Source organism: Citrobacter koseri ATCC BAA-895, from assembly GCF_000018045.1.
Lineage (GTDB): Bacteria > Pseudomonadota > Gammaproteobacteria > Enterobacterales > Enterobacteriaceae > Citrobacter_B > Citrobacter_B koseri.
Genome location: NC_009792.1, coordinates 3,454,168 through 3,511,838, shown reverse-complemented (window position 1 = coordinate 3,511,838; position 57,671 = coordinate 3,454,168). Strand labels below are relative to the sequence as shown.

Genomic DNA, 57,671 nt, shown 5'->3' with positions numbered 1-57,671 from the left:
CACAGATCGATCTCTACGCCAACGCCATAGTACAGGCCATTAGCGTGCCAGCTCAGCGCCAGTAAATTTTGCCCTGCCCGAGTGAAAAACTCCTGCTCGCTCAGCGCAATATGGTTCTCGTTGCCCGCGTTAGCCGCACGCGTGATATAGCGGTGCGCAACCAGCAACTGCGTATGTTCCCGCTGGCGGAGCGCCGCCAGCAAACTGTCCTTACCGGAGCCGGACGGCCCCATCAGCCAGATCAGTTTTCCCATAGTCAGAACACCCTTTTACCCTGACGCCAGACGTGATCGATATGAATGTGATCGCCTTTACGGTGCGCCAGCACCAGGTCGGCGCGCCTGCCTTCGGCGATGATGCCGCGATCGTCGAGATTCAGCGCGCGCGCCGGGTTGCGTGTCACCAGGCGCATTGCCTGCGGCAGCGTAAATGTGTTGGCCTCGTCGTCCGCCACGCGGAATGCCGCGTCGAGCAGGCTGGCGGGGTAATAGTCGGAGGAGAGGATATCCAGCAACCCCAGTTCTGCCAGCTTATGCGCCGCCACGTTGCCGGAGTGCGAACCGCCGCGCACGATGTTGGGCGCGCCCATCAGTACGTTCATCCCATGCTTGCGTGACGCCTCTGCCGCCTCGAACGTGGTGGGAAATTCGGCGATCACGCTGCCAAGCTGATGCGATTCCAGCACATGATCGGGCGTTGCGTCATCGTGGCTCGCCAGCGCGAGATGACGTTCGCGGCACATCTGCGCGATGGCGGCGCGGTTCGGCTGCGACCAGCGCGCCGCAAGCTGAAGCTGTTCCTCTTCGTAGTGGGCCATCTGCTCATCATTGAGTGAATATTTGCCCTGATAGTATTCACGGTACTTCTCGCGGTTAGCGAACTGGCGCTGACCCGGCGAGTGATCCATCAGCGAGACCAGCGTTACCGGCTCGCGATCCACCAGCTTTTCGAACAGCGGCAGGGTGGTGTGATGGGGCAATTCACAGCGCAGATGCAGACGGTGTTCGGCGCGGTTAACGCCGCGTTTCTGCGTCTCTTCGACGGCATTGATCATCTTTTCCAGATTTTCCAGGCGATCGCCGCCGTCGCGGACATCGCCAATCGCAACGGCATCCAGCACGGTGGTGATACCGCTGGCGACCATCAGCGCGTCGTGGCTGCTCATGGCGGAATGGGCGGGCCAGTCCACCTTCGGGCGTGGGGTGAAGAATTTGTCGAGATTATCGGTATGCAGCTCAATTAAACCCGGCAGCAGCCAGCCGCCTTCGCCATCCAGCGCCTCGGGGTGACGGCTCTGACTTTCCGCAAAGGCGCGGATAATCCCATCCTGCATTTCCAGCGATCCCTGCACCACTTCGTCTTCCAGCACCAGCTTTACGTTGTTGATAATCATGATGTGGTTCCCATCAGATGCAAACGATCCGCTACGCGATCGCGTACGGTTTGATCGTGAAAAATGCCGACAATCGCCGCGCCGCGCGCTTTGGCTTCTTCAATCAGCGCGACCACGGCGGCGCTGTTTTTGGCGTCCAGTGAGGCGGTGGGTTCATCAAGCAGCAGGATCGGGTAATCGACGATAAACCCGCGCGCGATATTCACGCGCTGCTGCTCGCCGCCGGAAAAGGTGGAGGGAGCGAGATGCCATAGCCGTTCCGGGACGTTCAGGCGCGTCAGCAGGTTCGCGGCTTTCGCGGCGCACGTTTCGCGGGCGACGCCCAGATCCAGCAGCGGCTGCATCACCACATCCAGCACGGAGATCCGGGGGATCACGCGCAGAAACTGGCTCACCCAGCCGATCGTCGAACGACGCACTTCCAGCACCTTGCGCGCCGGGGCCTGCACCAGATCGATCCACTCATCGCTATGACGAATGTGGATGTGCCCTTCGTCCGGCAGATAGTTGGCATATAGCGAGCGCAACAGCGTCGATTTACCGCTCCCGGAGTGGCCGTGCAGCACCACGCATTCACCGTTTTGTACCTCCAGAGAGGCGTTTTGCAGCACCGGCAGGCGCACGCCATTTTGCTGGTGCAGCACAAAGGTTTTACTGACGTTTTCTACGCGAATCATTTTGGCCTCTTAATTCTGATTGCCGGATGGCGGCTTCGCCTTATCCGGCCTACAGGTGCGCTTTTTGTAGGCTGGGTAAGCGAAGCGCCACCCGGCAAAACAAAAAATCAGCAAAACAAAAAATCAGTTCTGCAATACCGACGACACCAGCAACTGGGTATAAGGGTGGTGTGGATCGTCGAGCACGCGGTCGGTTAATCCACTTTCCACCACCTGACCCTGCTTCATCACCAGCAGACGGTCTGCTAACAGGCGCGCCACGCCCAAATCGTGGGTGACAATCACCACTGCCAGATCCAGTTCCACCACCAGGCCGCGCAGCAGGTCCAGCAGCTTTGCCTGTACGGAAACGTCCAGCCCGCCGGTGGGTTCGTCCATAAACACCAGCTTCGGGTGAGTGACCAGGTTGCGGGCGATCTGCAAACGCTGCTGCATCCCGCCGGAAAAGGTGGTCGGCAGGTCGTCGATGCGCGAGGCCGGAATTTCCACCTCCTCCATCCAGCGCTTCGCCGTGGCGCGGATTTCACCATAGTGACGCGCGCCGGTGGCCATCAGGCGTTCGCCGATATTGCCGCCCGCCGAGACCTGGCGGCGCAGTCCGTCCATCGGATGCTGATGCACCACGCCCCATTCCGTGCGCAGCAGGCGGCGGCGGTCGGCTTCGCTCATGCCGTACAGTGAACGGTTCTGGTACAAAATGTCGCCGGACTGCGGCGTCAGGCGCGAGGAGATGGATTTCAGCAGGGTGGTTTTGCCGGAACCGGACTCCCCGACAATGCCCAGCACTTCACCAGGCCACAGGTCAAAAGAAACATCGCTGAAGCCTTTGCCCGGCGCGTAGAGATGGGTCAGGTTATTGACTGAAAGCAGCGGTTGCGTCATTTGCTGAGTGCCTCGCTCTGTTGGCGGCAATAATCGGTGTCGGAGCAGACAAACATCCGTTTGCCGGTGTCATCCAGCACCACTTCGTCGAGATAGCTGTGCGTTGAACCGCAGATGGCGCAGGGCTCATCCCAGGTTTGTACGGTGAACGGGTGATCGTCGAAATCGAGGCTTTCCACGCGGGTCCAGGGCGGCACGGCATAGATGCGTTTTTCGCGTCCCGCGCCGAACAGTTGCAGCGCGGGCATCATATTCATCTTCGGGTTGTCGAATTTCGGGATCGGCGACGGGTCCATGACGTAGCGGTCATTGACCTTCACCGGGTAGGCGTAGGTGGTGGCGATATGGCCGAAGCGGGCGATATCTTCGTACAGCTTCACCTGCATGACGCCGTACTCTTCCAGCGCGTGCATGGTGCGGGTTTCGGTTTCGCGCGGTTCGATAAAACGCAGCGGTTCAGGGATCGGCACCTGGAAGATAATGATCTGATCTTCGGTCAGCGGCGTTTCCGGGATCCGGTGACGGGTCTGGATCAGCGTCGCGTCTTCGGTGCGTTCGGTGGTGTTCACGCCGGTTACACGCTTAAAGAAGTTGCGGATCGACACGGCGTTGGTGGTGTCATCCGCCCCCTGGTCGATCACTTTCAGAATGTCCGGCTCGCCAATCACGCTGGCGGTAAGCTGAATGCCGCCCGTTCCCCAGCCGTAGGGCATCGGCATTTCACGCCCGCCGAACGGCACCTGATAACCGGGGATCGCCACCGCTTTTAAAATAGCGCGGCGGATCATGCGTTTGGTTTGCTCGTCGAGATAAGCAAAGTTGTAGCCGGAGAGGTTAGTCGTCACGGGCGGCCTCCTGTTGCAGGCGTTTGAGCAGTTCCAGTTCAGCCTGGAAATCGACGTAGTGGGGGAGTTTGAGGTGCGAAACAAAACCCGCCGCCTCGACGTTATCCGCATGCGCCAGCACGAACTCTTCGTCCTGCGCCGGGCCCGTGACCGTTTCATCGTATTCGGGTGCCTGTAGGGCTCTTTCCACCAGCGCCATCGCCATTGCTTTACGTTCGCTCATGCCGAACACCAGTCCGTAGCCGCGGGTAAAGTGCGGCGCGTCGTTTTCCGGTGCGACAAAGCCGTTGACCATTTCGCATTCCGTCATCAGCAGTTCGCCGACGTTCACGGCAAATCCCAGCTCCTCCGGCACCGTTTCCAGCCCGACGTAGCCGCTGCGGATCTCACCGGCAAACGGGTGGTTGCGTCCGTAGCCGCGTTGCGTGGAATACGCCAGCGCCAGCAGATACCCTTCGTCGCCGCGCATCAGCTGTTGCAGGCGTGAGGAGCGCGAACAAGGGTAAACCGGCGGCGTGCGGGTGATGTCATCCGGCACGGCGCCGCTGTCTTCTTCACGCTTCGCCAGCCCCTGGTTCGCCAGCAGAGAAAAAACGTGCGGCGCGGCGTCCTGCATGGCGTCAGCGGTACGCAGCGGCGGCGTTTCGCCGTTCGCCAGCAGGGTAAAATCGAGCAGGCGATGGGTGTAATCGTAGGTCGGCCCCAGCAACTGCCCGCCGGGAATATCCTTGTAGACGGCGGAGATACGGCGCTCTAAACGCATCTCTGCGGTGTTCAGCGGCTCACTGACCGCCAGCTTTGCCAGCGTGGTGCGGTACGCGCGCAGCAGGAAAATGGCTTCGATGTTATCGCCGCTGGCCTGTTTTAAGGCGAGCGCGGCCAGTTCGCGGTCGGCGATGCCTCCTTCGGTCATCACGCGATCCACGGCCAGGTTCAACTGTTGCTCGATTTGCGCCACGCTCAGCTCGGCGAGGGTGTCGTCGCCCCGGCGTCGGTTTTCCTGCAACGCGTGGGCGTTGGCTATCGCCTTTTCGCCCCCTTTGACGGCTACGTACATCAGCACACCTCCACATGGGTGGTTCGCGGAATCGCCAGCAGTCGCTCGCCGCAGGTGAGGATGAGATCGACCCCCAGCGGGAACGGGTGCGGGCGCTCAGTCAGTTCATGGATGAGGCACTCCGGCAGCTGCGGGGCAATCATGCGTTCTTCGGCGATACCCGCCCCGGTCAGGCGCAGCATGCGTCCGCCGCTCAGACTGGCGACCTGGACGATCAGGGTGGCGCTGGTTTCCGGCGCGACGGCGCTTCCGGCGGAAAGGGCGTTTAGCTGCTCGCTGCTGATGCGTTCATCGGCGACGGCAAAGGCGGCCTGCTGCGGCTGTTCAACCAGCGGCGCGCTGGTGTGAAAGCGCAGGTTCTGACTGGCAATGTCGTTGTTGATGGACGGCGCGAGCCATACCGGGGTGTCGCCGTCGACCAGAGTGAGCAATACGCTGGTGGTGGCCAGATTCAGCGGCTGCCAGCCGTGTTTCAGTTGATGCAGGGCGACAATCACCCCCGGCTCGCTCATCGCCTTCAGCAGGCGACGAAAACTCTGTTGCGCGTCCTGAACGGGCAGGGTAAAGGCGGTTTGTAGGGTCATGCGTTATCTCCGCGTACCAGCGTAAAGAAGTCGACCCGGCTGGCGTTTACTTCGGCGCGGCGAGCGGTAATGTGTGCGTCGCGTTCCGCCTCCAGCGGGGCAATTAAGGTTTCCATTAAGGTCTGGAAGTGAGTGTGCTCCTGCAACAGCGCGTCGATGACGGCGCACTGCTCGGCGTGGTGTTTGTTGCGCCCCAGCAGGTAGCTGTAGCCCAGCGTGCCGCTCTTAAGACGCACCACCGCACGGGTCAGCGTGGTATCTCCGGCGAAAAAGCGGTTGCCGGTGCCGCCCATGCGGGCCTGAATCTGCATCAGCCCGGTTTCCGGGGCGCGAATCAGTTCGTATTCCGGCGTGAGTTTCAGCGCCTGCATTTTCACGTTAAGCGCGTCGGCGTTGCTGTAAGCCAGCGCGCGCATCCAGCGCTGGCGAGTGGCGGTATCGAAGTGCATTCCGTCAGTGCTCCATAGTGAATTCGATCATGTCGGCGCGGGTCAGGCTGACGGAGTACTCCGTCGCGTTTTCTTCGCCATCACGGTGGTTCAGCGTGCGCACGCACAGCAGCGGCGCCATGTTGGGAATTTCCAGCACCTTGCTCTCTTTGGCCTGCGCACGGCGAGCGCTGATGCGCGTCTGGGTGCGCTGTAGCGCCAGACCGCACTGCTCGCGCAGGTAGTCATGCAGCGAACCGTGGTTAAAGCCCTGCAACAGCGGCCAGAGGGCGAGGTCGGAAAAGTAATGGTCGATCAGGCACAGGGCGATGCCATTTACCCGGCGCAGGGTGCGCAGGTGGATGACGTTATCGCCCTCTTTGACGCTCAGCGCATCGGCGATGTGGCTGGATGCCGGGCGCAGCACCGCCAGCAGTTTTTCGCTGGTGGGATGACTGCCTTGTTCCAGTAGATTCTGGCTAAAGCGCGCCTGGGCATTGAGCGGGTAATCGAACGGGCGCATCAGCACCAGCACGCCGACGCCCTGGCGACGCTGCACCCAACCGCGCTCCACGAGCTGGTCGATGGCGCGGCGCAGCGTGTGGCGGTTCACCTCATAGCGGGCGGCAAGCTGATGTTCCGCCGGAAGGTAATCGCCGCAGCGGTAATGCTGGCGAAGCTCCTGCTCAAGTCTCGCGGCAATCTCCTGATAGCGCGTTGGGTAACTGGTCGGATGTGTAGACAAGTGCATAGCCATCAATGCCTCGCTAATCAGATAAAGTGCTTACGCAAACGCTGGGAGAGGAAATCCAGCAGGCTGACGGTAATGATGATTAACACCATCAGGGCGCAGGTCTGCGGGAACTGAAAGCCGCGAATCGCTTCCCACAGCGTGACGCCGATGCCGCCTGCGCCCACCATGCCGACCACCGTGGCGGAGCGGACGTTGGACTCAAAACGGTACAGCGAGTAGGAGATGAGCAGCGGCATAACCTGCGGCAGCACGCCGTAGAGGATCTCTTCAATTTTGTTGGCGCCGGTGGCGCGAATGCCTTCAACCGGGCCGGGTTCAATGGCTTCCACCGCTTCGGAAAGCAGCTTGGAGAGCACGCCGGTGGTGTGGATAAACAGCGCCATTACCCCGGCAAACGGCCCGAGACCAACGGCGACCACGAACAGCATGGCGAAAACCATTTCGTTAATCGCGCGGCAGGCGTCCATCAGGCGACGCATCGGCTGGTAAATCCACCACGGCACGAGGTTATCGGCGCACATCAGGCCGCAGGGAATCGACAGAATGACCGCCAGCGCAGTGCCCCAGACGGCGATTTGCAGGGTGACGGCCATTTCACCCAGATAGTGCTGCCACTGGCTGAAGTCCGGCGGGAAGAAGTCGGCGGCGAAGGTCGCCATGTTGCCGGAATCCTGAATTAGCGTGAGCGGTGCCATTTCGGCGCCCTTCCACGAAACGACCAGGACGGCGAGAAGGATGGCCCAGCTCAGGAGCGAGAACCAGCTACGCTTTGGCGGGGCGACGGTGATGCTTTGCATGTTTAGCTCCGTGCGTCGTTTATTGCCGGATGGTGGCGCAAGCGCCTTATCTGGCCTACAGAACATCGTAGGCCCGGTAAGCGAAGCGCCACCGGGTATCAGGTTTACTGCACCGCTTTGGTGACGCTGGTCATCGCGCCCAGCGCGGCGGTCAGGCGGTCGAGATCGTCCAGCTGCGCTTTAATCGCGGAGGTTTTGCTGGTTTTTTCGCTCTCGTTCAGCCCTTTGTTGTCCTTCACACCCTGCATTTCTTTAAACAGCGCCAGCTGGCGAATCGGCACCAGTTGCAGGTCGCTGGAGGGGCGGAATGGCGCCCAGCCCAGGCGTTCCAGCACGGTTTTCTCTTCCGCTGTTTTGCCGTAATTCATAAAGAAGTCGTACACCTTGTCCTTGGTGGTTTCGGAGAGATTTTTACGCCAGACGATCGGATCGCCCGGGATCAGCGGCGACTTCCAGACAACCTTCAGTGCTTTCAGCTTGTCTGGCGCGGAGGTTTTCAGTTTGTCGAGGTTTTCGGTGTTATTGGTTGCGACATCCACCTGCTTGTTGGCGACGGCCAGCGCGTTGGTTTCGTGGCTGGCGTTAACGGTGCGTTTGAAGTCGCTGGCGGAGATGCCGTTTTTGGCGAAGACGTAATAACCGGGGACGAGGAAGCCAGAGGTGGAGTTCGGATCGCCATTGCCGAAGGTGAGATCTTTACGTTTGGCGATCAGATCGTCCAGGTTATTGATCGGACTGTCTTTGTTGACGATCAACACGCTCCAGTAGCCCGGCGATCCATCTGCGGCGACGGTCTGGGCAAATACCTGACCGTTAGCGCGATCCACGGCTTCCATCGCCGAGAGGTTGCCGTACCAGGCGATATCCACTTTGTTGAAGCGCATTCCCTGAATGATGCCCGCATAGTCAGGCGCGAAGAAGGCGTTCACTTTGACGCCCAGTTTCTTTTCCATGTCCTTCAGGAACGGGTCCCACTGCGGCTTCAGGTTTTGCTGTGATTCGGTCGAAATAATGCCAAAGTTCAGTGCTTTTTCCTGTTCTTCCGCATGTGCCGGGCTTAACAAGGTGCTGATGCTGAACATGCTGGTGAACGCCAGCGCGGCAACGGCTTTGTAGCTCATTTCCATTCCTCATTGTGGGGATGTTAAGCAGCCTGTGCGTTCTGTTCGACGCGGTTCATGCTGCGGTAGAGATGGTCAAAACGATCGTTATCAAAGTGCTGGCTGCTGCCGTCATAGAACACATGCCCCTGACGCAACGCCACAATGCGTTCGCAGTAGCGCAGGGCGTAATCCACCTGATGCAGCGTGACGACCACGGTGATGCCGTCGGTCTGGTTAATGTCGCGCAGGGTGTCCATCACAATGCGCGCCGACTCCGGGTCCAGCGAGGCGATCGGCTCATCGGCGAGGATCACTTTCGCCTGCTGCATCAATGCCCTGGCGATAGCAACGCGCTGCTGCTGTCCGCCGGAAAGCGTCGATACGCGCTGATGCGCGAAGTGCGCCATCCCGACGCGGGTCAGCGCCTGTAACGCGCGCTGCTTCTGCGCCTGGGTGAACCAGCTAAAACAGGTACGCCAGAACGGCGTGCTGCCGAGCGCGCCAATCAGCACGTTCTCCAGTACGGTCAGACGGTTCACGAGGTTGAACTGCTGGAAGATGTAGCCGGTGTGAGCGCGGCTTTTGCGGATGTCCCGCGCCAGTTTGCCTTCACGCTGTACCGTGCGGCCCAGCAGCTCGACATGGCAGCCCGGCGCTTTATCGCCGGTAATCAAACCGCTTAAGTGACGTAAAAGGGTGGATTTGCCGGAACCGGAAGGCCCAAGCAGAGCCACCATCTCACCGGAAGAGATGTTCAGATCAACCGCATGCAGCGCCTGATGCTGATTGAACGTTTTGGAGAGTTTCTCGACGCGAATAACCGTTTGCATGATGCGGCCTCCCTAAAAAAGTGGCCCCATCGTGGCGGATTAATGTGACGTTTTAGTTAAGGGATGGTTACTTGACGATGAAGAATTGAAGGGGCTTCGATGACAGCACGGGAGGGCGCGCCTCCCGTCGGTTTACTCTGTCGGCTGCGGCTGTTTTACCACATTGATCATCCACGGTACGCCGTATTGATCGGTCACTTTCCCGAAACCGTGCGCCCAGAAGGTTTCCTGCCAGTCCATTTCGATTTGTCCCTGTGCGGCCAGGTTATCAAACCAGCGTTTCCCTTCGGCGACATCCTGCGTGTCGAGCACCAGCGTAAAGCCGGAGTAACTCGCGTTACCCAACGCGACGGCGTCGCTCATCATGATATCGCTGCCTGCAATGCGCACGTTGGCGTGGGCGATGGAGGTATCAGGGAATTGCATGCCTGACGGGCAACCGTCTTCGCTGCCCTGCTCTGGCGGGGGCATTTCACCAAAGGTGATTTTATAGAGGAGTTCCGCGCCTAACGTTTTGTGATAGTACGCGATAGCGTCGGCACAGTGACCGGCAAAAGAGATGTAGGGACTTAACGGCATAATCGTGACCTCAGGTAAGAGAAGCCAGTTAAGTGTAGTTATCGTAGGCCCGGTAAGCGAAGCGCCACCGGGCAATAAATACCGGATGGCGGCGTAAACGCCTTACCGGGCCTGGAAAAATCAGTTCTTTTTCACGAACTCAGATTTCAGCTTCATCGGGCCAAAGCCATCGATCTTGCAATCAATGTTGTGGTCGCCTTCAACCAGACGGATGTTCTTCACTTTGGTGCCAATTTTCAGCATGGAAGAACTGCCTTTTACTTTCAGATCTTTAACAACGGTCACGCTGTCGCCGTCTGCCAGCAGGTTGCCGTTGGCATCTTTTACGATCAGCTCGTCGCTGTCCTGCGCCGGTTCTGCGTCGTTCCATTCATGGGCGCATTCCGGGCAGATGAACATGCCGTTATCTTCGTAGGTATATTCGGAGTTGCATTGTGGGCAATGGGGTAATGACATGTCGATTTCCTCAAAAAAAGTCAGCAGGGGCAAAAGCGCCCAAAAAATGGCAGATTGCCGAAAAAGGCCGCAATTATACACAAAATCCTTAACGTTGTCGGGACTACTCGCAATTTAAGGATACGACAACCTGTGGCTGAAGGTTGCCGCCAGGGTAAGAAAAATGTCATGACTATTTTTTTAAGGGAAATTGCTACGTTTTACTATTTAAGATAAGGTGAGAGGAACGACCAGACGCGTTATAAATCTTTATCCCTCTTACTTTTACACAGTAAGAGAGACAGGTGTGGTTGATAAAAATATCTCTAATATTAACAATAAGTTATTTTAATAAAATTATTTCCACACGTAATTATAAAAGCCGAAAAGCAAACAAATAAAATCATCCGGCTAAATAAAAGTAATAAAGTTTGCGTTAAGGAAAGATTTTCCATGTACACACAGACAATATATGAATTAAGCCAGGAAGCGGAAAGATTGTTGCTGCTTTCTCTGGAACATCTCCGGTTATTGCAACAACTGCCTGTGGCTTCGCTGGATGACGCCGCTCAGGAAGGTGGGGAAGGGAATGAAAATACCCGGCCTCAGCATGTTAGCGGGCGTGACGTGGAGGCTCAGCACGGCACGCTCAATAATGAGCTACGTAAAATAACGCGCCTGGAGATGGTGCTGGCGATTGTCGGGACGATGAAGGCTGGGAAGTCGACGACAATTAACGCCATTGTCGGAACCGAAGTCCTGCCCAACCGTAATCGGCCGATGACGGCGTTACCGACGCTGATTCGCCATACGCCAGGGCAGAAAGAGCCGGTGCTGCATTTTTCTCACGTCGCGCCGATTGATACGCTCATGCAAACGCTGCAACAGCGTATGCAGGCGTGCGATCGCCAGCATCTGACCCAGGTGCTGGAAATCGATAAAGACATGAATGCGCTGCTCCAGCGAATTGAAAAGGGCGTGGCTTTTGAGCGTCATTACCTGGGCGCGCAGCCCATCTTCCACTGTCTGAAAAGCCTGAACGATCTGGTGCGCTTGTCAAAAGCGCTGGGGGTCGATTTTCCTTTTGCGGCGTATGCCGCGATTGAACATATTCCGGTGATTGAGGTGGAGTTTGTGCATCTGGCGGGGCTGGAGAACTATCCGGGGCAACTGACGCTACTGGATACGCCCGGCCCTAATGAAGCCGGGCAGCCGCACCTGCAAAAGATGCTTAATGAGCAGCTGGCGCGCGCTTCTGCCGTACTGGCGGTGATGGATTACACCCAACTGAAATCCATTTCGGATGAAGAGGTTCGCCAGGCCATTGCGGCGGTGGGGAAATCCGTGCCGCTGTACGCACTGGTGAATAAGTTCGATCAGAAAGACCGCAACAGCGACGATGAAGAACAGGTTCGCGCGCTGATTTCCGGCACGCTGATGAATGGCAGCATTACGCCCGGGCAAATTTTTCCGGTCTCTTCCATGTGGGGGTATCTGGCGAACCGCGCGCGTCACGAACTGCGGGTGCACGGGCGGTTGCCGGATCATCAGGAGCAGCGCTGGGTGCAGGATTTTGCCGAGGCCGCGCTCGGCAGGCGCTGGCGGAGCGCCGATCTTGATGATATCGAACATATTCGTCATGCCGCCGATCTGCTGTGGGAAGATTCGCTATTTGAACAGCCCGTACAGCGACTGATTCACGCCGCTTACGCCAACGCCTCACTGTATGCGCTCCGGTCGGCGTCGCATAAGTTATTGAATTACGCACAGCGCGCGCGTGAATATCTGGATTTTCGCTATCACGGGCTGACGGTGGCGCATGACGCGTTGCAGGTCAATATTTCCCGCGTCGAAGAAGATATGCGACAGCTTCAGGTGAGCCAGGATCGCGTGAGCGATGAGGTCGGCCATGAAGTTGAACGGATGATGGAGGCGGCGAACACGTTCCTGAGCCAGCAGCAGGCCGATATTTTGCACCGCATCGCGCCGCTTTTTCGCGAAGAGAGCGTGGTGGCGTGGCTGCCGCGCGATCCGCTTTCCCCTGAGCAGGAGGCGGTGGTCGAGGGCGAAACGCTGGTGCTGCATAACGAAAGGCAGGCGCAGGTCGTTTTAAGCAAAATGCGTGCGTCGTGCGAAGCGGTATTACTGGCGGCGCAGGAGAACATTAGCCGCGATCTGGCGCTGCGCTTCGAACAGCTCGAATCGACGCTAAGCCGGGTGTTAAATGACGCGATGCGGCCAATTGAGGCGCGGGTAAAAGACGATCTAAGCCAGGCGGGGTTCCGGGCGCGAATCAGCTTCCCGACGTTTCATGCCAGTATGTTTAACTTCAATACTCAACCGTTGTTTAGCGAGGCGGTCGCTCAGGAGAACCCGCCGGAAGGCGCCGCGCCTCGCGCGGGCGGCGTGCGCGACACCTTTGCGCGCTGGCTGAATCAACCGAACTGGGGATGGAATGATTATGTGGAGGCCAGGACACGCTATGTCATTGATATAACGGCATTGCATAATACTCTGATCCAGCATGTCAGCCATTTCTTCCAACAAATTCATAAAGCTTTAGATGCCCAGGTCGATGTTTCTGTTACGGCAGGTATGGCGACCTTTTTTGCCGATTTTTCGTTGTGTCTGTCGGGATTGCAGGAGAGCTTGCGCGAGAGTCTGGTGACGCGCCAGCAACATGAATCGGTTGTGAACAGACTGAGCCAACAGTTACAGCACAGTATCTCCGCCACCCGGTGGATTCATGAAGATTCCCGCCTGTTACGTGATGATATCCAGACCCTTTTTGCAGCCGAGCACTCATGACGAACGTGTTACTGGAAGGCCCGGGACGGATGCTGGAATGCATTCACCCGAAGTTTATGGTCGATCTGGTTCAGGGAGAAGAGCCGAAGCGACCTGGCGGCAACCTGCAACAGCAGCAGCGTTTTCGCGAACGCCTGACGCAAGAAATTCTGAGCCAGACGCAGCTTCGCGCCTGGGTCATGGCGGGCGTATTCAATGAGCATCTGATGATGCGTCTTAAGCTGGTGGAAAAACTGGCGGGGATGCTCGATCCCGGCCATCTGGCGCTGACGCGCATTTCCCGGCAATTGACCCTTCTGCAACAGACGGAAAGCCCCAGAGGGCAAGCTATTCCTGGCATCACGCAGCAGTTAGCGGCGCTGAGCGACGGGTTTGCCCGGCGCAGCGAACATAAAGAGAAGGCGCTGACCCGGCGTGGATTGACGGTGCAGGCGGGCGAACACAGCGAGCAGATTTTTACCCGCTGGCGCGCCGGAGCCTATGACGGCTGGTCATTGCCGGGGCGCTGTTTTGTCGCGCTGGAGGAGCTGCGCTGGGGGCCGTTTGGCGATGCCTGTCGGTTGGGCAATATGGAAGTGGTCGCGATGCTGAAAGATAATTTGCGCGCGATGGCTACCGATTATCTGGCGCACAGTATTCACGCCGCGCCCACCACGCGTCATTATTACCATCAGTGGCTTCATTCGCCCGCCGTGGCCGGCGCGGGGGAGCACAATGACATGTTGAGCTGGATTGGCGACTGGTGCGATCCCGATAAACATCCGGTGTGCTGGTCAGTGACCCAGCGCTGGCAGACGGTGGCGTTGGGGATGCCAAGGCTGTGTTCGGCACAGCGCCTGGTGGATGCGATGATTGAGGAGATTTTTGCGCCGTCCCCTCTCGTGGGCTGAGAGGGGACGTATGACGTTTAGTGATGGAGGGATTCCGTTGGGTTTGCCTCCGCGTTGCCCGGCGCCGGGACGTTGCCGAAACGTTTTGCATACAGGGCGGTGATAATCGGAACCAGAATCGCCGTCACAATCACGCTGGCGGCAACCAGCGCCGTGGCGGACGCGGCGACGGGTTCAAACGCCGGGTTAATCTGCGCGATGATCACCGGGTTCGCTACCGCAGCGCCTGCCGCAGAGGAGGCCGCGACGCCCGCAGTGCCGTTACCGCCGCCAATGACGCGGTCTGCGATAATCAACGGGATACCGGTAATAATGATAACCGCGACACCCAGCAGGATACCCAGCAGGCCGGTATCGACAATCACGCTCAGGTTAATGGTGTTACCCAGCGCAAAGCCGAAGAACGGGATCAGCACCGGCGTAGCTTTGCTGAAGAACGCGCGCAGGTCGTGGTCCAGGTTGCCTAATGTGAAGCCAATCAGGAACGGCAGCACGGCGCCGACAAAGTGATGCGGTTCGAAGGAGGCGAGGCCTGCGGAACCCAGAATCACCATCGTCATCAGCGGGCCAGATTCCAGAGACATCAGGACGAACGCGCCGGACTCTTCTTTGGTGCCGTACTGGTTCATCAGGCTGGCGTACAGGCCGCCGTTGGTCATGTCCATTGCGGAGACGATCGCCAGTACGGACAAACCGGCGAAGAAGCCGGTTTGAATACCGGTATCCGGGATAAACGAGGCGGCAATCATCGCGACCACCCACGCCACGGCTATTTTAGTAATAACCAGCGTACCCGATTTACGTAATACCGTCCCGGTAGCGCGCAAATCAATCGAGGCGCCAATACAGAAGAACCAGACGGCCAGAATCGGCACGGTGCCGCTGATCATGCCTTTTGTAAATGAACCAAAATAGGCGCCGGTATCCGGGGCCAGGGTATTTAAAATTGCGCCGAGCAGCAGAGGGATCAACATCATCCCGCCAGGGATGCGTTCAATCGTGGCTTTAATTTTCATAAAAGTCCTCACATCTTGTCGCGCGGAACTAACGGACAAGTCGATAAATATTATTTAATTTCAATTTGTTATTTCACAAAGAGAACGGCGGGAAACCCTCTTTCTCCCTGCGTGATACATAATCGAATGTGGCATACGTCTGTTTGTCACAATCCTCAGGGATGTTGCGTCGGGTGTTATCTTGCATTCAGTGGAATATTGATTCAATCAAAATAAAACACTGTTTTAGTTATCTTCATCACATATTTTGCGTAAAGGCCAGGGAACGCGATGATTATTAAAAATGCTGTAAATTGTTTGTGAAGAGTTATGGCGGATTTTTTGCTAGCAGCATAATAGTGACGGACGTGATATTTCGAAAAGAATAACGAAATCGCCTCCCATTTATTGTCAATAATGCGCTTTGCTGACAATGTAAAAATACAGATAAAAATGCCCTTATTTACGCTCGCTGACGAAACGGCAATATATGTGTGAAGTTGATCACAAATTTAAACACTGGTAGGGTAAAGAGGTCATTAACCGCCCAATCAGGCGTCAACAGGTTCGGTTGTACAGACCTTGACCAGTCAGTGTAAGTAAACCTGCTACGCTTGTTCTACGAGGAATTGTGCCCGCACGATTCCAACGCTCGACGGTGACGTTAGCGCTTTGTGCGCCAATGAATGCAGTATGTAGCGAGACAGGGCTTAGTCTACGAGGACAGCTATGCTGAAAAGGAAAAAAGTAAAACCGATTACGCTTCGCGATGTGACCATTATTGATGATGGTAAACTGCGTAAAGCGATTACCGCAGCCTCGCTGGGTAATGCGATGGAGTGGTTTGATTTTGGTGTTTATGGGTTTGTCGCCTACGCGTTAGGTAAAGTATTTTTCCCGGGGGCTGACCCCAGCGTGCAGATGATTGCCGCACTTGCCACCTTCTCCGTTCCCTTCCTGATTCGACCGCTTGGCGGCTTATTCTTCGGTATGCTCGGCGATAAATATGGTCGCCAGAAGATTCTTGCCATCACGATTGTGATTATGTCGATCAGTACGTTCTGTATCGGGTTGATTCCCTCTTATGCCTCTATCGGCATCTGGGCGCCGATACTGCTGCTGCTGTGTAAGATGGCGCAGGGCTTCTCGGTCGGCGGCGAATATACCGGCGCGTCGATCTTTGTCGCCGAATACTCGCCAGACCGTAAACGCGGCTTTATGGGAAGCTGGCTGGACTTCGGCTCCATTGCGGGCTTCGTGCTGGGCGCGGGCGTGGTGGTGCTGATCTCCACCGTTGTCGGCGAGGAGAACTTCCTCGACTGGGGCTGGCGTATTCCGTTCTTCATCGCACTGCCGCTAGGGATCATTGGTCTTTATCTGCGTCATGCGCTGGAAGAGACCCCGGCCTTCCAGCAGCATGTGGATAAGCTGGAGCAGGGCGATCGCGAAGGTTTGCAGGAAGGGCCAAAAGTCTCCTTTAAAGAGATTGCAACCAAACACTGGCGCAGTCTGCTGGCGTGTATCGGCCTGGTGATTGCCACCAACGTGACCTACTACATGCTGCTCACCTATATGCCGAGCTACCTGTCGCATAACCTGCACTACTCGGAAGACCACGGCGTGCTGATTATTATCGCCATCATGATCGGGATGCTGTTTGTGCAGCCGGTGATGGGGCTGCTCAGTGACCGTTTCGGTCGTCGTCCGTTTGTGATTATGGGCAGTATCGCGCTGTTTGCGCTGGCTATTCCGGCCTTTATTCTGATCAACAGTAATATTATCGGCCTGATTTTTGCCGGTCTGCTGATGCTGGCGGTGATCCTGAACTGCTTTACCGGGGTGATGGCCTCTTCTCTGCCAGCGATGTTCCCGACGCACATCCGTTACAGCGCGCTGGCGGCGGCGTTTAATATCTCGGTGCTGATTGCAGGTCTGACGCCGACCCTGGCCGCCTGGCTGGTGGAAAGCTCGCAGAACCTGATGATGCCAGCCTATTACCTGATGGTGATTGCGGTCGTCGGTTTTATTACCGGTATTACCATGAAAGAGACCGCCAACCGTCCGCTGAAAGGGGCGACGCCAGCGGCCTCGGATATCCAGGAAGCGAAAGAAATCCTTGGCGAGCACTACGATAATATCGAGCAGAAAATCGAAGATATCGATCAGGAGATTGAGGAGTTGCAGGCTAAACGTTCGCGGTTAGTGCAGCAGCATCCGCGTATTGACGAGTAAGCTTTAGCGCACCGCCTGATGGCGCTGCGCTTATCAGGCCTACAGACGGCGCAACACCTTTGCCTGATGGCGCTACGCTTATCAGGCCTACAGGCTGCGTTTATCAGGTCGACAAATCTTAATGTTCGCTTAATCTTCGTCAGGCATACTCTCCTCCAGACCATCGGAGGAGAGTGTGATGAAAACGCGAATGTATGAAAGTCTGACAGCCCTGTTCAGTATGCTGATTGTCAGCAGTTTCCTGTATGTCTGGGTCACGACTTACTGATCTCTTTTCAACAGCACCCACGCGCGGGTTCCCGTCGTTCCCACACGGTTTTGCAAAAAGAATTGCCCGTGGTGCAGCTGCGTGATGCGGGAGACGATGCTCAATCCCAGCCCGATACCGCCATAGCGGCTGTCCATGCGGACAAACGCTTCACTTAACTCCCCGCATTTACTTTCATCAATTCCCGGCCCTTCGTCTTCGACGGCCATCATCGCGTCGCTTTCCGCATTATTGAGGATAATGGTGATGGTTGACCCTTTCGGACTGTAGCGGTGCGCATTTTCCACAAGATTACGCAACAGCATACGCAGTAGCGTGGCATCGCCGCGCACGGTGGCGTCTGCTGTGCTTTCCGGCAGTTGCAGCGTCTGCTGGCGTGTTTCCAGCATGGTGTTCAGTTCATCGTAAGAGGGCAGGATCACGTCATCCAGCAGCTTCACCGACTGGTAATTACCGGATGAGAACGACTGCCCCACGCGTGCTAATTGCAGCAGCTGCGAGACGCTGTCCATCATTTGATCAAGACGCGCAATCAGCGGCGTGACGTTAACATTGTGCGCTTTCGCCAGCAGTTCCAGATGCAGACGCACGCCCGCCAGCGGTGTGCGTAGCTCGTGGGCAACGTCGGCGGTGAACAGGCGTTCATTCTCCAGCGTTGTCGTCAGGCGAGTGACCAGTTGGTTAAGCGCCGAGACAACGGCTTCAATTTCAATCGTCGAGCTGTGAATGTCGATGGGCGTCAGGTTATCGGCCGTGCGGGCTTCCAGCTCTTTTTGCAGGTCGGCAAGCGGGCGGGTGATGCGCCGGACGGCCTGATAGCAGATCAGCAGCGTCAGGCTGACCATAAACACGGCGGGAACGATCAGGCTGGCGACCGCTTCGCGAACCTCATGCCTGATGTGCCGATCGTTATTCCTGTCTTCCAGCAGCGCCTGCTCGAAAAGCTCAATCTGCTCGGTGCTCTCGTGCCATAGCCAGAAGGTGCTGATCAGTTGCAGCACCAGCAGGATAGAGCCAATGGTCAGCATCAGACGCTGACGAAGGGTCATCGGTCTGTGCAGAAAACGCGTAAGGTTCACTTAGTTTTCCTCAACGGCAACCAGCATATAACCAAACCCGCGCACCGTGCGGATACGTGATTTCCCCACTTTGTCGCGCAGGTTGTGAATATGCACTTCCAGGGTATTGGTTGACGGTTCGTTGTCCCAGTTATAGATGTCGTTATACAAGATTTCACGGTGTACCGGGCTGCCTGCTTTGAGCATCAGCCGCGACAGCAGCGCATACTCTTTGGGCGTTAAGATAAGCTCTTGCCCGGCCAGCCACACCTGACGACGCCCCAGATTCAGCATCAGATTGCCGACGGTCAATTCGCTTTCACCCTGATTGTGGTGACGGCGCAGCAGCGCGCGAATACGCGCATGTAACTCCTCCAGCGCAAACGGCTTCACCAGATAATCATCCGCCCCGACATCCAGCCCGGTGATGCGGTCGTTGAGCGTGTCGCGGGCGGTGAGGATCAATACCGGAAGGGTGTATTTTTTCTGTCTTATTCGCGTCAGAAAATGCAGACCGTCCTCATCAGGCAACCCAAGATCCAGCACGACCAGGCTGTAATGCCCTGTTTCCAGACAGTGTTCCGCCGCCCGGGCGGTAGAAACGCCGTCGCAGGCGTAACCCTCCGTTTGTGCAGCAAGTATCAGTCCCTGTAATAACAGCGTATCGTCTTCAACAATCAGAATTTTCATTCAGTTAGCCTCCTGCAAGGTTGCAGAATATCGTCTGCGGCCTGGTAGTTCCTGGTCCGTACGCCCGTTAATCCGAGCATGGTTGAGAAAAGGTTGTCCTGCGAGAAATCCTCCTGGGCTGCCCGCTTTTGCAAACATGTCAGGTCTGTCCGGTAACGTTTCTGATAATCCTCCGAGAGCCAGAGGAGCATCGGGATATGCTTTTGCGCATCCGGCGCAATGGCGTATGGCAGCCCATGCAAATAGACGCCATTTTCTCCTAAAGATTCACCGTGGTCGGAAAGATAGACCAGGCTGGTGGTGAATTTATCCTGATGCGCTTTTAATATATTGATTGCCTTATCAACAATATAGTCCACGTACAGTACGGTATTATCGTACGTATTCACTAACTGTTGCTGCGAACAGGTCTGAATTTCATTGGTGTCGCAGGTCGGGGTAAATTGCGCAAACTGCGGCGGATAACGGTGATAATAGGTCGGGCCGTGGCTGCCGATGGTGTGCAGCACAATGACGCCGTCGCCCTGGAGTTTATTGATGTATTCCTCCAGCCCGTGAAAGAGCACTTCGTCGTAACATTCGCCGTTAATGCACTGACCCGGCAATTTCAGCGCGGTCATATCCTGATGCGGCACGCGATCGCAGGCGCCTTTACAGCCGCCGTCGTTATCGTTCCACAGCACGCTAACTCCGGCTCGCTGAATGATGTCCAGCAACCCTTCCTGATGGTGCGCCAGCCCTTCGTTGTAGTGTTTACGCGGCATACCGGAAAACATGCAGGGAACCGAGATCGCCGTTGCGGTGCCGCAGGAGGTGGTGTGCGGGAAGTAGACCACATTATCCTGCGCCAGACGCGGGTTGGTTTGCCGTGAATAGCCAGACAGCGAGAAGTTATCCCCACGCGAGGTTTCGCCGACGATCAGGATGGTCAGATTATGCCGTTTTTCTTTCAGCATCGCGGGATTGCGATGCGCATCTTCGCCAATGCGTACCAAAGGCAGGTTGGCGAGTCGCTCATGTGAATACCACGACCAACTGGCGACCAGGCTGTTCGACGGGCTGAGAGACTTGATCAGCTCTTTGTTATTGCGAAAAAGCGAGGCGTAATCTTTGTAGAAGCAGGCGGCGACCAGCACGATCAGCAGAAGCGAAGCCAGCACGTTGAGGGCGCGATACGCGCCGCTGCGTAATGTCAGAGAGGTCGGTTTGATTTTGATGCTACAGGCGATTACCGCCGCCAGAAGGCCGCTTAATCCCAGCGTAAGCGCCATTTGCGGCGTGACCAGCGCGAACGTTTCTGCCGGTGTGGTATCCATCATGTTGGCGATCATGGAGCGGTCCATGACGATGCCGTAGGTCATGATGAAGTATTGCGCGGCGGCGCCCGTCAGAATAAAGAGGCAGGCCAGCGGGCGGTTAAGCCACAGGAACGACGCCAGCGTCAGTACGATATTGATGACGCTAAACGCGACAAGCGGCATGGATAAAAACACCAGCACGTTGTGCATTGAATCCAGCGGCAGGGCTTGCATCACCTGCTTGTAGAAAGCGATGTTCAGACAGACGGCGATGTAGAATGAAAGGAGTAACAGCCAGGTAATGTGTCCGAGGGTCGGTCTTTTTAAAACGCGCTTCAGCATTATGGTATGTCCATCAACTAAGTGCGCCGATCCTCGCAAAGCAACATTAAGCCAACCTTAAGTTTTTAAGGTTGTGGGGCGACCTGCGATCGTCGCCACAGGACTGATAAACGTAGCGCCATCGGGGGGTAAGCGGCGTATCCATCATGCTGTAAATAAAGGGAAAAACGGCCCGACAGGATCGCCGGGCCGGGCAGGTTATTTCGCGCAGTTCGCGCACTGTTTGCTGACAATCTGCTGGAAGAAATCGTTGCCTTTGTCATCCACCAGGATAAACGCCGGGAAGTCTTCCACTTCGATTTTCCAGATCGCTTCCATACCCAGTTCCGGGTACTCCACGCACTCCAGATGCTTGATACTCTGTTGCGCCAGCACCGCAGCCGGGCCGCCAATGCTGCCCAGATAGAAGCCGCCGTATTTGTGGCAGGCGTCGGTGACCTGCTGGCTACGGTTGCCTTTCGCCAGCATGATCATGCTGCCGCCGTGAGATTGCAGCAGGTCAACGTAGGAGTCCATGCGTCCTGCGGTGGTTGGCCCCAGGGAGCCGGACGGGTATCCTGCTGGCGTTTTCGCCGGGCCTGCGTAGTAGATAGGGTGATCTTTAATGTACTGCGGCAGACCTTCGCCGGATTCGATACGCTCTTTCAACTTCGCATGGGCGATATCGCGACCGACGATGATGGTGCCGCTCAGCGACAGGCGGGTTGATACCGGGTACTGTGAAAGCTGGGCGAGGATCTCTTTCATCGGCCGGTTGAGGTCAACTTTCACCACTTCGCCTTCACCGGCCTGACGCAGGGATTCCGGGATGTACTGCGCGGGATTGTGCTCCAGTTTTTCGATCCAGATCCCTTCACGGTTGATTTTGGCTTTGATGTTGCGGTCAGCCGAGCAGGAGACGCCCATGCCGACCGGGCAGGACGCGCCGTGACGCGGCAGGCGGATTACCCGGATATCGTGCGCGAAGTATTTACCGCCAAACTGTGCGCCAAGGCCGAGCTTCTGCGCCTCTTCCAGCAGTTCCTGTTCCAGTTGAATATCGCGGAAGGCCTGGCCGTGTTCGTTACCTTCAGTCGGCAGACCGTCGTAATAATGCGCACTGGCCAGCTTCACGGTTTTCAGCGTGCTTTCCGCCGATGTCCCGCCAATCACAAACGCGATGTGGTACGGCGGGCAGGCTGCGGTGCCCAGGGTGCGCATTTTCTCAACGAGGAAGTTTTTCAGCTTGCCGGGCGTCAGCAGCGCTTTGGTTTCCTGATACAGATAGGTTTTGTTCGCCGAGCCGCCGCCTTTTGCCACGCAGAGGAACTTGTATTCGTCGCCATCAACCGTGTAGAGGTCGATTTGCGCGGGCAGGTTGGTGCCGGTGTTGACCTCTTTGTACATATCCAGCGCGGCGTTCTGCGAATAGCGCAGGTTGTCTTCGATATAGGTGTTGAACACGCCTTTGGAGAGCGCGGCTTCATCGCCGCCGCCCGTCCAGACGCGCTGGCCCTTTTTACCGACGATAATCGCCGTGCCGGTATCCTGGCAGGTCGGCAGAACGCCTTTAGCGGCAATTTCGGAGTTGCGTAAAAATTGCAGCGCGACGTACTTATCGTTTTCGCTGGCTTCGGGGTCATGGAGAATGGAGGCGACTTGTTGCTGGTGCTCCGGGCGGAGCATAAAGGAGGCATCGTGGAAGGCTTGCTGGGCCAGGAGCGTCAGGGCCTGTGGCTCAACCTTCAGTATCGACTCTCCTTCAAATTCGCCAACGCTAACGTGATCGGAGGTCAGGAGATAATACTCCGTTTTGTCTTCCCCCATCGGGAAAGGCGCCTGATATATAAATTCTTTATTCGACATATGCTTCCAGCCTTTTTAATTATCCTGAATTATTTGAATTGTATAGATGGCGTGCCGCGCGATAACGGGCGGCACGCAAGGTGCTGTTACAGGAACCCGTACATGGCGGCGAAGATCCAGCCAAATACACAGGAGACGCTTACGCCAATCAAACCGGGCAGAATAAAGCTGTGGTTAATGACGAAGCGACCAATGTGGGTGGTGCCGGAACGGTCGAACTGAATCGCGGCCAGATCGCTCGGGTAGGTCGGCAGAATGTAGTAGCCATAGCACGCTGGTGCTGACGCCACGATGTAAGCCGGGTCTACGCCGATAGCCAGTGCTAACGGAACGATCGCCGCCAGCGCCGCCGCCTGGGAGTTTACAAACTTGGAGACCAGCAGCAGAACAATCGCATAGGCCCACGGATACTCTTTCACCATTTCGCCCAGCACGCTTTCGATTTCAGTCATGTGCGCGCCGAACATGGTTTCCGCCATCCAGGCAATACCGTACACCGCCACAATCGCGATCATACCTGAACGGAAGACTTCATTTTTTGAGATAGAAGCAGGATTGGTTTTTGTCAGGATAATAATCAGCGCGCCGGTCAGCAGCATGAACATCTGAATGACCAGCACCATCGACAGCGGTTTGCCGCCGAAGACCGGACGCAGTTCAGAGAAGGCGCCTAACAGAGCGACAACGGCGATGGCCGACAGGAAGATCCACATGGCCAGCCAGTTGCTTTTCGGCAGTTTTTTATCCAGCAGCGTGGCGGTGTCGCCATACACGTAGTGGTAGTTTTCCGGGACGGAGATGAACTTCTGGAACTCTTCGTCTTTATCCAGATCTTTACCACGGAACCAGCTGAAAATACCGATAGCCAGGATACCCAGCAGGGTCGATGGAATGGTGATGGAAAGCAGGTCAAGGAACTCCAGATGCTTACCGTTAAAGGTGAAGTTACCCAGCATCGCGACCAGCGAAACGACCGCCACAGAAACCGGGCTGGCGATGATCCCCATCTGCGCGCCGATAGAACTGGCTGCCATAGGACGTTCCGGGCGAATATTGTTCTTAATCGCGACGTCGTAGATGATGGGCAGAATGGTGTACACCACATGGCCCGTACCGCACAGGATGGTCAGCGTGCAGGTTACAAACGGGGCGACGATGGAGACGTATTTGGGGTTGCGACGCAGCAGCTTCTCGGCAATCTGCAACATCACATCCAGGCCGCCGGAGGCCTGTAGCGTGGCGGAGGCGGCGACCACGGCGATGATCACCAGCATCACGTCGACGGGCGGTTTACCCGGCTGGAGGTGGAAAACAAAGACCAGAATGACCAGACCGATACCGCCTAATAAACCCAGCGCGATACCGCCTTTTCTGGCGCCATAAAACAAACACACTAATATTATGATAAGTTGTATACTAAATAACATTTATCTACCCTCGCGATAAACCTGTTTAATTTTTGATAAATAGATCACAGTCATGTTCTGTTTTTTGTGAATTGTCCTCAGAGCCTGACGAATATTCGCTTTGTCTGTATTGATGATTAATCTCTAAACATGAAATAAGAATTTTTCAGTAAATCATGAGTCATTCTTGGCTTCTGTTTATGGCGTATTCAGAGAACGAAGCTCCCTGGCGATGGGCTGGTTAACAAAGAAGAGCAGGGCAGGTTGTGTGTTTTGTATTCTATGTCACTGAATTTCAGGAACATATCGTCTGCTCACAAAAATAGCGTTATTTTAATTTTTTTTATGTGTCCGGTGAATCCCAGACTACTCCTTTATAGTTAAAAATACACACTCTACGAGTCACATAATACTTAATTAACTTTTGTTACCGTTTTTGAAATTAAAAACAACGTGACGCTTCTGAATAATAAGCTGATGAATTAAAACATATTTGTGTTCATATTTGATCTGGCACAAATTCTCTATTTTTGAAGGTGTAACTTGTGCCTTTGTTATTTTTCATTATTGTAATAATTGTTACCTTTATATAACGCATAATGCGAAGCGGCTTCTTTTCTACTGGCAATATTGCTTAAGTAAAGAATAATGTTCGGCCTGAATACGATAACGGTAAACCGGTCTGCCGGTCACGCCATAATGGATGCTGGTAAACAGAATATGGCAATTGACCAGCCAGATAAGATATTTACGGCAGGAAACGCGGGAAATATTGACCTCATTCGCCAGCTCGTCAGTTGAAAATTCCTGGTCCTGGTGCGCATCGATCCACTGACACAGGGTGCGCAGCGTTTGCGGCGTCAGCCCTTTAGGCAGGCGTCGGGTATCCGGCTCATTGGATGCACTGCCGTGAATCAGCCGATCCAGCTCTGATTGTTCATAATACTGGTGTTTCTCCATCGCCGTTTTCTTTTGCAGCCAGCCGGTCAGCGCCTCTTCAAAGCGGGAAGCCTGAAACGGTTTGATCAAATAATCGACCACGCCGTAATGGAGCGAATCTTTGATGGTGGTGGCGTCGGCGGCGGAGGAGATAACGATGACGTCACATTTGCATCCGGCGCTGTGCAGGACGGGCAGCAGGTCCAGCCCGTTCTCCTTCTGCATGTAAATATCCAGTAAAATCAGATCAATATGGTTTTCGCCATCGAAGATAAACGCTTTTGCTTTCTCCAGCGTAGACGCGGTGCCGCAGCAGTGAAAGCCAGCGATCTGCGCAACATAGCGGCGGTTTAACTCTGCTACCATCGCATCGTCATCGACAATTAAAACATTGATCATATGCTGGTCCTCTCCCCGTCCCAGGGTATTTGAACAAAAAATTGTGTGAAGATCCCGGGTTCCGATTCGACGGTAATATTGCCGCCGATACTCTCAACTTGCTGTTTTACAATCGCCAGACCGACGCCACGCTCCGTTCCCTTTGACGAGACACCTTTGTCAAAAATTTGCTCTATGCGTTCGGGGTCAATTCCCGGCCCGTCATCGTTGACTTCACAATGCAGCCAGCCATGCCGATAATGCAAGGATACGCTGATTTCACCGCCGGGTTGTTGACCTAGCGCCTCCAGCGCGTTTTCAATTAAATTGCCCAGAATGGTAATCAATACGGTGATTTGATCTTCATTACGGCTGTCCGGTAATCGACTTTCATTGCTAATCACCAGGCTGTGCCCTAAATCGGAGGTGCGATTAATCTTACTGAGCAAAAAGCCTGCGATAACGGGCGACTTTATTTTCCCCAACAGTGAGCCGATCTCTTCCTGATAGTTATTAGCCGTCTTAATAATATAATCTTCAAGCTGCTTATAACTCTTCAGATGCAATAATCCCAGAATGACATGTAATTTGTTCATAAATTCGTGGGATCGTTCACGGAGTGCATCCGCGTAGTTGACCATTCCGTCCAGACGCTGCATGAGCTGGCGGACTTCTGTTTTGTCCCTGAACGTGGAGATCGCGCCGATGATTTTTCCATTGCTGCGTACCGGAACGGTGTTGATAAGCAGCAGACGATCTTTAACGGTAATCTCTTCATCCCGGCGCGGCGTACCGTCGCGGAGCACGTCGTTCAGATTCACTACCTGCGACCAGGCGTGGCTAAGCGAGGATAAGTGCGCGTCATCCTGTGATTTGCGGTAATCGAGGAGTTCCTGCGCCGCCTGGTTGATTAATGTCACCTCGCCGCCGTCGTCAACGGCGACTACCCCCTCTTTGATGGATTGCAGCATCGCCTGGCGCTGCTCAAACAGCGTGGAAATTTCATACGGCTCCAGGCCGAACAGGATGCGTTTGAGCACCTTCACCAGCACGTAAGTGCCCAGCAGCCCCACCAGCGCGCCGAACAGAATCGACCAGATGATGCTCCAGCGGCTGTTGTTGATCTGCTCCGTTACTCTGCTGAGCTCAAGGCCAATCGCCACGACGCCGATCTGCTGATGATTGTCGTCATAAATGGGCGTGAAAACCCGCAGCGCTTTGGCAAGAAAACCGCGATTGATGGCGACATTTTCATGCCCCTGTAGCGCCAGCAGGATGTCGTCGCCTTTAAACGGCTGGCCGATTCGCTGCGCTTCCGGGTGCGAATAGCGAATGCTCTTCATATCGGTAATCACGATAAATAACATATCGTTGCGTTTGCGAACCGCCTCGGCGATCGCCTGAATGCCGCTCTCTGTCGGCTTTTGCTTCATACGCTGGCGAATTTCCGGGGAGTCCGCCAGCGTACGGGCGACCGCCAGCGCTTTGTCTGCCAGCGCGTCGCGCGTCATGTGGCTGATCTGTGAGAAATAAATCAGATGGACGACGAGCAGCACGGAGAACAACACGGCGCTGACCATCAATATCACGGTCGTGCCGAGTTTCATCTGGCGTTTTCGTCCAGCGCGGCGTTGCAGAGAATGTTTCATCGCGATCCTGAGATTACACATTGTGTGGGTATTATCCCTGATGGGACGGGTAATTCAAAGGAGGTAGGGAAAGACAGGGGCATAAGCACGCTATCGCCCGGCAAACAGGTTAACACCCCGCCGCAATATAATCACCGTTCGCACTGATGGGGATCACCGTCAGAAACAGAATGAGGGCAAACAGCACCAGCGCCAGCCCGCCGATGATACGGATAACCGGCCCCAGCCAGCGCAGGGGGGCATGGTTCCCGGCAAACAGCGCCTGGGTCTGGTTGCGTGCGTAACGTACCGCCAGCGACAGCCCCATAATCGACAGCGCCGTGCCGAAGGACATGGTCATGACGGCGGCAATCCCCCAACTGACAATGCCGAGCGCGTTGGAGAACAGTAAAATCATGATTGCCCCGCTACAGGGGCGGGCGCCTGTCGCCAGAATCACGCCGAGGCGTGTTTTCCAGTTGCCGTCGGTGAGTTCTGCGCCCACGCCGTGATGCCCGCAGCCACAGTGTTCGTCGTGGCTGTGCGGCAGAGAGAAACGCGAGAAAATGGGCTTTGGACGCAGGGTTTTTAACGCCTGGTAGATGATAAATAGCCCGAACGCGCCAATCAGGACGGCGCTGATTTTCTCGACGTACCAGCGGCTGGTGCTGAGATCGCCGGCGGCCAGGTTGAAGCCGACCGCCAGAATAAACACGAACAGTATGGCGCTGACGCCCTGCATCAGGCTGCCAATAAAGGGCACGACCCGCGCGGCAAGCAGGCTCTCTTTCGTCGTGCTCAGCCAGGTGGTGACGATAAATTTCCCATGCCCCGGCCCAATCGCATGCAGTACGCCATAGAAGAACGCGCCGGTCAGCAGCCATAGCCCGCCGGTGTACTGGTGGTTATTGAGTTGCAGCAAATACATGACCAGATAGCGGTGCAGGGTGATCTGGGCGGCGAGACACCACTGGATAAACGCTTCCCAATGGCTGTGCACGGTGAAACCTGCCCACAGCAGCGTCAACATCAGGAGTCCTGCCAGCGGTAAACGCAGGGAGGGAAGCTGTTTTGGTGCGATCATGATTCCGCCTGGTAATGAGTTTTGCGGAAAGTATAGCCTGAGGAAAGCGATTCTCCGCAGAATTGTCTGCCGGATAAGGCGAAGCCGCTATCCGGCATTTTCCGGTTAAGGCACGAGGAAGATCTGCGGCCCGCCGCTTGTCGGGTGTGTTCCGACGTGGACTTCCGCGCCGTACCAGCGGGTTAGCGTACCGGCTTGCAGAACCTCGGCGGGTGCGCCTTCGGCAACGATGTTGCCGCCATGCAGCAGCACGATTCGATCCGCCCACAGGGCCGCCAGGTTGAGATCGTGCAGCACGATGCAAACATGCAGATGGCCCTTACGGGTCAGCGTTTTCAGCAACCGCAGTAAATGCTGCTGATGGAACAGATCCAGCGCGGAGGTGGGCTCATCAAGAAAAAGCCAGCCGCGTGGGGAGCCGTCGCACCATAGCTGCGCCAGCGCGCGCGCCAGCTGTACGCGCTGCTGTTCGCCGCCGGACAAGGAAGCGTAGTGTCTTCCCGCCAGCGGCAAACATTCCGTAAGCTGCATCACCTGATGAATCACCGCCGGTTCGGGCTGCTGCGTCCAGGGCATTCGCCCCATGCCGATTACGGCCTCAACGGGCCAGTCGAACCCCATTCGCGTTTGCTGAAGCATGACCGCGCGGTAGCGGGACAGCGTCTGCGCAGGCCATTGCTCAAGCGGTTTGCCAGCCAGCAGGCAACGCCCGTCTGCCGGAGTGAGATAACCGGTGAGCAGCCTTAACAGCGTCGATTTCCCGGCACCGTTGGGGCCAATTAATGCCAGCAGTTCTCCCTGGGTCAGGGAGAGCGAGATATCGCGAATAATTGTTCTGCCCGCAGCGGCGTAGCTGACGCTGTCAGCGAGAAAACGTTCAGCCATACTGACCTCCCCGGCGGAAAATAAGCCACAGGAACCACGGCGCGCCCAGAATACTGGTCAGCAGCCCGACCGGCATTTCAGCCGGGGCAACCAGCGTTCGGGCGATGGTATCGGCAATCAGCAGCAGAAAGGCGCCCGCCAGCACGGAGCCGGGGATCACCGCACGATGGTCCGCCCCTAGCCACATCCGTATCAGATGCGGCACGACCAGACCGATAAAACCGATCACGCCGCTGACGGCGACAGCCGCCGCCACCAGCAACGCGCTACAGATCAGCAGGATTCGCTGAACAACCCGAACATCGACGCCCAGGTAATGCGCCTCTTCCTCTCCCAGTTGCAGCAGGTTAAGCGCGCCAGCAAGACGCCAGATGAGAAATACCGTTGGGATCATCAAAGAGGCGACCGCCAGCAGCGTTGACCACTGCGCCTGGCCAAGGCTACCCATTCCCCATAGCGAGAGCTGGCGTAGCTGCGTGTCATTGCTGATCCACGACAACACGCCCACCGCCGCGCCGCATAGCGCATTAATGGCGATGCCGACCAGCAGCAGCCGGGAGAGCGAACTGTCCCGCTGTCGGCTGAGCAGGAAAATAACGACCGTTGCGATGAGCGCGCCAATGAATGCCGCCAGCATCGGCGCATACAGCATAATCAGGGGAGGCAGCGTGAGCGGAAGGACGACCCACAGCGCAACGGCTAACGCCGCGCCGCTGCTGATGCCGAGCAGTCCCGGATCGGCGAGGGGGTTGCGAAAGAGCCCCTGCATCACGCACCCGGACAGCGCCAGCGAGCCGCCAATCACCAGCGCGAGCAGAACCCGGGGCAGACGAATGTTGAACCAGATCTGGCGTAACGCGTCGTCGCCGTCATGCCAGAGCAGGCTGAGCGGCAGGCGTAATGCGCCAAAACCGCTTGCCACGACCGTCACCACTGCCAGCATCAGCGCCAGCGTATACAGAGAAAGCGTGATCCGCCGTGGCATCAGGGCAATGACTCCGCTTTCGCGCGTAGCTGCTGAATCGCCTGAGGCGTACGCACGCTAAAACCGAGCAGCGCCATATCATCGACCGCGAACACCTGCTTATTGCGCCCGGCAGGGGTCTGCGCCAGTCCAGGTAACTTCCAGAGATTCTCTTCGCCGCCCATCGCCGTTAATCCCTCCTGGGGAATCACCACCAGATCGGGCTGGCTGGCGATCACGCCTTCCTGTGAGAGCGGCTGATAGCGGGAGACGCCCTGCATCGCATTTTGTAGCCCTGCCGCGCGAATGGCGGCATCCGCTCCCGTTTGCTGTCCGGCGGCCATCGCGCTCATTCCGCCGTGGTTAAGAATAAACAGCACCCGCTTATTGAGCGGCGTGGTCGGCAGCGCGGAGATCTCTTTATTCAGCGTCTGGCGCAGCGCCTCGCCTTCAGCCACCCGGTCGGTGGCGTTGGCGATGACCTGCACTTTCTCGTCAATGACGCGCAGGTCGTTGCGGCTCGGTACGGTAATGACCCGAACATGACTTTGCTCGACCTGTTTGAGTACCAGCGAGGGCTGAGCCTGGCTGCTTGCCAGCACAAGATCGGGACGCGTGGCGAGGATACCTTCGGCATTTAGCTGGCGCAGATACCCCACATCCGGCAGGGCAGTGGCCTCCGGCGGCCACTGGCTGGTGCTGTCGCGGGCGACCAGCGAAGACTGTGCGCCGAGTGCGTACACGATCTCGGTGACATCTCCGCCGAGCGCGACGATCTTATCCTGTTTCGCGGCAAGAACCGTCAGCGGCAGGGCGGCAATCAGGGCAAGCAGTTTTTTCATGCCGCCAGCCCTTTTGGCATCAGCGCCTCAATCTGTTTGCGCCACTGTGTCTGTTCTGGTTCGCCTTCCGTACGCTGACCGTAAAGCTGAGCGATTTGCGTGCCGTCATGCGCAAAGAGTTCCAGACTGGTGACGTGGCCGTCTGCGGTAGGTTTGCGGGTTATCCAGGTCTCGGCAATCGTCTCTTCCAGCAGGTGCAGCGTAAACGTCGGGTTGAAAATATTCAGCCAGCCTTTCATCGGCACGACTTTTTCGACCACGCCGGTGAAAATTTGCACGCAGCCTCTGTTGCCGACGAACACCATGATTTCATTGCCGTCTTTAAGGGCGGCGTCGAGGAGCTGCGCCAGCGCGCCGTTCGGCACCTTGCAGGCCAGATCGTCAGCGACCCGTTCAAAAGCCTGCTGGCGGGTCAGGTTGTGGCGCTTGAGCAGCGTGAAGAACTGGTGAACGTCGGTCATCGCGCGCCACTCTCTGTCAACGGTCACGGCATCGGCAGCCGTTTCGTTAACAGGGGTTTCAGCCGCTTTCAGCGCCAGCGGCGCATTCTCGGTCACGATAAAATGTTGCAGAAGCTCGTCCCAGGCGGCGGTATCGGTGTTGTCTGTGGCATACACCTTCAGGAGCGCATCGCCCTGATGATCAAAGAATTGAATGCTCTGGCGCTCGCCGCGGGCGGTCGCTTCTTTAATGTGGAACACGCTGGCCCATTGATTTAAAAATAAGCGCAGATCGAGCGCGCGTGGGTTCAGTACCAGCCCGGCGTGACCGCTCAGGTGTTGATTGGTGAATGCGCCGACCTGCTCGTGTACCGCATACTCGTTGCGGCAGATGCATTTTGTTTCGCCAACGGATTCCAGCGCCGCGAAAATTTCACGCGTGTCGCCGCGCAGCCGCCATGCGTCATGACCGACGCGGGCAAACGTCAGCTCCGCCTCGCTGATCCCCAGTAAACCAGCGATGTCACGCGCGTACTTACCAGGATGTTGTTCTTTTAGCTCAAGCCAGCGTGTGTAGTGGTTCATTGTCTCTTCCTTCCAGTGTTTGCCCCGGCGAACCGGGGCGGGTGATTACCATTGATAGCTCACGAAAATCTTGCCGTTGCGCCCGTCCTGCGGGATGCCCTGCGGCGACCAGTACTCTTTATCGAAGGCGTTACCCAACACCAGCGTGGTGGTCATGCCTTTCAGCGCCTGCTGTCCCTGGTAGCTAACGTAAAAGTCGTTGACGGCATAACCCGGCTGTTTGCTGTATTCGCTGCTGATATGCGTTGAGCGATCGGCAAACGTTCCTACCCAGCCAACGGAGAAGCCGCTCTGCGCGACGGGAATATTCAGCTTGCTGGTGACGGTATCCGGGTTAATGCTGGAGATATATTCTCCGGTATCCTTGTCTTTCCCACGGGTGCGGTTGTAGGCCACGTCGAGGCTGAACAGATCAGCGGTATATTTCGTCATCACATCCCAGCCCCAGATTTTGGCGTTCGGGACGTTGTAAGACATGGTGGTCGCGGCGGCGAAATCGACGGTCGTGGAGATGTAATCTTTTGCTTTGGTATCAAAGTAGCTGGCTTTGAACTCCAGCGCATCGTTGGACAGCATCAGATTGTCGAAACGCAGACCAAAACCGTACTCCTGCGTTTCGTTGGTTTCCGGGCGCAGGTTAGGGTTTGGCACCCAGTAGTTAGTGTAGAAGCTGCCAATGGAGAAGTGTTTTGCATCGTTATACATTTCACCCATTGTCGGCGCGCGGAATGCCTGGGCGTAAGAGCCAAACAGCATCAGCCAGTCCGTCGGGCTGACGGTTAACCCGGCGCGGGATGACCATTTATCGGCATCAACATCGTCATAGCCGTCGCTGCTGCCGCGGTAGTTGTCGTAACGCGTGCCGCCCAGTAGGGTGACGGGCAGGTCGCGAAGGGTGATTTCATCCTGCAACCAGCCGGAGCTGAAGTCGATTTTTGCTTCCGGGAAGCCGGTTGTTACGCCGCCGGGTTTTTGCTCCTGACGGTAATACTCTCCGCCATACGTCAGCAGGTGAGAGGCGAAAGCGTCGCTGAAGAGACGCGTGCGGTTTTCAACTTTTCCGCCTTTGGTGGTTTGTTTGCGAAATTCGCCCGTGTTATCGACGTTCTGGGCGTTGATGCGCGCTTCAGACCAGTACACTTTAGCATCGGCATTCAGCCAGTCGTTGCCCTGCGGCGCGATCCTGTAAGAGAGCTGCATGTCGCGCTGGATGGTCGAGCGATCCACAAGAGGGTTGCTGGTGGAGGCATCAATTGTTTGCGGGTTCTTCGGCTCTTGCGCGTCGTTGTTGTAGTAACGTAATGACCCACTCAGCGCCTGCGCATCGTTAATATACCAGGTGCCTTTTGCCAGCATGTTATTGATCGATTCATCATTTGGCGCCGTGGAGCCGTCGCCCTGACGCAGGTCGCCACGATCGCGGCTGGACCATGCCACCAGTCCATCAAGGTTATCGGTTCGGCCAAAGGCGCTGGCGCCCATTCCCAGACTGTGATCGCCGGTGCCGCCAGTGCCAAAGACGCGGAAACCGCTGTTCTGGCCTTCCTGAAGCAGATCTTTCGCATCGGCGGTTTCATAAGAGATCACGCCGCCCAGCGCGCCGCTGCCGTACAGCAGTGCGGAAGGGCCGCGAACGATCTCAATACGTTTGATCAACGCCGGATCGAGGAAGGTGCTGTTGAGGTGCCCGGTATCGGTTCCCTGACGAACGCCGTCCACCAGAATCAGTACGCCGCGACGATCATAGCCACGCATACTGATATCCTGGCCGTTGGTTCGCCCGCTTCCGCTCAGGGTGATCCCTGGAACAGGACGCAGCAGATCGGCTGCCGAGCTGGCGGTCTGGTTTTCGGGATCGGACGTATCGATAACGCTCACCATCATGGGGGCTTCAAAGGTGCTGCGCGCATTACCGGTCGCAGTGACGGTGATATCGTCTGTGGTCGCGTAAGCCGCTCCTGGCAGGGTGCTAACGATTGCCAGCGCCAGCAGAGATGGGCGCAAAGAGGCAGATTGCAGGCGTAACATAACAACTCTCCATAAGGAAATTGAAAAGTGCTGGCTGCCTGGGGGGAGACCTGGGTGGCTGGCGAAATTGGTTATTTATTTAGTCAGGATCAGTTTCCCGGATTGCGTCTGGCGGAGCAGATAATGTTCACCCTTATGCTCAATCAGTACCCAGCCTTCTTCGCCGAGCAATACTTTGCTGTCTATCTGGCGTTTGGTGCCTGAAGGAGAAAGCGGAGCGTTGTTTTTTATTATTGCAGCCATAGTGTTATGCATAGCGGGCGCATCCGTTATGAAAATGATAATAAACATGATAACAAGAATGATTATCATCAAGATCAATTTTTGCATCAAGCGTTTTTTCGTAAAATAGCGTCTGGATCAACTTTGGTGAGAAAAGCGGTGATATTGAGGGGTACGGCAAGTAAAAACCCGCAAAATGGCGGGTTTTTTATCTCGTTACATCGTGATTCACAACGGACTTTATTTTTTCTCCAGCGCTTCCCAGAGACCTGACAGGTAAGTGACGCCGAGTGCGCGGTCGTATAGACCATAGCCTGGGCGTCCCGTTTCTCCCCAGATAAAGCGACCGTGATCCGGGCGGATGTAGCCATCAAAGCCGTTATCGTGGAGCGCCTGCATTACGCGGTACATGTCCAGCGAACCGTACTGCGAAGGGTGGGCCGACTCGTAGAAGTCTTTATCTTTGATCAGCTTAATGTTGCGTACGTGCGCAAAATGGAGGCGCTTGCGACGCGTGAATTCAGCCAGGATTTCATAGACGTTATTTTCTGGATCTTCCGCGATCGAACCGGTACAGAGGGTGATGCCATTCGCCGGAGAGTCAACGGCATCGCAAATCATCGCCAGGTCGGCGTGGTTTTTGACCACGCGCGGAAGGCCGAAAATAGAATACGGCGGATCGTCCGGGTGAATGGCCATTTTCACGCCCACTTCTTCGCACACGGGAATAATCTCCCGGAGGAAATAAAACAGGTTTTCCCGCAGCTTGTCGTCATCCACCCCACTGTAGCGCGCGAATAATTCCTGCACTTTAGCCAGGCGCTCAGGTTCCCATCCCGGTAATGCGAAACCGTTGGAGTTATCCAGAACCTCTTTTACGACCTCTTCCAGCGTCTTATCAATGCCATGTTTTTCAAAGGCCATCGTCAGAGAACCGTCCGGCAGGACGTAGTTCATGTCCGTTTTCATCCAGTCGAAGACCGGCATGAAGTTATAACAGATGACCTTTATGCCAAAGCCCGCCAGGTTGCGGATCGTCTGCTTGTAATTCTCAATATAGCGATCGCGTTCCGGGGTGCCGATTTTGATGTCATCGTGGATATTGACGCTTTCGATGACTTCCATCTTCAGGCCCGCAGCGTGCGCCTGCTCAACCAGCGCCTTAATTTTTTCAACCGGCCACACTTCTCCAGGGGCGACATCATAGAGCGCCCCGACGACGCCTTCTACACCCGGCACCTGGCGAATGTATTCCAACGGGATTTTGTCTTCCTGTGGCCCAAACCAGCGCATTGTCATCTGCATTCTTTGTCCGCCTTTCTTATCTTATTGCGTATTTCGTATATTTGATTTCATACCATACTAGTATTGACTAGCATATTCAGTAATGACAATTTGATCAACCTTACCGTAGAAAAAAGATTAAATGCCGCCAGGAATATACATTTCCGTTAAGGGGAAGCTTTTACTGGAAAGCTTATTTCCGGTAAGTGTTTTAATTTTGTAAAATATAATGATCAGTTTGTTCTTATTTGTCGTTTATCGTGAAAATAGCCGCTATCGCACAGGGATTAATACACGCCATTATGACTGAAAGTGATTTTTTTATTGAAAGTTGCATAACATGATTTAAGTCACAAATTTCTTAATTACACTTGTATGGTAGTAGACTTTAAATGGGCGGGAGGGGTAATGTCGGGGCTATTAAGTACCTGTCATACACCGATTTTAGCCTCAACCTGGGGACGTTTTAGCAAAAGCCATCCCCTTGTGCGGAGTAATTATGTCCATGATAAATAAAAGTTTTATGATAAGTAACGAACCGGGTCAGCGGTTGTATTCTGAGCTGGCTAAGACGTTACCTATTATTGACTATCACTGCCATCTTGAAGCGAAAGCGATTTGGGAAAACAAACCTTTTGCCGATATTACCCAGCTTTGGCTGGAAGGGGACCATTATAAATGGCGGGCGATGCGCGCCAATGGCATACCCGAGCGGAAAATTACCGGCGATGCCTCTTCAGAGGAAAAATTTGAAGCGTGGGCGCAAACCGTTGAGGCCAGTTTTGGTAATCCGCTGTATCACTGGACTCATCTTGAACTGAAATATTATTTCGCGATTGAGGAAACGCTAAACAGTAAGAACTGGCGCACGATTATGGCGCAGTGTAATGAACAATTACGTCGCGATGATTTTTTACCGCAGGCGTTAATTACCCGTTCAAATGTTGAAGCGCTTTGCACAACCGATGGGCCGCTTGACGATCTGGAATATCATCAGCGACTGGCGGAAAAGCGTGATTTTTCAACGCTCGTGCTGCCGACCTTCCGTCCCGATGAACTGTTTGAAACGCATCCCGATCGTTTCCTGACGTTTGTTTCCCGCCTGTCGCAGAAAACCGGAAAAACCATTACCACTCTGAATGAGTTTCTCGCGGCGCTTGAAGCGCGCGTCGATTTTTTCCACAGCACGGGTTGCCGGGTGTCGGATCATGGGCCGCTGGCCGTTCGTTTTCGCCCGCTTGATGCTGCCGGGCAGGCCGCGCTGTTCCAGCGCCGACTGGCAGGTGATGTGCTGAGTGAAGATGAACTTCAGGCCTGGGATAGCCTTATTTTTGTCGCCTTAGCCAAAATGTACAAACAGCGCGACTGGGCAATGCAGATTCACTTTGGCGCGATTCGCAACAACAACACGCCAATGTTCGAAAAAATCGGCATTAACTGTGGCTTTGATTCCATTGGCGATCAGACGCACCTTGCGGAAAGCCTGAATGGTCTGCTGAACGCAATGGCGGAAAACAACGGTCTGCCGAAAACGATCCTCTACAACCTCAACGCCAGCTATAACGATGTGGTTGCCTCCACCATCGCTAATTTCCAGAGCGGTGAAGATGGCGTGAAATCCCCGCTGCAATTTGGCTCCGGCTGGTGGTTTAACGATACGCGACGCGGCATGGTGAATCAGCTCAATGCGCTTGCCGATCAGGGATTACTCTCTAACTTTATTGGTATGCTGACGGATTCCCGTAGCTTTGTCTCCTATACCCGACACGATTATTTCCGCCGAATCCTCTGTGATTTGATTGGCGGGTGGGTCGAAAGAGGGGAAGTGCCGGAGGACGATGCGATCCTCAATAACATGATTCGTGGCATCTGCGTGGATAACGCCCGCCGCTATTTCCGTTTTCGATAAGACTGATGCAGGAATAAACGATGACCCGTAAGAACAGAAAAGTCACCATTCCCGTCAGTATCGGCTACGGCCTGACGGATATCATGGGGGGCGGCGCATTTACCGTTATCGGTGCCTGGCTGCTTTTCTTCTATACCACCTTTGTTGGTCTGTCGCCGATTGAAGCGGCGTCTATTGTGGCGATCGCGCGTATTGTCGATGCGATCGTGAGCCTGTTTATGGGCAGCTTCACGGACCATTTCTATAAGCATTATTTGGGCAAGAAATTTGGCCGCCGCCGTTTCTTCCTGCTCATTGGCGCGCCACTCATGCTGGTTTACATCCTGTTATGGATGAACGGCATGAACTTCTGGTTCTATCTCGCTGTGTACCTGGCCTTTGAGATTATCGCCGCTATGGTGCTGATCCCGTGGGAAACGCTGCCGTCTGAGATGACCAAAGACTTCAATGACCGTACCAAACTGTCAACGTGCCGCATGTTCCTGTCGGCATCCGGGACGTTCCTTGCCACCTTTATTCCGGGCCTGCTGATCGGCTGGCTGGGTGAAAACAACGCGGATGCATATCTGATCAACGGCGTTGTATTTGCCGTGCTGTTTACGGTCTGTGTGTTTATCTCCTGGAAAGTGACCTGGGAACGTGAACTGACGCCGGAAATGCTGGCGGAAATGGAAAAAGAGCGTCAGCCGATGACTGCTGGCGAAAAACTGTCGGCGTTTGGCAACCTGTTCAAAGAGTATGCCTCAACGTTAAAAGTGCGCGCGTTCCGTAAACATCTGGCGATCTATCTCTTCTCCTTTACCGCCAAGGATGTCTACAACACCGTATTCGTCTTTTTCTGCGTCTACTGCCTGAATGTTTCATCCTCGCTGGCGGGAACATTGCTGTCGATGAGTATCGTCGGCTTGCCGGTCACGCTGGCGGCGGGCGTGGCGATTATTAAATATGGCCCTTCTCGCCTCTATGTCTTCTCCTACAGCCTGATGATGCTGTGCCTGGGCGGGTTCTTCCTGGTTTACCAGTTCCCGACCGACAACAAAATCGTATTGTTGGTGATTCTCGCCGGGGTTTACCAGGTTGGGCGCTGCATTCTGGAGTTCACGCCGTGGAACGTGTTCCCGTTCATCCCGGACATTGACGAAATGATCACCCGCCAGCGCCGTGAAGGGCTGTTTGCCGCCGTCATGACGTTCTCCCGTAAGACAACGGTAGCTATTGCGACCTTTGCCGTGGGCCTGCTTCTGCAAAGCGGCGGCTTCGTGAAAGGCAGCCAGACGCAGCCGCAGGAAGCGATCACGACCATTGCCATGCTGCTGTTCGTTGGTACGGCCGGGCTTCTGATCATTGCACTGTGGCAAGCGCTGACCTTCCATCTGAATAAGCGCACGCACAAAATTTTCGTGGACGAAATTGAACGCCTCAAAGCGGACGGTCTTAAACAGGATGTGACGCCGGAAGCCCGCCATATTGTGGAAGACCTGACGGGTTACAGCTATGACTCGCTCTGGTGTCAAAGCGCGCCTGAACGGGTAAAGCCCGCTGAACCCACCTCCATACTGAGCTGATACAGCCTGGCGGCAGCAAGGGCGCAATAGGCCTGCTGCCGCCAATCCCTCTTTTTATACAGTGAGTAGAAAGATGCAAAATAAGCTATTACACGCGAAAGCCACCGTTCCGAACTGGGATCGCAACGCGCTGGTTCCGCGAATTGTTCACCTGGGATTCGGCGCGTTTCATCGTGCGCATCAGGCCGTTTATGCGGATATTCTGGCTGCGGAACACGGCAGCGACTGGGGCTACACCGAAGTTAACCTGATTGGCGGCGAGCAGCAGATCGCCGATCTGAAAAATCAGGATCGCCTCTATACGGTGGCGGAAATGTCGGCCGATGCCTGGACCGCCCGCGTGGTTGGCGTAGTGAAGAACGCGCTGCATGCGCAGGTGGATGGCCTGGAAACGGTGCTGGCTGCCATGTGCGAGCCGCAGGTTGCCATTGTATCGTTGACGATCACGGAAAAAGGCTACTGCCACTCTCCGGCTACCGGCCAGTTGATGCTCGATCACCCGGCTATCGTTGCCGATCTGCAAAACCCTCAGCAGCCAAAATCAGCGCCGGGCGTTATTGTCGCCGCGCTGGCGCGCCGCAGAGCGGCGGGTCTCCCGGCGTTTACCGTGATGTCCTGCGACAATATGCCGGAAAACGGTCATGTTATGCGCAACGTAATATGCGCCTATGCGCAAGCCGTTGATGCCGGGCTGGCTGCCTGGATTGCGCAGAACGTGACGTTCCCCTCCACGATGGTGGATCGTATCGTCCCGGCGATGACGGCGGAAACGCTGGATAAGATTGAACAGCTTACCGGCGTGCGCGACCCGGCAGGCGTGGCCTGCGAGCCATTCCGCCAGTGGGTTATCGAGGATAACTTTGTCGCAGGCCGCCCGGAATGGGAAAAGGCCGGAGCCGAACTGGTGGCTGACGTGCTGCCGTTTGAAGAGATGAAGCTGCGTATGCTTAATGGCAGCCACTCTTTCCTCGCTTATCTGGGTTATCTTTCCGGCTATCAGCACATTAATGAGTGTATGGAAGATGAGCACTTCCGACGCGCCGCGAGGGCGCTGATGCTGGAAGAGCAGGCGCCGACGCTGAACGTGACGGGGGTGGATCTTACCCGCTATGCCGATATGCTGATTGCGCGCTACAGCAACACGGGGCTGCGTCACCGTACCTGGCAGATTGCGATGGACGGCAGCCAGAAACTGCCGCAGCGCATGCTGGATTCCGTTCGCTGGCACCTGGTTCACCACCATCGTTTCGATCTGCTGGCGCTGGGCGTTGCGGGCTGGATGCGTTACGTCGGCGGGGTGGATGAACAGGGAAACCGTATTGACGTTAGCGATCCGCTGTTGCCGGTCTTGCAGAATGCGGTGATGCAGAGCGCGGAAGGCGAGGCGCGGGTAAAAGCGCTGCTGGGCGTGGAGGCCATTTTCGGGAACGAATTACCGCATGAGCCGCTGTTTGTGGCGCAGGTAACGCAGGCTTACCTGTCGCTGCTGGAAAACGGCGCGAAAGCGACGGTTGCCCGCTATATCTCTGAACGGTAAAGCGTCAAGGAGTGCCGCCAGATAACGACGGCACTCCTGCGTTGACTGACTCCCCCCATTCACCAACCCTTTTCCTCTTTTTTCTCTCCCGTCGCTTCCTTCTGCGCTAAACAGTGACTAAACAGCAATGATGTCGTTTTAACGATGTAACGCACCTGCGCGAATTAGCGATGTCCGCCACAAAATTCACATATCACTCCCACTGATGAAAGGAAGCGACTTGCTTTTGTACAGGGAGGCGGATAGTTTCTGTAACGTTACACTAAAACGTTACAGAAGAAACATACAGCAGTTTTTCTCATTTACTCTCCTGGCGATTTAGCGGTGCCAGACGGCGTTATCGCTACCCTAATGGTATGTGGAAGGACAATCATGATGGAAATAAAACAGCTTCGTTCGACCAGACGTTTTTTAGCTTTAGCTTGCTTAAGTACCGCGCTGATAGCGGGCAGTGTGGTGACTTCTTTTGCTCAGGCAGCGCTTAATTTTCGCGTTTACTCCTCTTTGCCCGGGGATGATTCCTCCGCGCACTATATCTGGTTTACCCGTTTTCAGGAGAACCTGAACAAAAACGAAAAATTGAAAGGGCAAATTAAGCTCAACTATTTCGCCAACGGGATGTTAGGAAAAGAGGCCGATGCCACGCAGCAGGTACGCATTGGCGCAATCAATATGATGATCTCCGGCACCTCGATTTGGGCCACGCTGGTGCCTGAAATCGGCGTTCTGGATCTGGGTTATCTGTTTAAAGATTACGACCAGGTTGGCAAAACGCTGGACGGAAAAGCGGGCGAGCAGCTTTCTGCGTTAATGCTGAATAAAGCCAACGTTATGGTGCTGGGTTATGGCTATAACTTAGGCGCGCGTAATGTGTATACCAAAAAGGCCATTGAAAAACCTGAAGATTTAAAGAATCTGAAAATCCGCGTTCTGCCGGTGCCTAACTTTATCGCCACGCTGAATCATATGGGCGCGGTGGCGATTCCGATGCCGGGCGGCGAGGTCTATTCCAGTCTGCAAATGGGCGTTATCGATGGCGTTGAACATGATGCGCCGACCATCTACTCCAGCAAATATTATGAAATTATCAAGAATGGCACCCTGACCCGCCATAGCTTTAACCCGCTGATGATCGCCATGAATAAGAAGAGCTTCGAGCAAATTCCAGAAGCGCTGCGGGCCGATGTCCTTGCGGCGGCGCAGGAAGCCACAGAGTACGAGCGCCAGCAGGCAAGCCAGAAAGAGCAGGAAGCGATTAAAAACCTGGAAGCCAAAGGGGTGACATTCCGCGAGACCGATCGCGCGTACTTTGCGCAGCAGGTGCAGCCGGTCTGGAAGGCATTCCTCGATCAATATCCTGATATGAAACCGATTGTTGATGAGATTACCGCCGCGGCGCCAGGCGATAAGTCGTAATACGTGAGCCGCCGATTCAGCCGGTTTTGGGGTGGGTCGGCGGTATCACCCGGTAAGCCCATGAAAGGAGTCCAACATGGCAGATATCTCTATGAAAGCAAAGGATGAAAATGCTTTGCTGATGCTGTTAGGCCGACTGAGCAGAGGCTTAACGACCTTAACATCCTGGGCCGGGGCACTGGTGCTGTTTATCAACGTACTGGTGGTATTCGCATCCGTTATCTGGCGCTACGCATTGCATTCACCGATTCACTGGGCGGAAGAGGTGGCGCGTGCGCTGATGATTGCCCTCGTCTTTTTTGGCGTGGCCACGTCCACAGGCAGAGGCGGGCATATTGGCGTCGATCTGTTCCTGCGTTTTTTGCCCGAGCAGGTGCGCCCTTATGTTATCCACGCCAGTCGTTGGGTGCTGTTTCTGGTGTCGGTGGGGCTGGTGATTTCCAGCTATGACCTGGTGCAGGCCGCGCGGGTACAAACGACCGAGACCGGCCTGCCGCAGACGATTTACGTTATCCCGGTGTTGATCGGTTCCGTGGTAATGATGGTGGCCGCGCTGGAACATGCGCTGCATGAACGCGCGCGGGTTGTTCTGCTCAGCGGCGGCGGAATCCTGGTGCTGGCGGCGCTGGGGTATCTGAAACTCTCGCTGATGGCCGATCCGGCCAGCGCGGCGGCGGGACTGATGCTGATCTGTTTTGCGCTGGGTATCCTGGCCGGTGTGCCTATCGCGTTTACGCTGGGCATGTCCGCAATGGTGTTCTTTATTTGCGATCCGTCGTTACCGTTTGTCTTTTTCTCTCAGCAGGTTGCCGCCGGGGTGGATCACTTCGTTCTGCTGGCGATTCCGTTCTTTTTACTTGCCGGGGCGGCAATGGAAATCAACGGGATGTCAACGCGTCTGGTTGAGCTGATTGTGCGCGGGATGGGGCGCTTTCGCGGCGGGTTAAACATGACGACCGTGCTGTCGATGGCCTTCTTCTCCGGGATTTCCGGTTCCAAACTGGCGGATGTCGCCGCGGTGGGCGGTGTCTTGATGCCTGCGGTGCGTCGCGCTAAGCAGGACAGCGAAGAGGCCGCAGGAGTGTTCGCCGCATCGGCGGTGATGGCGGAGACCATTCCTCCGTGCGTAAACCTGATCGTGATGGGGTTTGTGGCGAATATCTCCATCGGCGCGCTGTTTATCGCCGGCCTGGTTCCCGCCGTCTGCCTGCTGGTACTGCTGATGATCGCGGCCAACCGTTTTGGCGGAAAAATTAACGTCAGCGAGGCTTACCCGGTTTTACGCCCGCGTGCGCAGCTCTACCTTGGCGCCGCCGTGGGGCTGGTCATGATCTTTATGATTGGCCGTGGGGTGATGATGGGGATTGCCACCTCGACAGAAATCTCCGCCTTTGCGGTGATTTACGCCATCGTTGTCGGTCGCCTGGCGTTTCGCGAGCTGACGCTGAAAGCGACGGTAAAAATGTTTATTGATATCGCGGCCATGTCCGGCGTACTGCTGTTCATCGTCGCCTGCGCGACCAGCCTTTCTTATGCGCTGACGATACAGATGATTCCGCAGCAAATTGCTGAACTGCTGGTGGGGATTGGAATGGAGCAGGGCGCCTGGCTGTTCCTGCTGTTGACCATTGTGATTCTGATTATCTTTGGCGCGGTTCTGGAAGGTGCGCCAGCGTTGATCATTTTCGCCCCTATCCTGGTGCCAATCGCCATTCAGCTTGGATTTAACCCGCTGCATTTCGGTATTGTCATGATTCTGGCGATGGGCTTTGGCTTATTTTCACCGCCGATTGGATTAGGGCTGTATACCACCTGCGCCATCTGCGGCGTGGAGATGAAACATGTTATTCGGCCAATGGCGAAATATCTGGCGGTTGTTTTCGTCGGCATCATCATTGTGGCGATGGCGCCGCCATTAACCACCTGGTTGCCTGGACTGGCAGGCTACTGATTATTCATTACGGATATTCGCCACGCTCAGTGGCGGGGATGTCCGCGCGCTGAAAATGGCAGTAACGCGACAGGTTATCGCCTGGCGATGTTTAAATCTGAATAAGTGGAGTATGAAATGGGATCATTAGTGGGTAAAAAAGTTTTTATTACCGGTGCGGAACAGGGTATTGGTAAAGAAACGGCCAGAAAATTAATTGAGGCCGGATGTGATATCTATATTCATTATTTCAGCGGCGAAGAAGGCCCACGAGAATTAATGGCCATTGCGGAGCAAAAGGGAGGCCGGGCGGCTTGCGGTTATGCTGATTTAACGAATGAGGAAGATGCCGCGCGGTGCGTTGCGCAGGGCGCGGCGTTTCTTGGCGGCATTGATATTCTGGTGAATAACGTCGGTGGAATTATCGCCCGAAAATGGCTCGGCGAGATCGAACCACAGTTCTGGCGTACCGTTATTGACGTGAATATGACCACGATGCTCAATGTCACCCAGCAGGCGTTACCCTGGCTGAAAGCCTCGCCAGATGGGGCGAGCATTGTGAATCTGGCGTCATTAGCCGGTCGTTCCGGCGGCCATGCTGGCTCTCTGGTTTATTCCACCACGAAAGGCGCCGTCTTGACCTGGACGCGCTCACTTGCCGCCGAACTGGGCGAATCTGGCATTCGGGTGAACGCCGTGGCCCCAGGATTGATTCTGGGCACCCGTTTTCATAATCAGCATACGACGCAGGCCTCTGCCGACCAGACGATTCAGGCTATTCCTTTGGGGCGCGCCGGTACGCCTGAAGATGTCGCCCGGGTGATCTGTTTCCTCGCCTCTGAATATGATGGTTTCGTCTCCGGTGCGACGATTGATATTAATGGCGGTATTTATCGGGCGTAAAAGCGGGCGGGTTGTAAAACCCGCCTGAGTTAAAAGGGACTCTTTATGATAAAGTCAGATATTATTCATCCTGATTTATTACAGGCATTGGCGCAGTGCGGTCATAAAGCCAATATTCTGATCGCGGACGCGAATTACTCTTTCCTGACCAACTCGTCACCGCAGGCACGTATTATCTGGCTTAACTTTTCTCCCGGCTTAATTGGCAGCGTGATGATTCTGGAGAAAATTCTTGGCTATATTAACGTAGAGAAAGCGACGTTAATGACGAGCCCGGCTGAATTTGATAACACGATTGAGCGTGAATACCGTGGTCTGCTTTCAGAAATGACGGAACTTGCTCATGTTGAGCGAAATGCGTTTTACGCGCTGGCGAAATCATCGGATACGCTGCTGGTGATTGCGTCAGGCGAAACCCGCCGTTTTGCCAATATTCTCCTCACCGTCGGCCCGACATTACTCTGAGAAGACGAGAAGAACGCGACGTTCTTCTCGCGTTATTCTCATCGTATATTTTCCGCTTCCCGCACCGATTGTCGGCATACCAGGGAAGGGGGAAACAAAAACTCGTCGGGAGGGATTGCCGGAGTCTCTATTCGGGCGATCAGGCGCTCAACCATCACGTCCGCCATCTCCGTGAGCGGCGGCATAATGGAGGTCAGGCCGGGGTAAACCAGGCCAGAGAGTGAAATATTGTCGATACCGACGAGAGAGATCTCTTCCGGTACGCGGATGCGGGCTTCGTGCAAACCACTCATCAAACCAATGCCAAGCGCATCGTTAATGGCGACGATGCCGTCAGGACGAAGGGATTGCTGGCAGAGGGTTTGCGCCAGAGAACGGCCCAGTTCGGTCATTTCGGTATCTCCGTAGGCGGCCATCGCTTTTCCTTCGATGATCATCCCTTCACGATACATGTTGTGCTGGCGTACCGCGCTGAGAAAGCCTTCTATTTTATGCGCGCGGCTGGGGGTCATCCCTGCGACGGTCGCAAACGCGAGGCGGCGACACCCGCGCGCGATAAGATGCTCTGCCGCCATTCGGCCCGCCTCAACGTTATCCATCGACACGCTGTCCAGCGCGAAACCGCCAGAGTCAACGCTTGCAGGCATACGGCCATCGTAGTTCACCATTATCATGCCCTGCGCCGCCGCGCGGGCGAAATGCGGCTTTTCGATATCACAGGCGGCCACAATAATCCCGCGAACGCCATGAGCAAACATATCTTCCAGAAACGCTTCTTCTTCTTCGATTTGGCGATAGGTGTTGCCGATCAGCACACGGTAGAGGTGTTTTTTGGCGGCCAGATCCACTTCACGCGCCAGTGCCGCAAAGCTGGGGTTCACGATGGATGGCACCAGCAACCCGATCATTTTTGCCTGCCCCGTTTTGAGTTGCTGGGCGACCCGGTTGGGGAAATAGTTGAGCGTTTGCATGCTTTGCTGAATGCGCGCCAGCGTTTCCGGGCGCATTTGATCGGCGCGGCCGTTAAGCACATTGGACACCGTGCTGACGGAAACGCCCGCATGCTTTGCGACATCTCGAATGTTTGCCATACATCTCCTTTGCAGCAATCGGTGAATGGCGGCTCATTCAGTATCGCCATCTGGATAGCAGAGTATAAACTACAACGGTTTAGTGTAACGTTACAGCTAATCGTGTCAATGCCATAAATCCCGTAACCGTTGTTCACACAATGAAAAATCTAAATAACATTGATAATGAGTTTTACTCTCATTATCATGTCGGCTGTGCGGGTTTCGGTGATTATTCTTCGTATCAAGGATGGACACAGAACATATATATGGAAAACCCTTCCCATACATAAAACGAGCATTTTTGTTCGGGTTTCATTCAATAAAACCCCATTTTAAACGGGTTTTTTCGTGTCCTTGTATTCATGAGATTAATGATGAAAAGCAGCGCAAAAAATAATTATTCTCTGCAAAAATCCTTGCTGGCATTCGCGATTGGTGCCGCCGCTCACGGTGTTTACGCAGCAGAAGACACTACCGGGAAAGAAGATACGATGGTCGTTGAGGCCAAATCCGCAAACAGTGGTTTTAAAGCCGGTGGCGACGCGCAGGTGCCCGCGTTCCTGGAGGGGCAGGTTGCCCACGGAGGACGACTGGGGGTTCTGGGCGAACAAAAAGCGATGGATGTGCCGTTTAACGTTATCGGTTACACCTCAAAACTGGTGGAAGACCAGCAGGCGAAGACCATCGGCGAGGTGCTGAAAAACGACGCCGCAGTACAGCCCGTACAGGGATACGGGAACTTCTCAGAAAACTATCGTATTCGCGGCTTTGAGCTGGCGGGGGATGACGTGACCTGGGGCGGCCTGGCTGGCGTGCTGCCGCGTCAGGTTGTGGATGCTTCGCTGTTTGAGCGCGTGGAAGTGTTTAAAGGCGCCAGCTCTTTCGTGAACGGCGCGGCAAGTTCCGGCGTGGGCGGTATGGTCAACATGGAGCCGAAACATGCTGATGACCTGCCGCTGACCCGCCTGGGAGTGGATTACACCTCTTCAACTCAGGTAGGCACCACGCTGGATGCCGGTCGTCGTTTTGGCGATAACAATCAGTTTGGCGCGCGAGTAAACATTCTGCATCGTGAAGGCGAAACCGCCGTTGATAACGAGAAAAAGCGCACGACGCTGGCCGCCCTCGGGCTGGATTATCGCGGCGATAAACTGCGCTCCTCGCTGGATGTCGCCGCCCAGAAAAAGACATTCCACGGCGGGACGATGGGGATTAACTTAAGCGGCGTCGATTTCGTGCCGGATGTACCGAACAACACGGATAACTACAGCCAGAAGTGGGGCTACAGTGATATTACCAACCAGTTCGGTATGGCGCGCGCTGAATACGACATCCTGAATAACTGGACGGTCTACGGCGGCGCCGGGGCGCAACATGCGCATGAAACCGGGATTTATACCGCGCCAAAATTACTGAACAGATCGGGTGATGCTGTCGTCAATGTGCTGTATACCAACCGTATTATTGACGCGTTCAGCAGTATGGCGGGTATTCGCGGCGAATTTGATACCTGGTCGGTCAGCCATAAGGTGAACCTGGGCTATTCGGCGGTGATCAAACGCGATAAAACGGCATGGCGTATGAACTGGGCCAACCCTGGCTCCATGACCAATATCTATGACAACCATGATGTGCCAATGCCGCAGTGGGATCTCGCCGGCGGCAACTATCACGATCCGCTGACAACCTCCCGAAACCGTACTCAGGGTTATCTCCTCAGTGATACGCTGGGATTCTTTGATGACCAGGTGCTGCTGACCGTCGCCGCGCGTAATCAGAAAGTGGTGGTGCGTAACTACAGCAATGCGACCGGTGAAGAAGACACTGCTTCTCGCTATACGGAAAGTCGATGGATGCCGACCTACGGTATCGTATATAAGCCGTGGGACACGGTGTCACTGTATGCCAACCACACCGAGGCATTACAGCCGGGTGAAAACATTACCGATCAGGAGTCGCCGGATTACGGTAAAAGCATCGGTATTCTGCACTCTAAGCAAAATGAAGTGGGCGTGAAAATTGATTTCGGCACCGTCGGCGGTAGCCTGGCGCTGTTTGAGATTAAGAAACCGTCCGTGATTAAGAACGAGACGACGCAGGAATATTCGACCGATGGCGAGCAGCGTAACCGGGGTGTGGAAGTTAACCTGTTTGGTGAGCCGGTCTACGGTCTGCGTCTGAACAGCAGTGCGACCTGGTTACAGCCGAAACTGACCAAAACGCAGGATGGCGTCAACCAGGGGAATGATGCTTCCGGTACTCCACGTTTCACCGCCGTTCTCGGTGCTGAATATGATATCCGGCAGGTTGATGGGCTGACCGCTACAGCGCGACTGAATCACACCGGCTCGCAGTATGACGGCGCCGCCAATGAGAAGAAGCTGGACAGTTACACCACGCTTAACCTCGGCGTTCGTTACCGGATGCGCGTAAACCAGGAGCAGAATGAGATGGTATGGCGTTTAGGGGTGGATAACGTCACCAACGAGCAATACTGGTCTGGCGTATCCGACTACGATGGCGTATATGTGTTCCGTGGCGAACCGCGTACCCTGAAGCTGTCTGTTAATTACGACTTCTGAGTTAAAAACGGGCAGGGATGCCCGGTAGTAATGCCGGATGACGGCTTCGCCTTATCCGGCCTACGGTACTACGGTGTGGTGCGGGTAATGCCGGATGGCGGCTTCGCCTTATCCGGCCTACGGTACTGAGTTAAAAACGGGCAGGGATGCCCGGTAGTAATGCCGGATGACGGCTTCGCCTTATCCGGCCTACGGTATTACGGTGTGGTGCGGGTAATGCCGGATGGTGGCTTCGCCTTATCCGGCCTACGGTACTACGGTGTGGTGCGGGTAATGCCGGATGGCGGCTTCGCCTTATCCGGCCTACGGTACTACGGTGTGGTGAGATTGTAGGCCCGATAAGCTTGCGCCATCGGGCAACCAAACCAGCTATGATGATTTCTGAAACTCGCTGACGGTTTCCCACGCAATCTGCTGCAATGCTTTTGCGGTGGCTGGGGTCATATCCGTGTCTACGGGCAGCGCTCCGCCCACTGGCGACTGGTTATACAGCGTGGCAAAGAACACACAGGCGGCTAAATAGGTTCCTGCAATGGAAGGGTGTACGCCATCGTGGTAATAAAGATTAATTTCCGGGTGTGCTTTACGCGCTTTTTCAAAAGCCAGGCCGACCGGCGCGACATAGCCGCCAGTTTTCTGCGCAATGGAAACATAGGCGTCAGCAAGTTTCTGTATATCCTCTGGTTGATCCCGCTTTGCCCAGGTCATGAAGTACACGACTTTTGAACCTGCCTGATGCGCCATATCCGCCATTTTTGTCGCGGATTCGATGAAATTCTGCCGGGTGCTCTCTTTCTGTGAGATCGTCTCCGTGGAGTTGCCTTGCAAGATGACAACGTCCCATTTTTGCAATGTATTCTGATAGGCGAGATTATGAATTTGCCAGCCTAAATGACCGCTTGAGATGGTGATCCCTCGATACTTATACCCTTTCGCGTGGTTCGGTAGTAAAGAACGCGTCAGATCCCGCAACCGGGTATTAATATTGTTGTTATAGAACGTAAACGAGTTGCCATACAGCGCGACAATTTTATTATCCCCCTCTATTTTTGCATAGGGTGAGGGCGCTAATAGCGCATCAGCATGCACACATAAACTGCCAAATAAAAAAGTTGATGCAAGGGATAACTGCATTATTCTTTTCATAAATCACCTGTCAAAAGTCATAGCGGAGTCCAACGATGAGCGCGTCATCATTGACTTTTTGGTTTTTATTGGCGAAGGCTTTATCGTAAGTAAATGATAACCAGGTATCATCGGCTAATGTTATTTGTGTTTCGACACGCCAGTCCTCTTTTTCATAGACGGATTTATCTTTCTCATCCAGGAAACTGTAACCGGTAAGGAATTTAAATTTACCGTATTTCCAGGACAGTAATGAATCCATGCCTTTAAAGTCATTGTCGCTTTTATTATCGCGCGCAATGGATGTGCGTAATGCGGTGACGGCGGCTTCAACGTTCTTATAGCTGAGCTGCAAGCCTGCCATGATCTGGTCGTTTTGATTCCGGCCATCGGTGGTTTTTACGCCATCCTGGCGTTTATAACGGCTGGCGGCAATCGCCGGTGTGAGTCTGAAATCCCCCAGTCTGAGCGTGTTTCTGTAACTGGCCATTGCGCCATAATCCAGAGCTTCATTACTGCTGCCATTGCCCGCGACCCACGCCAGCTGTATCTCATTGCCTGCAAATTTAGCATTCCATTGTACGGTGCCGTCCTGGCGGTTGAACTGGTAGGAGTCATCAATGGTGGTGATGCCGTAGCTGTAAATATTCGGCGTAAAGTTTTTATATTTATCAGTCATTTTCATGACCTGATACAACGGGTTTTTGGTCCTGCCGACAATCAGTTCGCCCCAGGTTTTATTGGACAAACCAATATAGGAGTAGCGCGCTTTTAAATCGCTATCCCCGGTATTGCTGTCGTTTTTTTCGGTTCGCACCTGCCATTCCAGACGGCCTACGATCTTTGTCTCGGGGATAAAATCTAAATCCCGGGTGAGGTAAATCCCCAGACGGCCACCCAGATTCGTTCGCGTTTCGCTTCCGGCATAAGAGTTTTCTCCGCTGGCAATTTTACCTTCCACACGGCCATAAATATCCAGCGTATTTCCATCTTTATTATAGATACTCATCGCATATGAGGAGGTTGTCATCCCCGTCAGTAGAATAAGTGAAATCATTTTTATTTTCATAGCATCCCCAGAAAACAATAGTTAGCTTATTTATCTGTTCGAGTGAGCGGTTTATCGCAGGAGGGATTGTTCTGGAAAAAAGGATGGTCATGATATGGGAATTATTTTTTCTCATTACAAAATGTGATTTTTAGCGCATAACGATGTCCTGTTTTATCATGTTGCTAAATTTCATGGTGCTTATTTGCGAAAAGTTAAAGCAAAGCGAAATACGCGTTGCACTAACAAAGCAACTCATTGTGATAGCTATCTCATTTTTGTGTTTTTCAGGCGTTAAAAAGGGAAAGCAAAATTCTCATGACGTATTTTATGAATGGGAATTTTATTTTCCCCTGTTAATCAGTTGGCCGATCCCGCAAGATTCATTCACGACCTTTTATATTAATATGCTTTATATTGCCGGAGAGTCGCAGTATGTACGGTAAGCAAACAACAGTATTTGATTCTGACCTCTATTCATCGCTCTTTACCGAGAGTCGGATGCGGGAAATCTGGTCTGACGACAATCTGCTTCGCTGCTGGTTGACGTTTGAAGCAACGGTAGCGCGCGTGCAAAGCGAGCTGGGCATTATTCCTGAACAGGCGGCGATTGAAATCGAGCAGGCATGTCAGAACATCGAGATAAACTGGCCTGCCTTAGCCCAGGGAACGCAAACGGTGGGCATGGCGATTAAGCCCTTGATCGACCAGATTTCGGCTGCTGGCTCTCCGTTGGTTAGCCGCTATCTCCACTGGGGATGCACCACCCAGGATCTGCTGGACTCCGGCGTGGCGATGCGATTACAGCAGACGCTGCAACGGGTATATCAGCAACTGATTGAGGTAGGGGAAGAGATGAAGGGCATGGCCTTAAAGCATGCCCGCACCGTTATGGTTGCGCGCACCAATTCGGTTGATGCTTCCGCCACGACCTGGGGGCTGCATGTCTCCGGCTATCTGGCGGAGGTGAATCGGCATCTGAACCGGCTGCAACAGCTCTATCCCCGGGCGATTACGGGTCTGTTTGGCGGCGCGGTGGGGAATCTTGCCTCCGTCGGCTCTCAGGGAATGGCGACGCGTGAGCGGTTGATGCGGGCGCTGGGGCTAAACGTTCCCTGTGGTATAAACAATGCCAGCCAGGATGCAATTGTTGAAGTGGTTCAATGCTTTGCGCTGATTCACGGTACGCTCTGCCGCCTGGCGAATGACGTGGAAACCCTGGGACGCACCCCCATCGCGGAAGTGCTTGAAGGTGAGGGCGGCGGAGGCTCCAGCACCATGCCGCACAAGGCTAATCCGCGCGCCAGCAATATGATTCAGACGCTGGCGAGGATGGGCTGGATGTACGCCTCCGGCGCGCCTGCGATGTTGGATCAGCAGGATGTGCGCGCGGCGTCGATGAGAGTATTGAACTGGACGATTCTACCCGAGGCGTCGAACGCCTTATCGGTCAGCCTTAGCCGGGCCAAAAAGCTGCTTTCCCACCTTATTGTGAATGAAGACAGAATGCGCGCTAATTTTGACTGCTCGAAATCTTTCATTATGTCGGAATCGATTACGATGAGTCTGGCGAACAAAATAGGGCGAGAACCCGCTTATAATTTAGTTAAAGCGCTGCTCAGTCAGGCGAATGGTGAGCAAAGTCTTATCGACATTGTCCACGCCAGCCCGGAAATTCGGGCGTCGTTATCCGCAGAAGAAATTGCCGATGCCTGCGAGCCGTTGTCTTATATTGGTTGCAACGATGCGCTGATTGCCGAGACCCTTGCGCGGTTTGATGAAATGAAAGTCATCGATATTGCGTAGCGCTTTATGTCGGGAGCGTCCCTCCCGACTCTGCTGGTCAGGTATTATGTGAAGAAGCGGAAAATGTCTCAAAGAAGAGAAACAACTCTTCCAGTTGGGCAAAGTTGCCTTCATTGTCACTCTTCTCATAAGCCAGATGCAGAATCAGTTCGATAAAAAAGAAACCGAGAATTCGGCTTTGAAAAATGGACTCCACGTCGCTTGGCAGGACAAACTGAAGATCGCAGAATTTACCGTAAGGATTGGCATCAGAATTGGTGATCAGCACGACGGTCGCATTTTTCTTTCTGAACCATTTCGCGATATTGAGTGCGACCCGGTTAAAGCGATAGTAGGAGAATACGATCAGAACATCATCTGGTTCAATGTTTATCAGGCACTTGGGCAACTCGCTGATGTCGGTAGGCAGAAGAGTGATGTTGCTGCGAAAGTACTTTAACAACGTACAAAAATGCAGCGCCATCGCGTGGGAGGAGGAAGGGCCGACCACATAAATATGGCGTTGGCTGTTGAGTACCAGTTCGATGAATTTATTCAGGCTATCGATGCTGATGGTCTGTTTAAAACTATTAAATAATGAAGTGACTTTATTATTAAAGGTCTCAACAATCTGTTCTGTTTTGGTGGTGTTTTTAGGCCGCTGGCGACTGTTTTTCTCAAAAGGCGCGGCGATTTTGTTTTTTGACAGCGTGGTATCCAGCGCTCTTCTGAAAGCCGCATAGCCGGTAAAACCGACTTTATTCAGAAAGCGCCCGATGGTTGCTTTGCTCACGGCGGCATTCTGGGAAAGATCGACAATCCCATGATAAGGTAATTCGCTGAAGTGTTTATTAATATAGTCATTAAGCCGACATTCAGACTCGGTCAGGTCACCAATATTTTGGGTGAGTGAATTATACTCATCCAGACTTAATGTGTTTTTTCTGTACATGTGCAGTACCCGGTGACGTTTTATATTGAGATTGTTATATGAAAAGATACCTCTGCCGTCAATCATTCCGTGGCTGGCAATTTAGTAAAACGTCTTATTTTCTGCGGGATCGCGCCCCATGTAGATAAGATGCGATCTTACTCACAAAAAAATATGGGAAAAGCCCTTTCCCATATTTTATAGCACGGTGGTTTATTACGATTAAATCGACAGTGCAATTATTTAATACCGTGAACTGACGGACATATTCTCATGGCAATATGTATGAGCAGGTTTTTAGCTGTTGGTGAAAATGCTGCTTGCATAAGGCTGACATCTCTGATTTGTATGGTATAGGGATTGTTGTTATGACTGCATTTATTATAGCAATAGTGATAACAGTAATTGCCGCGTGGTTAATTGTGAAAAATTACCAGCCGCAAACTGTGTTATTATTCGCGGGGCTGGTGTTATTAACAGTTACCGTTCTGTTTTACCCAGAGAATAGTATTCTTTATGGTAAAGCAAAATCTACCGGGTCAACCTGGCTGGATATCTTCAGTTTTGCAAAAGAGTCTTTAACCACGCAAATCGCGGGTATCGGCTTAATTATTATGGCGGCGGGGGGATTCGCCAGTTATATGGATCACATCAAAGCCTCGAATGCGATGGTGAATATGTGTATTCGTCCCTTGCAGGTCATTAAAGCGCCTTATCTTATTCTTGCGCTGGGCTACATTTGCGCGCAGCTTCTGCATGTGGCGATCTCCAGCGCAGCCGGGCTGGCGATGTTATTACTGGTGACGTTCTTTCCCGTACTGGTGCGGCTGGGCGTCAGTAAAGCGTCCGCTGCCGCGATGATCGGCCTGTGCGCGTTTATGGATCTTGGCCCGGCGGTTGGAACGGCGAATCTTGCGGCCAAACATGCCGGAATGGAAAGCGCGATTTACTTTGCGCACTATCAGATGCCGGTGGCGGTTGTGGTTATGCTGGCCGTCGCGGTGGTGATTTTCTTTACCGCCAAATATTTCGATAAAAAAGATGGGTTTGTTCCGGGGACGGAAGAGGTTGCCGAAGCGGAAGAGGAAGGACGCAAAGTGCCCGCCATTTATGCGCTGCTGCCTGTATTGCCCGTCATTCTGGTTCTGGTTTTCAGCCCGCTGGCGATCGCATCCATCAAAATTGACGTTGTGACGGCGATGATCCTCGGGGCGGTGGTCGCTTTTTTCTTCGAGCTGTTCACCACGCGTGATTTCCGCGCCTGTTGTAAAGGGTTGCAGGTATTTTTCAAAGGAATGGGAAGCATGTTTACCAGTATCGTTTCTTTACTGGTCTGCGCGGATATCTATGCCCAGGGGCTACAGAAGATCGGCGCAGTGGACTATCTCCTTCAGTCCGTACAAAGTGCCGGTCTGGGCTTTACCAGTATGACGTTGGTGATGACGGCGCTGGTGGGCGTTACTGCGGTATTAACCGGTTCTGGCGTGGCGGCATTCTTCTCCTTTTCCGGGCTGGCGCCCTCTATCGCGGCGAAGTTTGGTGAAAGCGCGGTCAATATGATTCTGCCTATGCAACTGATGGCGGGAATGGGGCGCTCTATTTCTCCGGTTGCGGGCATCATTATCGCCGTGAGCAAAGCGGGCGAATGCTCACCGTTTATGATCGTCAGAAGAACGCTGCTCCCGGCGCTGGCGGGGATTGCCGCGATGTTGATTGCCAACTATGTGCTGATTTAACGCTTTTCTTATTACCGGGTTTAACTCATGGACAGCAACGTGACACACGATGTTTTATACGTCCCGTTTACGGGGAAACTGTTACTGGAATCGCCGTTATTGAATAAGGGGAGCAGTTTTACTCAGCAAGAGCGGAATGATTTTAATCTTAATGGATTGCTGCCCTGCGCTATCGAAAATATTGATGAGCAAGCGGAACGCGCTTACCAACAATATCTGGAGGCGGAGTCTGATAACGCGCGGCATATTTATTTGCGTAATATCCAGGATACGAATGAGACGCTATTTTATTACCTGCTGAAAAAACATCTCCCGGAAATGCTGCCGATTGTTTATACCCCAACTGTTGGCGCGGCCTGTGAAAAGTTTTCCGGGATTTACCGTCGCGCCAGAGGGGTCTTTATTTCGTGGCCCGATCGCGAACGTATTGACGATATTTTGCATGATATCCCGAGACACGATATCAAAGTGATTGTGGTGACGGACGGGGAACGCATTCTGGGACTGGGCGATCAGGGCGTTGGGGGAATGGGGATACCGATTGGCAAACTGTCGCTGTATACCGTTTGCGGCGGGGTAAATCCGGCGCATACGTTGCCCGTTATGCTGGATATCGGGACAAACAATCCGCGATTATTAGACGATCCCCGCTATATGGGCTGGCGGCATCCGCGCATCACCGGTGAGGACTACTTTGCGTTTATCGGTATGTTCATCGCTGCGGTGAAACGTCGCTGGCCGGATGTATTGCTGCAATTTGAGGACTTTGCCCAGCATACTGCGGTTCCTTTGCTGCATCGTTATCGTGATGAGCTGTGCTGTTTTAATGATGATATTCAGGGAACGGCGTCGGTCGCGCTGGCGACAATTTTAGCGGCCTGCCGCGCCAGCCAGCGTGATTTTAATCAGCAGACGATGGTCATCGTTGGCGCAGGGGCGGCGGGTTGCGGCATTGCCCGCCATATCATCGCCTGCCGGGTGGCCGAAGGTATGGACGCCGCAGAGGCCAGCAAAACGATTTTCATGGTGGATCGCGACGGCCTGGTGATGACCACCGCCTCGTCGCTGGCTGATTTTCAGGTTCCGCTGGCGCAGCCTCCTGAAATGCTATCTGGATGGGCATACGCTGGCGCGACGCCGTCCTTGCTGGAGGTCATTCATAACGCGAAACCTGGAGTGATGTTGGGCGTTTCAGGGCAGGCGGGACTGTTCACTGAAGAGGTGGTGCGTACGATGTATCGCCACTGCGATCGCCCGATTATTATGCCGTTGTCTAACCCGACCTCCAGAATGGAGGCCCGGCCGCAGGACCTTATCCGCTGGACTGATGGACAGGCGATTATCGCAACGGGAAGCCCTTGTGAGCCGGTAGATTTTGCCGGACGTACGATACCGGTATCGCAGTGTAATAACGTGTATATCTTTCCTGCCATTGGTCTTGGCGCGATTGCCAGCGGCGCCAGGAGGATCACGGAAACGATGCTGATGGCGGCGAGCCGCGCGCTTGCCGACGCCTCGCCTTTGGTGCGTCATCATGGCGGAGGACTGCTGCCGGAAATCAATATGATATGCGATGTAACCCGCCGTATTGCCTTTGCGGTGGGGAAGGCGGCGCAGCTGTCCGGCGTAGCGGATGCGCTGGATGATGCAGTGCTGACACAGCGCATTACGGCGCATTTTTGGCTACCGCACTATCGTCCTTATAAACGCCGTGCTATCTAGTTTTTGGCTATGAATGCCCCGCTTCGGCAGTCGCGCCGGAGCGGGGCCGGGCGTATTAATAAAAAATACAAGACGATAAAAAATAAAGGTAAGGAATAAAACTGACATCATAAGTTGAAAAATAAAACTTCATTAGCCTGCGATGCATTGCGCGGATTGTGCAACTTCATGATATGTATTTAATTATTTTTGAAAGCGGATGTGCGGCCTTATACAAGGTCAGATGGACGGCTGTTAATTAAAATGCTGTTTTTATTTTATGTGGGGAAAACCTTATTCAGAGCGATCGAAATAAGTAAAGAATTGCGGATAAATGTCGTTATAACACTTATCCAAACCGATCGAGACCCTACCCCATGATGTGGAAAACAACTCAAGCCCGAGTGACACTCCTGCTTATAAGTTTTTTTGTTATATTACTGTTGGTTACGTTTGTTGTTATCAAACAATTTGTCTCTCCGCAGATTAT

Annotated in this window: 50 protein-coding genes (2 of these 50 only partly in view); 16 read left to right on the top strand and 34 right to left on the bottom strand. The window is 54.5% G+C overall.

Going from position 1 to position 57,671, the window contains the following annotated elements; all coding sequences use genetic code 11:
* From phnN to CKO_RS16080, 14 genes are all read right to left on the bottom strand, one after another.
* Positions 1–254: the start of a ribose 1,5-bisphosphokinase gene (gene phnN, locus CKO_RS16145; protein ID WP_012134548.1), read on the bottom strand. Its footprint begins 301 nt before the window's first position; only the first 254 of its 555 coding nucleotides appear in the window; the start codon lies at positions 252–254; the stop codon falls past the left edge of the window.
* A gap of 2 nt (positions 255–256) precedes the next feature.
* The gene (gene phnM, locus CKO_RS16140) at positions 257–1,393 is read right to left on the bottom strand and encodes an alpha-D-ribose 1-methylphosphonate 5-triphosphate diphosphatase (RefSeq protein ID WP_012134547.1); all 1,137 of its coding nucleotides are present in this window, start codon (positions 1,391–1,393) and stop codon (positions 257–259) included.
* Positions 1,390–2,070, bottom strand: a complete 681-nt coding sequence (phnL, locus tag CKO_RS16135) for a phosphonate C-P lyase system protein PhnL (RefSeq protein ID WP_012134546.1) — start codon at positions 2,068–2,070, stop codon at positions 1,390–1,392. The genes phnM and phnL overlap by 4 nt, the downstream gene beginning before the upstream one ends.
* 123 nt (positions 2,071–2,193) lie before the next feature.
* On the bottom strand, positions 2,194–2,952 hold the full coding sequence (gene phnK, locus CKO_RS16130) for a phosphonate C-P lyase system protein PhnK (RefSeq protein ID WP_012134545.1): 759 nt from the start codon (positions 2,950–2,952) through the stop codon (positions 2,194–2,196).
* Entirely contained in the window at positions 2,949–3,740 is a 792-nt protein-coding gene (gene phnJ, locus CKO_RS16125) for an alpha-D-ribose 1-methylphosphonate 5-phosphate C-P-lyase PhnJ (protein ID WP_174234025.1), read from the bottom strand. Before phnJ ends, phnK begins: the two co-directional genes overlap by 4 nt.
* Before the next feature lie 46 nt (positions 3,741–3,786).
* Complete coding sequence (locus tag CKO_RS16120) at positions 3,787–4,854, bottom strand: carbon-phosphorus lyase complex subunit (protein ID WP_012134543.1); 1,068 nt, start codon at positions 4,852–4,854, stop codon at positions 3,787–3,789.
* Entirely contained in the window at positions 4,854–5,438 is a 585-nt protein-coding gene (gene phnH, locus CKO_RS16115) for a phosphonate C-P lyase system protein PhnH (protein WP_012134542.1), read from the bottom strand. The genes CKO_RS16120 and phnH overlap by 1 nt, the downstream gene beginning before the upstream one ends.
* Entirely contained in the window at positions 5,435–5,887 is a 453-nt protein-coding gene (gene phnG, locus CKO_RS16110) for a phosphonate C-P lyase system protein PhnG (RefSeq protein ID WP_012134541.1), read from the bottom strand. The genes phnH and phnG overlap by 4 nt, the downstream gene beginning before the upstream one ends.
* 4 nt (positions 5,888–5,891) lie before the next feature.
* Entirely contained in the window at positions 5,892–6,617 is a 726-nt protein-coding gene (gene phnF / locus CKO_RS16105; protein WP_024130818.1) for a phosphonate metabolism transcriptional regulator PhnF, read from the bottom strand.
* A gap of 20 nt (positions 6,618–6,637) precedes the next feature.
* Positions 6,638–7,417, bottom strand: a complete 780-nt coding sequence (gene phnE, locus CKO_RS16100; protein ID WP_012134539.1) for a phosphonate ABC transporter, permease protein PhnE — start codon at positions 7,415–7,417, stop codon at positions 6,638–6,640.
* Between the two features lie 104 nt (positions 7,418–7,521).
* Positions 7,522–8,538, bottom strand: coding sequence for a phosphonate ABC transporter substrate-binding protein (phnD, locus tag CKO_RS16095; RefSeq protein WP_024130817.1), 1,017 nt, complete (start codon positions 8,536–8,538; stop codon positions 7,522–7,524).
* A 23-nt stretch (positions 8,539–8,561) separates the two neighbouring features.
* Positions 8,562–9,350 carry a phosphonate ABC transporter ATP-binding protein gene (phnC, locus tag CKO_RS16090; protein ID WP_012134537.1) on the bottom strand — a complete coding sequence of 263 codons (789 nt, stop codon included), beginning with the start codon at positions 9,348–9,350 and terminating at the stop codon, positions 8,562–8,564.
* A gap of 132 nt (positions 9,351–9,482) precedes the next feature.
* Positions 9,483–9,929: a VOC family metalloprotein YjdN gene (gene yjdN, locus CKO_RS16085; RefSeq protein ID WP_012134536.1), complete on the bottom strand. Its 447-nt coding sequence runs from the start codon at positions 9,927–9,929 to the stop codon at positions 9,483–9,485.
* Positions 9,930–10,049: 120 nt separating this feature from the next.
* The gene (locus CKO_RS16080; RefSeq protein WP_003031835.1) at positions 10,050–10,385 is read right to left on the bottom strand and encodes a zinc ribbon domain-containing protein YjdM; all 336 of its coding nucleotides are present in this window, start codon (positions 10,383–10,385) and stop codon (positions 10,050–10,052) included.
* Between the two features lie 432 nt (positions 10,386–10,817).
* Between CKO_RS16080 and crfC the strand changes: the two genes are divergently transcribed.
* A complete protein-coding gene (crfC, locus tag CKO_RS16075; RefSeq protein ID WP_012134531.1) occupies positions 10,818–13,172 on the top strand; it encodes a clamp-binding protein CrfC in 2,355 nt (784 codons plus the stop codon).
* Complete coding sequence (locus CKO_RS16070; RefSeq protein WP_012134530.1) at positions 13,169–14,062, top strand: diguanylate cyclase regulator RdcB family protein; 894 nt, start codon at positions 13,169–13,171, stop codon at positions 14,060–14,062. Before crfC ends, CKO_RS16070 begins: the two co-directional genes overlap by 4 nt.
* A 17-nt stretch (positions 14,063–14,079) precedes the next feature.
* On the opposite strand, the gene kdgT is transcribed toward CKO_RS16070, so the two are convergent.
* Positions 14,080–15,078 (bottom strand): 2-keto-3-deoxygluconate transporter, encoded by a 999-nt coding sequence (gene kdgT / locus CKO_RS16065; protein WP_012134529.1) that lies wholly within the window; start codon positions 15,076–15,078, stop codon positions 14,080–14,082.
* 708 nt (positions 15,079–15,786) lie between these two features.
* Between kdgT and proP the strand changes: the two genes are divergently transcribed.
* Both proP and pmrR read left to right on the top strand, forming a co-directional pair.
* Positions 15,787–17,289 (top strand): glycine betaine/L-proline transporter ProP, encoded by a 1,503-nt coding sequence (proP, locus tag CKO_RS16060; RefSeq protein ID WP_012134526.1) that lies wholly within the window; start codon positions 15,787–15,789, stop codon positions 17,287–17,289.
* A 178-nt stretch (positions 17,290–17,467) separates the two neighbouring features.
* The gene (pmrR, locus tag CKO_RS22020; protein ID WP_052303351.1) at positions 17,468–17,557 is read left to right on the top strand and encodes an LpxT activity modulator PmrR; all 90 of its coding nucleotides are present in this window, start codon (positions 17,468–17,470) and stop codon (positions 17,555–17,557) included.
* On the opposite strand, the gene pmrB is transcribed toward pmrR, so the two are convergent.
* The 15 genes from pmrB to uxuA form a co-directional block, all read right to left on the bottom strand.
* Positions 17,551–18,636, bottom strand: coding sequence for a two-component system sensor histidine kinase PmrB (gene pmrB / locus CKO_RS16055; RefSeq protein ID WP_024130816.1), 1,086 nt, complete (start codon positions 18,634–18,636; stop codon positions 17,551–17,553). The two genes, pmrR and pmrB, sit on opposite strands and share 7 nt — an antisense overlap.
* Positions 18,637–19,305, bottom strand: a complete 669-nt coding sequence (pmrA, locus tag CKO_RS16050) for a two-component system response regulator PmrA (RefSeq protein ID WP_012134524.1) — start codon at positions 19,303–19,305, stop codon at positions 18,637–18,639.
* On the bottom strand, positions 19,302–20,945 hold the full coding sequence (gene eptA, locus CKO_RS16045) for a phosphoethanolamine transferase EptA (protein WP_012134523.1): 1,644 nt from the start codon (positions 20,943–20,945) through the stop codon (positions 19,302–19,304). Before eptA ends, pmrA begins: the two co-directional genes overlap by 4 nt.
* A gap of 198 nt (positions 20,946–21,143) precedes the next feature.
* Positions 21,144–22,790 carry a class I fumarate hydratase FumA gene (gene fumA / locus CKO_RS16040; protein WP_012134521.1) on the bottom strand — a complete coding sequence of 549 codons (1,647 nt, stop codon included), beginning with the start codon at positions 22,788–22,790 and terminating at the stop codon, positions 21,144–21,146.
* A gap of 86 nt (positions 22,791–22,876) precedes the next feature.
* Positions 22,877–24,217 carry an anaerobic C4-dicarboxylate transporter DcuB gene (dcuB, locus tag CKO_RS16035; protein WP_012134520.1) on the bottom strand — a complete coding sequence of 447 codons (1,341 nt, stop codon included), beginning with the start codon at positions 24,215–24,217 and terminating at the stop codon, positions 22,877–22,879.
* Between the two features lie 597 nt (positions 24,218–24,814).
* On the bottom strand, positions 24,815–25,534 hold the full coding sequence (gene dcuR, locus CKO_RS16030) for a two-component system response regulator DcuR (protein ID WP_012134518.1): 720 nt from the start codon (positions 25,532–25,534) through the stop codon (positions 24,815–24,817).
* The gene (locus CKO_RS16025) at positions 25,531–27,162 is read right to left on the bottom strand and encodes a sensor histidine kinase (RefSeq protein WP_024130815.1); all 1,632 of its coding nucleotides are present in this window, start codon (positions 27,160–27,162) and stop codon (positions 25,531–25,533) included. Before CKO_RS16025 ends, dcuR begins: the two co-directional genes overlap by 4 nt.
* 109 nt (positions 27,163–27,271) lie before the next feature.
* Positions 27,272–28,225 (bottom strand): nickel/cobalt transporter, encoded by a 954-nt coding sequence (locus CKO_RS16020; protein WP_012134516.1) that lies wholly within the window; start codon positions 28,223–28,225, stop codon positions 27,272–27,274.
* Between the two features lie 105 nt (positions 28,226–28,330).
* Complete coding sequence (locus tag CKO_RS16015; protein WP_012134515.1) at positions 28,331–29,110, bottom strand: heme ABC transporter ATP-binding protein; 780 nt, start codon at positions 29,108–29,110, stop codon at positions 28,331–28,333.
* Entirely contained in the window at positions 29,103–30,095 is a 993-nt protein-coding gene (locus tag CKO_RS16010) for a FecCD family ABC transporter permease (RefSeq protein WP_012134514.1), read from the bottom strand. The genes CKO_RS16015 and CKO_RS16010 overlap by 8 nt, the downstream gene beginning before the upstream one ends.
* Positions 30,095–30,916: a heme/hemin ABC transporter substrate-binding protein gene (locus CKO_RS16005; protein WP_012134513.1), complete on the bottom strand. Its 822-nt coding sequence runs from the start codon at positions 30,914–30,916 to the stop codon at positions 30,095–30,097. The genes CKO_RS16010 and CKO_RS16005 overlap by 1 nt, the downstream gene beginning before the upstream one ends.
* Positions 30,913–31,941: a hematinate-forming heme oxygenase ChuS gene (gene chuS / locus CKO_RS16000; RefSeq protein ID WP_012134512.1), complete on the bottom strand. Its 1,029-nt coding sequence runs from the start codon at positions 31,939–31,941 to the stop codon at positions 30,913–30,915. The genes CKO_RS16005 and chuS overlap by 4 nt, the downstream gene beginning before the upstream one ends.
* A gap of 45 nt (positions 31,942–31,986) precedes the next feature.
* On the bottom strand, positions 31,987–33,969 hold the full coding sequence (locus CKO_RS15995; RefSeq protein ID WP_012134511.1) for a TonB-dependent hemoglobin/transferrin/lactoferrin family receptor: 1,983 nt from the start codon (positions 33,967–33,969) through the stop codon (positions 31,987–31,989).
* Between the two features lie 75 nt (positions 33,970–34,044).
* Entirely contained in the window at positions 34,045–34,281 is a 237-nt protein-coding gene (gene hemP, locus CKO_RS15990; protein ID WP_077956852.1) for a hemin uptake protein HemP, read from the bottom strand.
* A 150-nt stretch (positions 34,282–34,431) separates the two neighbouring features.
* Entirely contained in the window at positions 34,432–35,496 is a 1,065-nt protein-coding gene (gene uxuA, locus CKO_RS15985; RefSeq protein ID WP_012134508.1) for a mannonate dehydratase, read from the bottom strand.
* A gap of 478 nt (positions 35,497–35,974) precedes the next feature.
* Between uxuA and uxaC the strand changes: the two genes are divergently transcribed.
* The 7 genes from uxaC to CKO_RS15950 all read left to right on the top strand — a co-directional run bounded on the left by uxaC (position 35,975) and on the right by CKO_RS15950 (position 45,200).
* A complete protein-coding gene (gene uxaC, locus CKO_RS15980; RefSeq protein ID WP_012134507.1) occupies positions 35,975–37,384 on the top strand; it encodes a glucuronate isomerase in 1,410 nt (469 codons plus the stop codon).
* 20 nt (positions 37,385–37,404) lie between these two features.
* Positions 37,405–38,949, top strand: a complete 1,545-nt coding sequence (locus CKO_RS15975; RefSeq protein WP_012134506.1) for an MFS transporter — start codon at positions 37,405–37,407, stop codon at positions 38,947–38,949.
* 73 nt (positions 38,950–39,022) lie between these two features.
* A complete protein-coding gene (locus tag CKO_RS15970; RefSeq protein ID WP_012134505.1) occupies positions 39,023–40,486 on the top strand; it encodes a mannitol dehydrogenase family protein in 1,464 nt (487 codons plus the stop codon).
* A gap of 372 nt (positions 40,487–40,858) precedes the next feature.
* Complete coding sequence (locus tag CKO_RS15965) at positions 40,859–41,902, top strand: TRAP transporter substrate-binding protein (protein ID WP_012134504.1); 1,044 nt, start codon at positions 40,859–40,861, stop codon at positions 41,900–41,902.
* Positions 41,903–41,978: 76 nt separating this feature from the next.
* Positions 41,979–43,853: a TRAP transporter large permease gene (locus CKO_RS15960; protein WP_012134503.1), complete on the top strand. Its 1,875-nt coding sequence runs from the start codon at positions 41,979–41,981 to the stop codon at positions 43,851–43,853.
* 117 nt (positions 43,854–43,970) lie between these two features.
* Positions 43,971–44,735, top strand: a complete 765-nt coding sequence (locus CKO_RS15955; protein ID WP_012134502.1) for an SDR family NAD(P)-dependent oxidoreductase — start codon at positions 43,971–43,973, stop codon at positions 44,733–44,735.
* Positions 44,736–44,780: 45 nt separating this feature from the next.
* On the top strand, positions 44,781–45,200 hold the full coding sequence (locus CKO_RS15950; protein WP_012134501.1) for an RbsD/FucU family protein: 420 nt from the start codon (positions 44,781–44,783) through the stop codon (positions 45,198–45,200).
* A 38-nt stretch (positions 45,201–45,238) separates the two neighbouring features.
* Here CKO_RS15950 and CKO_RS15945 read toward each other — a convergent pair whose 3' ends face one another.
* On the bottom strand, positions 45,239–46,291 hold the full coding sequence (locus CKO_RS15945) for a LacI family DNA-binding transcriptional regulator (RefSeq protein ID WP_012134500.1): 1,053 nt from the start codon (positions 46,289–46,291) through the stop codon (positions 45,239–45,241).
* Between the two features lie 356 nt (positions 46,292–46,647).
* Between CKO_RS15945 and CKO_RS15940 the strand changes: the two genes are divergently transcribed.
* Positions 46,648–48,855, top strand: a complete 2,208-nt coding sequence (locus CKO_RS15940; RefSeq protein ID WP_024130813.1) for a TonB-dependent receptor — start codon at positions 46,648–46,650, stop codon at positions 48,853–48,855.
* Positions 48,856–49,224: 369 nt separating this feature from the next.
* On the opposite strand, the gene CKO_RS15935 is transcribed toward CKO_RS15940, so the two are convergent.
* Positions 49,225–50,001: an SGNH/GDSL hydrolase family protein gene (locus CKO_RS15935; protein WP_012134496.1), complete on the bottom strand. Its 777-nt coding sequence runs from the start codon at positions 49,999–50,001 to the stop codon at positions 49,225–49,227.
* A gap of 10 nt (positions 50,002–50,011) precedes the next feature.
* Positions 50,012–51,049 carry a porin gene (locus CKO_RS15930; protein WP_012134495.1) on the bottom strand — a complete coding sequence of 346 codons (1,038 nt, stop codon included), beginning with the start codon at positions 51,047–51,049 and terminating at the stop codon, positions 50,012–50,014.
* 414 nt (positions 51,050–51,463) lie between these two features.
* Between CKO_RS15930 and CKO_RS15920 the strand changes: the two genes are divergently transcribed.
* Positions 51,464–52,834: a class-II fumarase/aspartase family protein gene (locus CKO_RS15920; RefSeq protein WP_012134493.1), complete on the top strand. Its 1,371-nt coding sequence runs from the start codon at positions 51,464–51,466 to the stop codon at positions 52,832–52,834.
* A gap of 37 nt (positions 52,835–52,871) precedes the next feature.
* On the opposite strand, the gene CKO_RS15915 is transcribed toward CKO_RS15920, so the two are convergent.
* The gene (locus tag CKO_RS15915; protein WP_024130811.1) at positions 52,872–53,765 is read right to left on the bottom strand and encodes a MurR/RpiR family transcriptional regulator; all 894 of its coding nucleotides are present in this window, start codon (positions 53,763–53,765) and stop codon (positions 52,872–52,874) included.
* Between the two features lie 347 nt (positions 53,766–54,112).
* Here CKO_RS15915 and dcuC point away from each other — a divergent pair, with 347 nt between their 5' ends.
* From dcuC to CKO_RS15900, 3 genes are all read left to right on the top strand, one after another.
* Entirely contained in the window at positions 54,113–55,480 is a 1,368-nt protein-coding gene (gene dcuC / locus CKO_RS15910; protein ID WP_024130810.1) for a C4-dicarboxylate transporter DcuC, read from the top strand.
* Between the two features lie 27 nt (positions 55,481–55,507).
* Complete coding sequence (locus CKO_RS15905) at positions 55,508–57,202, top strand: NAD-dependent malic enzyme (RefSeq protein ID WP_012134490.1); 1,695 nt, start codon at positions 55,508–55,510, stop codon at positions 57,200–57,202.
* Positions 57,203–57,558: 356 nt separating this feature from the next.
* On the top strand, positions 57,559–57,671 hold the start of the coding sequence (locus CKO_RS15900; protein WP_012134489.1) for a methyl-accepting chemotaxis protein. 1,786 nt of this gene lie beyond the right edge of the window; the window shows 113 of its 1,899 coding nt (coding positions 1–113); it begins with the start codon at positions 57,559–57,561; the stop codon falls past the right edge of the window.

Coding starts and splice junctions, on each gene's coding strand:
- CKO_RS15955 (WP_012134502.1), top strand. CDS start 43,971: ATGGGATCATTAGTGGGTAAAAAAGTTTTTATTACCGGTGCGGAACAG.
- CKO_RS15960 (WP_012134503.1), top strand. CDS start 41,979: ATGGCAGATATCTCTATGAAAGCAAAGGATGAAAATGCTTTGCTGATG.
- phnE (WP_012134539.1), bottom strand. CDS start 7,417: ATGCAAAGCATCACCGTCGCCCCGCCAAAGCGTAGCTGGTTCTCGCTC.
- CKO_RS15940 (WP_024130813.1), top strand. CDS start 46,648: ATGAAAAGCAGCGCAAAAAATAATTATTCTCTGCAAAAATCCTTGCTG.
- CKO_RS16020 (WP_012134516.1), bottom strand. CDS start 28,225: ATGATCGCACCAAAACAGCTTCCCTCCCTGCGTTTACCGCTGGCAGGA.
- CKO_RS15995 (WP_012134511.1), bottom strand. CDS start 33,969: ATGTTACGCCTGCAATCTGCCTCTTTGCGCCCATCTCTGCTGGCGCTG.
- phnJ (WP_174234025.1), bottom strand. CDS start 3,740: ATGATCCGCCGCGCTATTTTAAAAGCGGTGGCGATCCCCGGTTATCAG.
- CKO_RS15930 (WP_012134495.1), bottom strand. CDS start 51,049: ATGAAAATAAAAATGATTTCACTTATTCTACTGACGGGGATGACAACC.
- uxaC (WP_012134507.1), top strand. CDS start 35,975: ATGTCCATGATAAATAAAAGTTTTATGATAAGTAACGAACCGGGTCAG.
- proP (WP_012134526.1), top strand. CDS start 15,787: ATGCTGAAAAGGAAAAAAGTAAAACCGATTACGCTTCGCGATGTGACC.
- CKO_RS16025 (WP_024130815.1), bottom strand. CDS start 27,162: ATGAAACATTCTCTGCAACGCCGCGCTGGACGAAAACGCCAGATGAAA.
- CKO_RS15905 (WP_012134490.1), top strand. CDS start 55,508: ATGGACAGCAACGTGACACACGATGTTTTATACGTCCCGTTTACGGGG.
- CKO_RS15950 (WP_012134501.1), top strand. CDS start 44,781: ATGATAAAGTCAGATATTATTCATCCTGATTTATTACAGGCATTGGCG.
- phnH (WP_012134542.1), bottom strand. CDS start 5,438: ATGACCCTACAAACCGCCTTTACCCTGCCCGTTCAGGACGCGCAACAG.
- CKO_RS15945 (WP_012134500.1), bottom strand. CDS start 46,291: ATGGCAAACATTCGAGATGTCGCAAAGCATGCGGGCGTTTCCGTCAGC.
- chuS (WP_012134512.1), bottom strand. CDS start 31,941: ATGAACCACTACACACGCTGGCTTGAGCTAAAAGAACAACATCCTGGT.
- pmrA (WP_012134524.1), bottom strand. CDS start 19,305: ATGAAAATTCTGATTGTTGAAGACGATACGCTGTTATTACAGGGACTG.
- eptA (WP_012134523.1), bottom strand. CDS start 20,945: ATGCTGAAGCGCGTTTTAAAAAGACCGACCCTCGGACACATTACCTGG.
- CKO_RS16070 (WP_012134530.1), top strand. CDS start 13,169: ATGACGAACGTGTTACTGGAAGGCCCGGGACGGATGCTGGAATGCATT.
- phnG (WP_012134541.1), bottom strand. CDS start 5,887: ATGCACTTCGATACCGCCACTCGCCAGCGCTGGATGCGCGCGCTGGCT.
- phnF (WP_024130818.1), bottom strand. CDS start 6,617: ATGCACTTGTCTACACATCCGACCAGTTACCCAACGCGCTATCAGGAG.
- hemP (WP_077956852.1), bottom strand. CDS start 34,281: ATGATAATCATTCTTGTTATCATGTTTATTATCATTTTCATAACGGAT.
- pmrR (WP_052303351.1), top strand. CDS start 17,468: ATGAAAACGCGAATGTATGAAAGTCTGACAGCCCTGTTCAGTATGCTG.
- phnK (WP_012134545.1), bottom strand. CDS start 2,952: ATGACGCAACCGCTGCTTTCAGTCAATAACCTGACCCATCTCTACGCG.
- phnC (WP_012134537.1), bottom strand. CDS start 9,350: ATGCAAACGGTTATTCGCGTCGAGAAACTCTCCAAAACGTTCAATCAG.
- crfC (WP_012134531.1), top strand. CDS start 10,818: ATGTACACACAGACAATATATGAATTAAGCCAGGAAGCGGAAAGATTG.
- yjdN (WP_012134536.1), bottom strand. CDS start 9,929: ATGCCGTTAAGTCCCTACATCTCTTTTGCCGGTCACTGTGCCGACGCT.
- CKO_RS15935 (WP_012134496.1), bottom strand. CDS start 50,001: ATGAAAAGAATAATGCAGTTATCCCTTGCATCAACTTTTTTATTTGGC.
- CKO_RS16120 (WP_012134543.1), bottom strand. CDS start 4,854: ATGTACGTAGCCGTCAAAGGGGGCGAAAAGGCGATAGCCAACGCCCAC.
- uxuA (WP_012134508.1), bottom strand. CDS start 35,496: ATGCAGATGACAATGCGCTGGTTTGGGCCACAGGAAGACAAAATCCCG.
- CKO_RS15965 (WP_012134504.1), top strand. CDS start 40,859: ATGATGGAAATAAAACAGCTTCGTTCGACCAGACGTTTTTTAGCTTTA.
- fumA (WP_012134521.1), bottom strand. CDS start 22,790: ATGTCGAATAAAGAATTTATATATCAGGCGCCTTTCCCGATGGGGGAA.
- phnD (WP_024130817.1), bottom strand. CDS start 8,538: ATGAGCTACAAAGCCGTTGCCGCGCTGGCGTTCACCAGCATGTTCAGC.
- kdgT (WP_012134529.1), bottom strand. CDS start 15,078: ATGAAAATTAAAGCCACGATTGAACGCATCCCTGGCGGGATGATGTTG.
- dcuB (WP_012134520.1), bottom strand. CDS start 24,217: ATGTTATTTAGTATACAACTTATCATAATATTAGTGTGTTTGTTTTAT.
- CKO_RS15915 (WP_024130811.1), bottom strand. CDS start 53,765: ATGTACAGAAAAAACACATTAAGTCTGGATGAGTATAATTCACTCACC.
- dcuR (WP_012134518.1), bottom strand. CDS start 25,534: ATGATCAATGTTTTAATTGTCGATGACGATGCGATGGTAGCAGAGTTA.
- CKO_RS16005 (WP_012134513.1), bottom strand. CDS start 30,916: ATGAAAAAACTGCTTGCCCTGATTGCCGCCCTGCCGCTGACGGTTCTT.
- CKO_RS15975 (WP_012134506.1), top strand. CDS start 37,405: ATGACCCGTAAGAACAGAAAAGTCACCATTCCCGTCAGTATCGGCTAC.
- CKO_RS15970 (WP_012134505.1), top strand. CDS start 39,023: ATGCAAAATAAGCTATTACACGCGAAAGCCACCGTTCCGAACTGGGAT.
- CKO_RS16080 (WP_003031835.1), bottom strand. CDS start 10,385: ATGTCATTACCCCATTGCCCACAATGCAACTCCGAATATACCTACGAA.
- CKO_RS16010 (WP_012134514.1), bottom strand. CDS start 30,095: ATGCCACGGCGGATCACGCTTTCTCTGTATACGCTGGCGCTGATGCTG.
- dcuC (WP_024130810.1), top strand. CDS start 54,113: ATGACTGCATTTATTATAGCAATAGTGATAACAGTAATTGCCGCGTGG.
- phnM (WP_012134547.1), bottom strand. CDS start 1,393: ATGATTATCAACAACGTAAAGCTGGTGCTGGAAGACGAAGTGGTGCAG.
- CKO_RS16015 (WP_012134515.1), bottom strand. CDS start 29,110: ATGGCTGAACGTTTTCTCGCTGACAGCGTCAGCTACGCCGCTGCGGGC.
- CKO_RS15920 (WP_012134493.1), top strand. CDS start 51,464: ATGTACGGTAAGCAAACAACAGTATTTGATTCTGACCTCTATTCATCG.
- phnL (WP_012134546.1), bottom strand. CDS start 2,070: ATGATTCGCGTAGAAAACGTCAGTAAAACCTTTGTGCTGCACCAGCAA.